The organism is Marinomonas arctica, from assembly GCF_003259225.1.
Lineage (GTDB): Bacteria > Pseudomonadota > Gammaproteobacteria > Pseudomonadales > Marinomonadaceae > Marinomonas > Marinomonas arctica.
The window spans coordinates 173,015-217,969 of record NZ_QHJF01000003.1 but is presented as its reverse complement, the minus strand read 5'-3'; the positions used below and the strand labels follow the sequence as shown (position 1 = coordinate 217,969).

At 44.7% G+C, this 44,955-nt stretch carries 39 protein-coding genes and 1 pseudogene (1 of these 40 running past the window's edge); 19 read left to right on the top strand and 21 right to left on the bottom strand.

What is annotated here, in order from left to right:
* The coding region (mnmG, locus tag DK187_RS02725) for a tRNA uridine-5-carboxymethylaminomethyl(34) synthesis enzyme MnmG (RefSeq protein ID WP_111605799.1) at window positions 1–1,699 on the bottom strand (1,699 nt) is incomplete at its 3' end.
* A gap of 797 nt (window positions 1,700–2,496) precedes the next feature.
* Complete coding sequence (locus tag DK187_RS02720) at window positions 2,497–3,555, bottom strand: NAD(P)-dependent alcohol dehydrogenase (protein ID WP_111605798.1); 1,059 nt, start codon at window positions 3,553–3,555, stop codon at window positions 2,497–2,499.
* A gap of 186 nt (window positions 3,556–3,741) precedes the next feature.
* Between DK187_RS02720 and DK187_RS21535 the strand changes: the two genes are divergently transcribed.
* The 11 genes from DK187_RS21535 (at window position 3,742) to DK187_RS02670 (ending at window position 14,472) form a co-directional block, all read left to right on the top strand.
* Entirely contained in the window at window positions 3,742–4,134 is a 393-nt protein-coding gene (locus DK187_RS21535; RefSeq protein ID WP_308422558.1) for an AraC family transcriptional regulator, read from the top strand.
* 8 nt (window positions 4,135–4,142) lie between these two features.
* Complete coding sequence (locus tag DK187_RS21530) at window positions 4,143–4,622, top strand: helix-turn-helix domain-containing protein (protein ID WP_308422557.1); 480 nt, start codon at window positions 4,143–4,145, stop codon at window positions 4,620–4,622.
* 71 nt (window positions 4,623–4,693) lie between these two features.
* Window positions 4,694–5,365, top strand: coding sequence for an acrylate utilization transcriptional regulator AcuR (gene acuR / locus DK187_RS02710; protein WP_111605797.1), 672 nt, complete (start codon window positions 4,694–4,696; stop codon window positions 5,363–5,365).
* An 86-nt stretch (window positions 5,366–5,451) separates the two neighbouring features.
* Window positions 5,452–6,438, top strand: coding sequence for an acrylyl-CoA reductase (NADPH) (gene acuI / locus DK187_RS02705; RefSeq protein WP_111605796.1), 987 nt, complete (start codon window positions 5,452–5,454; stop codon window positions 6,436–6,438).
* A gap of 144 nt (window positions 6,439–6,582) precedes the next feature.
* A complete protein-coding gene (locus DK187_RS02700; RefSeq protein WP_111605795.1) occupies window positions 6,583–7,743 on the top strand; it encodes a sugar diacid recognition domain-containing protein in 1,161 nt (386 codons plus the stop codon).
* Window positions 7,744–7,930: 187 nt separating this feature from the next.
* Entirely contained in the window at window positions 7,931–9,289 is a 1,359-nt protein-coding gene (locus DK187_RS02695; RefSeq protein ID WP_111605794.1) for a GntP family permease, read from the top strand.
* A gap of 89 nt (window positions 9,290–9,378) precedes the next feature.
* Window positions 9,379–10,539, top strand: a complete 1,161-nt coding sequence (locus DK187_RS02690) for a glycerate kinase (protein ID WP_111605793.1) — start codon at window positions 9,379–9,381, stop codon at window positions 10,537–10,539.
* 112 nt (window positions 10,540–10,651) lie between these two features.
* Entirely contained in the window at window positions 10,652–11,719 is a 1,068-nt protein-coding gene (locus DK187_RS02685) for a sensor histidine kinase (protein WP_111605792.1), read from the top strand.
* The gene (locus DK187_RS02680) at window positions 11,716–12,405 is read left to right on the top strand and encodes a response regulator (protein ID WP_111605791.1); all 690 of its coding nucleotides are present in this window, start codon (window positions 11,716–11,718) and stop codon (window positions 12,403–12,405) included. Before DK187_RS02685 ends, DK187_RS02680 begins: the two co-directional genes overlap by 4 nt.
* Before the next feature lie 44 nt (window positions 12,406–12,449).
* Window positions 12,450–13,103 (top strand): potassium channel family protein, encoded by a 654-nt coding sequence (locus DK187_RS02675; RefSeq protein ID WP_111605790.1) that lies wholly within the window; start codon window positions 12,450–12,452, stop codon window positions 13,101–13,103.
* 1 nt (window position 13,104) lies between these two features.
* Window positions 13,105–14,472, top strand: coding sequence for a TrkH family potassium uptake protein (locus DK187_RS02670; RefSeq protein WP_111605789.1), 1,368 nt, complete (start codon window positions 13,105–13,107; stop codon window positions 14,470–14,472).
* Between the two features lie 91 nt (window positions 14,473–14,563).
* Here DK187_RS02670 and DK187_RS02665 read toward each other — a convergent pair whose 3' ends face one another.
* The 6 genes from DK187_RS02665 to rpmH all read right to left on the bottom strand — a co-directional run bounded on the left by DK187_RS02665 (window position 14,564) and on the right by rpmH (window position 19,913).
* Window positions 14,564–14,998 (bottom strand): type II toxin-antitoxin system death-on-curing family toxin, encoded by a 435-nt coding sequence (locus DK187_RS02665; RefSeq protein WP_111605788.1) that lies wholly within the window; start codon window positions 14,996–14,998, stop codon window positions 14,564–14,566.
* 1 nt (window position 14,999) lies between these two features.
* Window positions 15,000–16,019, bottom strand: coding sequence for a DNA-binding protein (locus DK187_RS02660; RefSeq protein WP_111605787.1), 1,020 nt, complete (start codon window positions 16,017–16,019; stop codon window positions 15,000–15,002).
* A gap of 81 nt (window positions 16,020–16,100) precedes the next feature.
* Window positions 16,101–17,480: a tRNA uridine-5-carboxymethylaminomethyl(34) synthesis GTPase MnmE gene (mnmE, locus tag DK187_RS02655; RefSeq protein WP_111605810.1), complete on the bottom strand. Its 1,380-nt coding sequence runs from the start codon at window positions 17,478–17,480 to the stop codon at window positions 16,101–16,103.
* A gap of 140 nt (window positions 17,481–17,620) precedes the next feature.
* Window positions 17,621–19,276: a membrane protein insertase YidC gene (gene yidC, locus DK187_RS02650; RefSeq protein WP_111605786.1), complete on the bottom strand. Its 1,656-nt coding sequence runs from the start codon at window positions 19,274–19,276 to the stop codon at window positions 17,621–17,623.
* Window positions 19,277–19,371: 95 nt separating this feature from the next.
* Window positions 19,372–19,770: a ribonuclease P protein component gene (gene rnpA, locus DK187_RS02645; protein ID WP_111605785.1), complete on the bottom strand. Its 399-nt coding sequence runs from the start codon at window positions 19,768–19,770 to the stop codon at window positions 19,372–19,374.
* Window positions 19,771–19,778: 8 nt separating this feature from the next.
* Window positions 19,779–19,913 (bottom strand): 50S ribosomal protein L34, encoded by a 135-nt coding sequence (gene rpmH, locus DK187_RS02640; RefSeq protein ID WP_012072147.1) that lies wholly within the window; start codon window positions 19,911–19,913, stop codon window positions 19,779–19,781.
* 511 nt (window positions 19,914–20,424) lie between these two features.
* Between rpmH and dnaA the strand changes: the two genes are divergently transcribed.
* From dnaA to gyrB, 4 genes and pseudogenes are all read left to right on the top strand, one after another.
* Window positions 20,425–21,975: a chromosomal replication initiator protein DnaA gene (dnaA, locus tag DK187_RS02635; RefSeq protein ID WP_111605784.1), complete on the top strand. Its 1,551-nt coding sequence runs from the start codon at window positions 20,425–20,427 to the stop codon at window positions 21,973–21,975.
* Window positions 21,976–22,007: 32 nt separating this feature from the next.
* Window positions 22,008–23,105, top strand: coding sequence for a DNA polymerase III subunit beta (dnaN, locus tag DK187_RS02630; RefSeq protein ID WP_111605783.1), 1,098 nt, complete (start codon window positions 22,008–22,010; stop codon window positions 23,103–23,105).
* Between the two features lie 98 nt (window positions 23,106–23,203).
* Window positions 23,204–24,311 (top strand): annotated as a pseudogene (gene recF, locus DK187_RS02625) (DNA replication/repair protein RecF).
* The gene (gyrB, locus tag DK187_RS02620; RefSeq protein WP_111605781.1) at window positions 24,312–26,735 is read left to right on the top strand and encodes a DNA topoisomerase (ATP-hydrolyzing) subunit B; all 2,424 of its coding nucleotides are present in this window, start codon (window positions 24,312–24,314) and stop codon (window positions 26,733–26,735) included.
* Between the two features lie 92 nt (window positions 26,736–26,827).
* On the opposite strand, the gene DK187_RS02615 is transcribed toward gyrB, so the two are convergent.
* Window positions 26,828–27,673: an SDR family oxidoreductase gene (locus tag DK187_RS02615; protein ID WP_111605780.1), complete on the bottom strand. Its 846-nt coding sequence runs from the start codon at window positions 27,671–27,673 to the stop codon at window positions 26,828–26,830.
* 83 nt (window positions 27,674–27,756) lie between these two features.
* On the opposite strand from DK187_RS02615, the gene DK187_RS02610 reads away from it, so the two are divergent.
* On the top strand, window positions 27,757–28,167 hold the full coding sequence (locus DK187_RS02610; RefSeq protein WP_111605779.1) for a winged helix-turn-helix transcriptional regulator: 411 nt from the start codon (window positions 27,757–27,759) through the stop codon (window positions 28,165–28,167).
* 84 nt (window positions 28,168–28,251) lie between these two features.
* On the opposite strand, the gene DK187_RS02605 is transcribed toward DK187_RS02610, so the two are convergent.
* The 3 genes from DK187_RS02605 to DK187_RS02595 form a co-directional block, all read right to left on the bottom strand.
* Window positions 28,252–28,998, bottom strand: coding sequence for a siderophore ferric iron reductase (locus DK187_RS02605; RefSeq protein WP_111605778.1), 747 nt, complete (start codon window positions 28,996–28,998; stop codon window positions 28,252–28,254).
* 43 nt (window positions 28,999–29,041) lie between these two features.
* Window positions 29,042–31,183, bottom strand: a complete 2,142-nt coding sequence (locus DK187_RS02600; protein WP_111605777.1) for a TonB-dependent siderophore receptor — start codon at window positions 31,181–31,183, stop codon at window positions 29,042–29,044.
* 142 nt (window positions 31,184–31,325) lie between these two features.
* A complete protein-coding gene (locus tag DK187_RS02595) occupies window positions 31,326–32,255 on the bottom strand; it encodes an AraC family transcriptional regulator (RefSeq protein ID WP_223232268.1) in 930 nt (309 codons plus the stop codon).
* 155 nt (window positions 32,256–32,410) lie between these two features.
* On the opposite strand from DK187_RS02595, the gene DK187_RS02590 reads away from it, so the two are divergent.
* Window positions 32,411–33,541 carry an MFS transporter gene (locus DK187_RS02590; RefSeq protein ID WP_111605776.1) on the top strand — a complete coding sequence of 377 codons (1,131 nt, stop codon included), beginning with the start codon at window positions 32,411–32,413 and terminating at the stop codon, window positions 33,539–33,541.
* A gap of 76 nt (window positions 33,542–33,617) precedes the next feature.
* On the opposite strand, the gene gmhB is transcribed toward DK187_RS02590, so the two are convergent.
* The 7 genes from gmhB to def all read right to left on the bottom strand — a co-directional run bounded on the left by gmhB (window position 33,618) and on the right by def (window position 40,952).
* A complete protein-coding gene (gene gmhB / locus DK187_RS02585) occupies window positions 33,618–34,175 on the bottom strand; it encodes a D-glycero-beta-D-manno-heptose 1,7-bisphosphate 7-phosphatase (RefSeq protein WP_111605775.1) in 558 nt (185 codons plus the stop codon).
* Window positions 34,176–34,255: 80 nt separating this feature from the next.
* Window positions 34,256–34,729, bottom strand: a complete 474-nt coding sequence (gene ybaK, locus DK187_RS02580) for a Cys-tRNA(Pro) deacylase (RefSeq protein ID WP_111605774.1) — start codon at window positions 34,727–34,729, stop codon at window positions 34,256–34,258.
* 14 nt (window positions 34,730–34,743) lie between these two features.
* Window positions 34,744–36,192 carry a TrkH family potassium uptake protein gene (locus DK187_RS02575; RefSeq protein ID WP_111605773.1) on the bottom strand — a complete coding sequence of 483 codons (1,449 nt, stop codon included), beginning with the start codon at window positions 36,190–36,192 and terminating at the stop codon, window positions 34,744–34,746.
* Between the two features lie 89 nt (window positions 36,193–36,281).
* Window positions 36,282–37,655: a Trk system potassium transporter TrkA gene (gene trkA / locus DK187_RS02570; protein ID WP_111605772.1), complete on the bottom strand. Its 1,374-nt coding sequence runs from the start codon at window positions 37,653–37,655 to the stop codon at window positions 36,282–36,284.
* A gap of 305 nt (window positions 37,656–37,960) precedes the next feature.
* Window positions 37,961–39,346, bottom strand: a complete 1,386-nt coding sequence (gene rsmB, locus DK187_RS02565; RefSeq protein WP_111605771.1) for a 16S rRNA (cytosine(967)-C(5))-methyltransferase RsmB — start codon at window positions 39,344–39,346, stop codon at window positions 37,961–37,963.
* Window positions 39,347–39,355: 9 nt separating this feature from the next.
* Entirely contained in the window at window positions 39,356–40,342 is a 987-nt protein-coding gene (fmt, locus tag DK187_RS02560) for a methionyl-tRNA formyltransferase (protein ID WP_111605770.1), read from the bottom strand.
* A 94-nt stretch (window positions 40,343–40,436) separates the two neighbouring features.
* Entirely contained in the window at window positions 40,437–40,952 is a 516-nt protein-coding gene (gene def, locus DK187_RS02555) for a peptide deformylase (RefSeq protein ID WP_111605769.1), read from the bottom strand.
* A 237-nt stretch (window positions 40,953–41,189) separates the two neighbouring features.
* Here def and dprA point away from each other — a divergent pair, with 237 nt between their 5' ends.
* A complete protein-coding gene (gene dprA, locus DK187_RS02550; RefSeq protein WP_111605768.1) occupies window positions 41,190–42,503 on the top strand; it encodes a DNA-processing protein DprA in 1,314 nt (437 codons plus the stop codon).
* Between the two features lie 43 nt (window positions 42,504–42,546).
* Here the strand turns inward: dprA and DK187_RS02545 are convergent, their stop codons facing one another.
* The gene (locus DK187_RS02545) at window positions 42,547–42,966 is read right to left on the bottom strand and encodes an RNA-binding S4 domain-containing protein (RefSeq protein ID WP_111605767.1); all 420 of its coding nucleotides are present in this window, start codon (window positions 42,964–42,966) and stop codon (window positions 42,547–42,549) included.
* A gap of 44 nt (window positions 42,967–43,010) precedes the next feature.
* Here DK187_RS02545 and cysQ point away from each other — a divergent pair, with 44 nt between their 5' ends.
* Entirely contained in the window at window positions 43,011–43,859 is an 849-nt protein-coding gene (gene cysQ / locus DK187_RS02540; protein WP_111605766.1) for a 3'(2'),5'-bisphosphate nucleotidase CysQ, read from the top strand.
* Window positions 43,860–43,922: 63 nt separating this feature from the next.
* Here the strand turns inward: cysQ and DK187_RS02535 are convergent, their stop codons facing one another.
* Window positions 43,923–44,955: the 3' portion of an alpha-glucosidase gene (locus tag DK187_RS02535; protein WP_111605765.1), read on the bottom strand. The gene runs 560 nt beyond the window's last position; only the last 1,033 of its 1,593 coding nucleotides appear in the window; its start codon lies beyond the right edge, outside the window — the gene reads right to left on this strand; its stop codon occupies window positions 43,923–43,925.

The window sequence follows — 44,955 nt, the reverse complement described above, 5'->3', positions numbered from 1 at the left end:
TTTCCTGACGACGTAAACGCTCGATGTCTTCAGCTTGACGACTGATGTAACCCGCGTACTTAACGGCGATCTGTACCTGCTCGGAAACTTGCTCGTCAACAGGCTCATCAAGAGCATTTTTTAGATTTGCCACATCAGAATACACAATATTTGGACGTTTAAGTAAGTCCAACAAGCTGTATTCATGGGTAATCGGCGTTTCTAGTTTAGGGTTAATGCTCTCCGCTTCGGGTGTATTCGGCACAATCCAACTAGATTTAAGACGCTGTGTTTCCAATTCAATGGCTTCACGTTTTTTGCAGAAAGCAGCCCAACGTTCATCAGACACTAAACCAAGTTCACGACCTTTTTCTGTCAAACGCATGTCGGCGTTATCTTCGCGTAAAATCAAGCGATATTCCGCACGGCTAGTAAACATACGGTAGGGTTCTTTTGTCCCCATACTGATTAGATCATCAACCAAAACACCTAGATACGCTTCATCGCGACGCGGTGTCCAAGCCTCTTTGTCTTGTGCTAACAACGCTGCGTTTAAGCCCGCAAGTAGACCTTGTGCGCCCGCTTCTTCGTAGCCTGTTGTCCCGTTAATCTGTCCGGCAAAAAACAAACCAGGCATGTGTTTGGTTTCTAAAGAGTATTTTAAATCTTGTGGATTAAAATAATCGTATTCAATCGCGTAACCAGGGCGAATAATGTGAGCGTTTTCCATGCCTTTCATTGAACGGACCAGCTCAATTTGTACGTCAAATGGTAAAGAAGTCGAAATACCATTTGGATACAATTCGTGTGTGGTTAAGCCTTCTGGTTCAATAAAAATCTGATGTGAGTTTTTATCAGCAAAGCGTACGATTTTGTCTTCAATAGAAGGACAGTAACGTGGGCCAACCCCTTCGATCACACCTGTGTACATAGGGGATCTGTCCATTCCTGCACGAATAATGTCATGGGTGCGTTCATTAGTATGTGTAATAAAGCACTCGATTTGACGAGGGTGCATTGCGCGGTTGCCCATGTAGGACATGACTGGATCAATATCATCACCAGGCTGTGCTTGCATCTGTGAAAAATCAACAGAACGTGCGTCGATTCTAGGAGGAGTCCCCGTTTTTAAGCGATCAACCCGAAATGGCAAGGCGCGTAGTTTTTGTGCTAGGCCAATAGATGGCGGATCCCCAGCACGACCACCAGAGTGATTTTGTAAACCAATGTGGATAACACCACCCAGAAAAGTGCCAGCCGTCAATACTACTGTTTTACTATTAAAGCGAATTCCAGTTTGTGTTATGACGCCACGAGCAGCACCATTTTCGACAATAAGATCTTCTACAGACTGTTGAAAAAGCCACAAATTTGGCTGGTTTTCTAATTTATGGCGAATAGCGGCTTTATATAATATACGGTCAGCCTGTGCACGAGTCGCACGAACAGCTGGTCCTTTACGTGAATTTAACGTACGGAATTGAATACCTGCTTTATCTGTTGCTAACGCCATTGCACCATCTAATGCATCAATTTCCTTAACTAAATGGGATTTTCCAATACCACCTATAGCAGGGTTACAAGACATTTGTCCTAACGTTTCAATGTTGTGGGACAGTAAAAGTGTTTTTACACCCATCCGGGCAGCAGCTAAAGCGGCTTCTGTGCCAGCATGTCCGCCACCAACCACAATTACATCGAAACAACTTGGGAAATCCACGGGAACCTCGGTATTACTTAATAAGAAATGAATAAAAAACGAACAGATTCGATAAGGTGGCCTAGTATATCGGCAATTTTTTAAAAAGAAAGAGACATCAGAACACAATCCCCGGTCATCAATATTAATAAGTTAATTAAGTATATATGTCTTTTTATGTTTGTTATGTTTATGTAAGAAGCCAAAATCTGTGTATAAATATATTTTAGCTATATATGTTAATAACTTACAGAGATAACATCTTGTTAAGACAGGGCTTCCTTTCCTGTGATGTGGATAACCTTATCCTGTGTATAAACTAGTCACTTATACAGAGTGTCTTTTTTTGCTCGAAGTTGTTAAAAACTGTGCAAAACTTCTTATCCACCTATCACCAGACTTATCAACAGTAATAAAATCCCCTTTTTAAAAACCTATCTATATGTTTTTTATGAATATTTGTTTAAAAAATCACGGTTACAAGGGGGGGTTTACTAAAAAACAGTCCACAGGCAAAAAAATAAAAAAAATTGAAAACTCCACATTTCAAGACAATAAAGAATGTGCATAATTTGTCTGTCAATGTCTTGACAGGGATAAAATTTCGCTTGTGTATAAAAATTTAAGCCTAAAAAAGTCTTTTTTTGTGAGTAACTTTATCCTCAGCGTCTCAATTTGGATAAAAATCTGTTTGTGTATATCTTTTTACCCTCCTATTTCCCTAACAAATAGCTTTTGCACAGGCAAAAAAAAGCGCCAGTGATGCAGTAGGTTGCATCACTGGCGCTGTGTCGATTACAGGCTGTTTACGGTTTTATTTACTCGTTGTTTTTTAGACTTTTCATATCAATGATAAAACGGTATTTCACATCACCTTTCTTCATGCGCTGATAAGCATGGTTAATGTCTTGAATGTCGATCATCTCAGCATCACACTCAATGCTATGTTGTGCACAGAAATCCAACATTTCTTGTGTCTCTGCAATACCCCCTATCAGTGAACCTGTAAGAATACGACGTTTCATGACCAAGTTAGCGGCATGAACCGCGGGTTCCATCGGTTCGATCAGTCCGACTAAAATATGGGTTCCATCGACTTTTAAGCAATTCAAATAAGGGTTCAAATCATGTTGAACCGGAATCGTATCGAGCAAGTAATCAAACGTCATGGCGGCCGCTTGCATTTGTGCCTCATCCGTTGAAACGATTACATGATCAGCACCTTGCTTTTTCGCTTCCGCTATTTTGCTTTCAGAGCGCGTGAAAATAGTCACTTCTGCACCAAAGGCTTTGGCGAATTTCACGCCCATGTGTCCAAGGCCGCCCATACCTAACACGCCAACTTTATCGCCTGCTTTCACACCATGATGACGCAATGGAGAATAAGTGGTGATACCGGCACATAATAAGGGTGCTGCTTTACTCAACGCCAATGTTTCGGGAATCGATAAGACAAACTTCTCGCGAACTACGATGTGATCTGAATAACCGCCATAGGTTAACGTACCATCAATTAGGTCGTTAAAACCGTAAGTACCAACAAAGCCATTATCGCAATATTGCTCTAGATCTGCGGCGCAATGAGAACAATGCTGGCAAGAATCGACCATACAGCCTACACCAACAATATCACCCACTTTGTATTTAGAGACCTTACTGCCAACTTCGGTGACTTTACCGACAATTTCATGACCAGGAACGATTGGGTAATTACTAGGACCCCAATCACTTTCTGCTACGTGAATATCAGAATGACAAACACCGCAATACAGAATATCGATGTTGACATCGTCTGCACGAAGAGCGCGGCGCTCAAAAGAAAAAGGGGCTAATGGGGTCGTTGCGGATAGAGCCGCGTAAGATTTTGCTTTACTCATAAATGCTTACTCCAGTCTGTGAACATGAAACATGTTGTGACTAGTGTAGAGTAATATTGTTCGTTTTGTGTTGTGCATTCTTGCTATTGTTTTGCCTATTTCTCTAAATTAGACAAACTTAACTTTTCCTACACAATCTTGTATGCATAATAATCCCATTGATTTTTATAGATGGGTGGATCAAAGATGAGCGATAGAAATTTAGTCGATTTGCTTAAACCTCTGGTGAGTGACGATGGCTTTTCTGATACCTTAATTGCCAATGTTCGGCTAATGAAGTGCGCAAAATCCTTACCTCGAATGCCTCTTATTTATCGGCCAGGACTCACTATTATTGTTCAGGGCCAAAAAATAGGCTACTTAGGCGACCGTGAAATTCACTACAATTCTGGACACTACTTGGTGCAAACCTTGCCTCTGCCTTTCGAATGTGAAACCTTCGCCAGTCATCAAGAACCGCTTTTGGGGGTCTCTATTGATATCGATCCTGTTTTATTATCTGAGTTGGTGACTGTTTCTTCTGAAGACGATTTAAAGCCATCTGTTACTCATTTTCCCATGTCATCCGCGTCCCAATGAGTGATGAGATGATCGAATCGGTGTCTCGTCTGATTAAAGCGTTGCATGATCCTTACACCGCCAAAGTCATGGGGCAAAGTCGAGTGAGAGAAGTCATTTTTGAAGCCTTGCAAAGCCCACAAGGTGCTGCTTTACGGGCTTTAGTGGTAAATCAAGGGCGCTTTTCATTGATTGTGAATGCCCTTAAACAAATGCATTTACAACTGGATCAAGATGTTCGTGTGGAACAGCTTGCCGAAGATGCCAATATGAGCGTTTCTAGCTTCCATCATCATTTTAAAAACATTGCTGGCTCCTCTCCTTTGCAATATTTAAAGCGTTTGCGTCTTTTAAAAGCGCAAATGCTGTTAAATCAAGGTCATCTCAATGTCAGTCAAATTTCTTTAAAAGTGGGTTATAAAAGCATTCATCAGTTTAGTCGCGACTATAAACGTTATTTTGGTGCACCGCCGACAAAAGACAAATTAAGAGAAGATGCCGTAATATGAAGCGCTTGAATTACATAGACGACTGGTCTAAATTGATAACCATCCTGTTTTAATTGCCTAGGTATGAGACCGTGCCGCCTTTTCTTGATGAATCAGATACCACCGTTAATTTTTCTGATAAGCCTCGTCGTGGTCGACCAAAAAAACAATCGGCCGACTCTTTAGACACCCGAGAAGCCTTATTACGCGCCGGTATGCTGATATTGACGGAGTCTGGGTTTATTCGCAGTGGTATCGACCCTATCCTAAAGTCTGTAGGTGTACCAAAAGGCTCTTTTTATCATTATTTTTCCAGTAAAGAGGTTTTTGGTTTGGCCGTTTTAGACCGCTATCGTCGTTATTTTGACGCCAAACTGGATGCCTTTTTACTAGACGAGGCGTTTTCACCGCTGGAACGTCTGCAGCGTTTTGTCCAAGATGCTCAAGACGGTATTGTCCGCCATGAGTTTAAACGTGGTTGTTTGGTTGGTAACTTGGAACAAGAATCTACCTTGTTGTCAGAAGCATTTCGAGGGCAATTGCAATTGACCTATCAAAGTTGGCAAGCTCGTGTTGCTATTTGCTTATTAGCAAGCCAAAAGCAAGGTGAAATCAATCTACAAACGAGTATCGAAGAGACCGCTCAAGCATTTTGGATGGGCTGGGAAGGTGCTGTTCATAGGGCAAGACTAGTAAAAAGCACTCAGCCATTAAGTTTATTCATGACGTTTTTTATCCAAGCGATTCAAATTAAAACAGATTAATGACGACAGCTAAGCATAGGTGCTTGGCTTATTTGCCTATAGCTTATTTGTCTATAAATAGACGAACGGTCTAAATTGGAGGATTTATGTTTAAAGGTTTATTGATCACGCAAGAAGACAAAAAAAGCGCTGTGTCTATCGTTGATTTATCAGAAGATCAGCTACCGGAAGGCGATGTGCTAATCGAAGTGCATTACAGCACCTTAAATTACAAAGACGGCTTAGCCATCACGGGTAAGTCTCCTGTGGTGCGTTCTTTTCCCATGGTGCCGGGGATCGACTTAGTGGGTAAGGTTTTGCAAAGTGATTCCAATCGCTTCTCGGTGGGGGATTTTGTGGTACTGAATGGCTTTGGTGTGGGCGAAGTACATTGGGGTGGATTGGCTGAAAAAGCTCGTTTAAAAAGCGACTGGCTTATCCCGCTGCCAAAAGGTATAGACGCTAAGCAATCTATGGTAATAGGTACAGCAGGTTACACGGCAATGTTGTCGGTACTTGCGCTTGAAAAACAAGGTGTTACGCCAGATTCTGGTGAAATTTTAGTGACAGGCGCCAATGGTGGTGTTGGCAGCTTTGCCATTCGTTTACTTAATCGTCTGGGTTATCGCGTAGTGGCTTCCACAGGTCGTATGGAAGAAGGGGCGTACCTGAAAAGTCTTGGCGCGAGCGACATCATCGATAGAAAAACACTGTCTGAGCCGGGTAAGCCTTTACAAAAAGAGCGTTGGGCTGGTGTTATTGATTGTGTCGGCAGCTATACCTTAGCCAACGCTTGTGCAAGCACAAAATACGGCGGTGTTGTTACCGCTTGCGGTTTGGCTCAAGGTTTGGACTTCCCTGCTTCCGTTGCGCCATTTATTTTACGAGGCGTCAAGTTAATCGGCATCGACAGCGTTATGCGACCCTTAGCAGACCGCATTGAAGCGTGGCAACGCTTGAGCGAACTCTTGCAACCTACAGACTATGACAACATCAGTGAAGAAATCGCTTTGCAAGACGTAGTCGAAACGGCCTATAAATTGCTTGATGGAAAGGTACGCGGTCGAGTTGTTGTTTCATTAAAGCCGCAGTGAAAAAGTCTTAAGCAGAATCGTCCTTCGCTTTGATCAAACACGATGTGTTTTTTGTATTCTGTGCCTGATTGATGCTTACTAAGCTATTTTCCCTAATTTATTTTCAGTAACATGATGCCGCCTTTGTTATTGATTGGAGCCCCAATGGACGTGTTAGACCCGGCTATAGCTATGCAAATCGTCACTCGTACCATGAGTATTTTAGGCCACAATGTTAATGTGATGAATAGCCGAGGCGTGATTCTCGGTTCCGGCGATAATCTGCGTATTGGTGCTGTCCATGAAGGGGCTTTATTGGCTATCACTCAAAATAGAGTGGTAGAAATTACACCTGAAGTCGCTTCTGGTCTCATTGGTGTTAAGCCTGGTATTAATTTACCTTTGCATTACCAAGGTAAAATTATTGGTGTGATCGGTATTACTGGCGAATTTAAAGAGATAACGCCTTATGGCCAGTTACTCAAGATGACCGCTGAGATAATTGTCGAACAAGCCAATCTACAAGACAATTTACAATGGGAAAACCGCCAAAAAGAAGAATTTATATTACAGCTGATTAAGGGAGAGTTTTTACATGAAGCTCAGCTTATCGAGTGGGCCACGCAGCTAGGAATTTCTTTGGATACCCCACGAGTTGCTGCCATTATTGAAGTGAGCGGTCTAAATGCCCACTCGCAACATGACAGTAATGGTGCTAATAACCTCAAAGAAATATTGCACCTTTTACAAAATCCAGAGCGCGATAACTTGGTTGCTATGACATCGCTGAATCAATTGGTTATCTTAAAGCCTGCTTTTCTTGATGGTAAACATTGGGATCCTATTTTAGAAAGTACACGGATTGACCTATTGTTAAACCGTTTGCCTGCTCACCTGAAGGAATGCACAAAAATTGCTTTAGGACATTATTTTCCAAGCATAGAGGGAATTGCGCATTCCTATCAAACGGCACAAGAAACGTTGCTGATTGGCAAGAAGATGAAAAGCAAAGACAAAAAGTATCTTTTTGAAGATTACTCTCTTCAGGTTTTGCTCTCTGGACTGAAGCATAACTGGCGAGGAAATGTTTTATCTAATCATTATCAAAAACTTCAATCCTTTGATAATAAAGGTATTTTAAGGAAAACGCTTGCCGCTTATATCACCCACTTTGGTGACTTACAGCACTGTGCAAATGCCCTTCATATTCATCGTAATACATTGCGATACCGTTTAGACAAGATTCAATCGATCACTCGAGTTGATATTCATAGCTTAGATGGTCTTTTTAGTTTGTATCTAGGGCAGCTAATAGCCGATCAATGACAGAAAAATCGTCATCCTATGGTGTTAATATTAATTTTTTTGTGCAGATGACCAAAAAATTAAAAATTAATAACCTAATATCCAGCCAAGTGGCTAAAGCTTCTGATGTCCATTTATTGAATAATGAAAAGTCATGAACACTGGTGTCATTGGCTCCAATAATTAAAATTAAAAAGGACATTCCTCGATGAACTTAGTACTTATCCTGATAGGGGTTATTGCCTTTATCGTCTTAGCAACGTCTAGATTTAAGCTTCACCCATTTTTAACCCTGATATTAGCCGCGTTTATCGCCGCTTTTGCTTATGGTTTACCCAGCAGCACCATTGCAAAAACCATCACCTCTGGGTTTGGTGGTATTCTAGGGTATATAGGGTTAGTGATTGTTTTAGGTACCATTATCGGTACTATTTTAGAAAAAAGCGGTGCCGCCATTACTATGGCTAATTGCGTTATTAGGTTGTTAGGTAAGCGTTTCCCTACCTTAACCATGTCTTTGATTGGTTATCTGGTCTCTATCCCTGTATTTTGTGATTCTGGCTTTGTCATCTTGAACTCATTGAAGCAGTCGATGGCAAATCGCATGAAGGTTTCTAGTGTGTCGATGAGTGTGGCCTTGGCTACTGGGCTTTATGCGACTCATACTTTTGTTCCCCCAACGCCTGGCCCTATTGCCGCAGCAGGAAATCTCGGCTTAGAGTCAAATTTGGGTTTGGTTATCCTAGTAGGCGTTTTTGTTGCTGCCGTTGCTGCTTTGGCGGGCATGTTGTGGGCAAATCGTTTTGCGAATGTTGAGCCTGATGGCGAGGGCGCGAATGAACTAAAAACGCAAAATGAAGACTACGAAACGCTAAAGCAAAGCTATGGTGAGCTGCCAAGCCCTTTTAAAGCTTTTGCACCGATCTTTGTCCCTATTTTATTAATCTGTTTTGGATCTGTCGCTGCTTTTCCTTCCGCTCCTTTAGGAAAAGAGGTTTTGTACGATGTATTGGTCTTTTTAGGCCAACCTGTTAATGCCTTGTTAATCGGTTTGTTTTTATCTTTGTTGTTGCTAAAAAGTGATAAAAAAATAGAAGAATTTAGCGAGCGTATTAGTCAGGGCTTAGTGGTTGCTGCACCCATCTTACTCATTACTGGTGCTGGTGGTGCTTTTGGTGCGGTTCTTAAAGCGACACCAATTGGCGATTTTCTTGGCACATCATTGTCTGCGCTTGGTATTGGTATTTTCATGCCATTTATCGTTGCTGCAGCGTTAAAGTCGGCACAGGGTTCTTCTACCGTTGCTTTAGTAGCAACATCTGCTCTAGTGGCTCCTATGTTGGGCGATATTGGTTTAGCCAGTGAAATGGGTCGGGTACTAACTGTAATGGCGATTGGTGCTGGTGCTATGACGGTGTCCCATGCTAACGATAGCTTCTTCTGGGTAGTCGCTCAATTTAGCCGCATGAGCGTTCCACAAGCCTATAAAGCTCAAACCATGGCGACCTTGATTCAAGGTGTCACCGCAATGTGTCTAGTATATGTTTTGAGTTTGTTTTTACTTTAATGGATTGCGTTTGCGCTTATCTTGGGTAGTGAACGGATAGGCGCATTTCTTGCTTTTATTTCAAACTCAATGACACAAAAGGAACAACTATGAAGATTGTAATTGCCCCTGATTCCTTTAAAGAAAGTTTAACCGCGTTGGAAGTTGCGAATGCGATTGAGGTGGGTTTTCGTCAGGTATTTCCTCAGGCGGAGTATATAAAAGTGCCGATGGCAGATGGTGGCGAGGGGACGGTACAATCCATGGTTGACGCGACTCGAGGCCATTTGGTTGACCTTGAAGTGACCGGTCCGCTGGGCAATAGAGTCATGGCGCAATACGGTATTTTAGGTTTGGTAGAGGGTCAAACATCGTCCACTGCGGTGATTGAAATGGCGTCCGCTTCGGGGTTGCATTTGGTGCCACGAGATCAGCGTGATCCACTTTACACCACCAGCTTCGGAACCGGAGAACTGATCAAAGATGCCCTAGATCGAGGCATCAAACACATTGTTTTGGGATTAGGTGGCAGTGCAACGAATGACGCGGGTGTTGGTTTGGCACAAGCATTGGGTATTCAATTCCAAGGCGATAATCATCAGGAGCTGCCCTTTGGTGGCATGGCGCTTGCGCAATTGAGCCATATTGATATGAGTCAGGTGCACCCTCTTTTAGCTGAATGTCGTTTTGATGTGGCGTGTGACGTGGATAATCCTTTATGTGGTGAACGTGGCGCTTCCGCTATTTTTGGCCCACAAAAAGGTGCGACACCTGACATGGTGACTTTATTAGACAAGACGTTAGCGCATTTTGCGGATGTCTTGGTACAAAGCGGCTTTACAGATCATCGTCTTGATTCTGGCGCCGGCGCGGCGGGTGGCATGGGCTTGGGCGCAAAAGTGTTTCTTAATGCGACTCTAAAGCCCGGCATCGAGATTGTTATAGACACCGTCGGTCTGGCTGACAAGCTGAGAACGGCGGATTTAGTCATTACTGGCGAAGGTCGAATAGATGGCCAAACTGTCTTTGGCAAAACCCCCATGGGCGTGTTGAAACAAGCCAACGCAAATAAGGTTCCCACCATTGGTATAGCGGGGAGTTTAGGGAAAGACGCTGAGGCTATTTTAGCCCACGGCATGTTGGCGATTTTCCCCATCATTCCGGCGCTCGATAGCTTAGACAATGTCTTACTTCAGGCGGAAACGAATGTAATCAACTCATCACGTAATATCGCCGCCGCCATTCAATTAGGACGGCTGCTGAGCGAATAAATACCGTGGCGTGGTGAAAAAGTTACGCTTTTTTTACGCGCCAATCTTAACTCCCTTTGCTACAGTCTTGCTTGTACTTCTCCTTAGGTAAAAGGCCATCACAAGCGACACTATGAAAAGACCAGCGATTTCTTCCTATTATGCCGCTATGTTTGCGGTCTGTAGCGCTTTATTGATCTGCTATGGTTTGGATCTTTGGTTGGGATCAAATGTTGCGATTTTATTGATTTTGCAGCTGTCTGTGGTTGTTGTCGCGTTATCATGTCATCCCCGCTGGGTGTATGGCATCGCTTTATTTGAAGCCTTATGTTTTAACTTCTTATTTACGGTGCCCCGTTATTCATTTGAGATGTTTAATCGCAATGACATGGTGAACGTGCTGGTGTTTTTATTGGTGGCCGCGGTCACCAGTAAGTTAGCCGAACTGTACCGCGATCAGCAGAGTCGTTTAAAACAAGAGCAATTGCGCAATAGTATTTTATTGTCTGTTTCCCATGACTTACGCACTCCGTTGGCGACCATTATTGGCACCCTAAGTACATTAAAAGAATACATGGATAAGCTCACCGAGAAAGAAAAAGCGGAGCTGTTCGACAATGCCATCAGTGAAAGTCACCGACTGCATCAGTACATAGAAAACCTACTGCAAGCCACGAAATTGCAACACGGAGTGGTGGTCCCAAAACAATCCGCGCAGTCAGTGGTGACTATTATGCACCTTGTTGTTGAGCGATTTAGTCAGCAACAATCCCGCTTACACCTGCACACAGAGGATAAATTACCACTGGTTTCAGTGAGTTCGTCACTTATTCAACAAGCGATTTTTAATGTTGTCGATAATGCTTTGAGATACTCACCAGCAGACAAATCTGTGACCATTTCTGTAAAGTCGTTAGACACAGATAATAAGCATCCTCAGGTTAGTATTGAGGTACAAGACCAAGGGATTGGTATTCGAGCGGATCAGTCTGATAGCATTTTTGAGCTGTTTTATTCGGTTGACGCTTTCAAGCGAAATGACAGCGGGACAGGCTTAGGTTTGGCGGTATCAAAAGGCATTATTGCCGCCCATCAAGGTACGATTCAATCCGTTCCGGTTGAGCAAGGTTGTTTGATTCGTATTTGCTTGCCCGCGTGCCGTGAGACATTAGCGCATGGTAAAGGAGGGAATGTCTCATGACGCCTTATAAAATACTGGTGATCGACGATGAGCCTCAAATCCACACCTTTATTCGAATCTCATTGGTAGCAGAAGGGTTTACGTACCTTGGTGCACAATCCATCGCCGCGGCAAAACAGGTGATTCAACAAGATGCCCCGCATTTATTGATATTGGATTTAGGTTTGCCAGATGGCGACGGCATGGATTTGGTCAACCTTGTACGCGCCACCAGCAACACGCCGATCCTCATTTTGACCGCTCGCGATGAAGAAGATGAAAAGATTCGTCTGCTTGAAGCGGGTGCGAATGATTACCTAAGCAAACCCTTCGGCATTCGCGAATTGATTGTCCGAGTAAAAGTGTTACTGCGGGACTTAGTTAATACTCACTTACCTACTGACATTCTAGAAACCAAAGATATTAAGCTAGAAATCAGTACCAACCAAGTGTGGTTTCAAGGTGTGCCCCTGGCGCTAACCAAGAAGGAATTTGCCTTTTTGCGCATGCTCATGACAACGCCAGGCAAACTGGTGATGCAAGAAGATTTATTGGCCAACATTTGGGGGGTGACTCATACCCAAGATTCGCATTACTTGCGGATTTTAGTCAGTCAGCTGCGAAAAAAATTCAACGATAATGCCAATGATCAGCGTGTTATCAAAACGGAAGCTGGCCTAGGTTATCGCTTGTTATCTGATCGTTAAATTATCGAAAGACTCTTCAAAAATACGAACAAAAGGGAATCAATATGGCGCATTTTACGGTAATTGGTTTGGGGCGTTTTGGCATTGCAGCCAGCATGGAGTTGATTTATTTAGGGCATACGGTCACGGGTGTAGATCGAGACGCTAAAATTGCAGAAAAATATGTTGATGACTTCACTCAAGTGATAATTTGTGATTCCACTGATGAGAATGCCTTAAAAGAGCTTGATTTGATTAACAGTGAGGCGGTGTTGGTGGCCATTGGTGAAGACATGGAATCCAGCCTGTTGTGCATCTTGGCGCTGAAAAAGCTGGGCGTGAAAGAGATTTGGGTTAAAGCCAGCAGCCGTGCTCACCATACTATTGTTTCTAAATTGGGTGTCGCTCGCATTATTCATCCTGAAGAAGAAATGGGGGTTCGAGTGGCGCAGGCGTTGAACTACCCGATGGTGAATGATTACCTGTCGATTGGTCATGGTCTATATGTGGTGGAAATACACATAAAATCCCATTTGGATGGCCAGTCATTAGGCGACGTTCTCAGTGCGTCGAAAGGGCGTGTTGAAGCCGTGATGATCAAACGAGAACAAGAAACATTTTTGCAATTGAAGCATGATTTTGTTTTTCAAACCCATGACGTTCTATTGTTGTCTGGTACACGCACTTCTCTAAAATCCCTCGTACCAAGGTTGGTTTGATATGGTGATGTGGGACCCCTCGGTTTCTCCTATTGAAAGACACCCAAAAGCCGCTAAAAAGATCATGGCAGCACCGCCTTTGATACTGTGTGGCGGCTTTTTATTGTTGATTGTTATAGGAACATGTTTACTCAAACTGCCCATGGCCACAACAACCCCAATTGGTTGGGTACATAGCCTTTTTACTGCCACGTCAGCCGTCACAGTAACAGGGCTGGTGGTACAAGATACGGGCACGGTTTTTACGACTTTTGGGCAAGTCGTGATTGCGGTGTTAATTCAATGCGGTGGTTTAGGTTTAATGACCTTTGCTGTGGTCACTCTCGTTGCTCTAGGCGGCCGTATTGGTTTTTTACAACGTACGGTTGCGATTGAAGCCTTTAATCAAACCGACGCCTCTAGTATCGTTTCCACGGCCAAATCTGTGCTGTTGTTTTCCTTCATCGTCGAAGCCATTGGCATCTTGATTCTTACGGTGCATTGGAGCGAGACACTCGGCTGGAAAACCAGTTTATTTCATGGTTTTTTCTACACCATCAGCGCCTTTAATAACGCAGGCTTTGCATTGAGTGCCGACAGCCTTGTTCCTTATGTGGCCGACCCTGTGGTGAATTTTACTATAAGCGGATTGTTTATTATCGGTGGTTTGGGTTTTTCCGTCTGGATTGATCTAATGAAAAACCGCCGCTGGGCAAGACTTTCGCCTTACAGCAAGATGATGATCATTGGCACCATTGTCATCAATTTGGTGGCTTTGCTTACGATTTATTTTATTGAATACAGCAACCCAAATACTCTCGGTCCCCTGAGCGAAACAGGCAAATGGCTTGCCTCATGGTTTCAGGCGGTAACCCCAAGAACTGCGGGCTTTAATACGCTTGCGATAGATCAACTAGAGGACGCGACTACGGCTCTTATGCTGCTGCTGATGTTCATTGGAGGGGGGTCTTTGAGTACCGCCAGCGGCATTAAGGTAGTGACCTTTATGCTGTTAATATTTGCCACTTATGCGTATTTACGACGCGATTCCGAAGTCAACGTGTTTAAGCGAGAAATCCCCAAAGACGTGATCAGTAAGGCACTCGCGTTAACCATGATCTCAATTGGTGTGACTTGGTTGGCGATTTTTGGCCTCTTGATCAGTGAAAAACACGCCGACTTCCTAGATGTGGTTTTCGAAGCGGTCTCAGCACTTGGCACTGTAGGGTTATCTCGAGGGTTAACTGGAAACTTAAGCAATACCGGCGAATTTATCATCATCTTCTTGATGTTTATCGGCCGCTTAGGCCCATTAACACTGGCCTACTTCCTCGCCAGCCCAAGAAGCAAAAAAGTCCGCTATCCAAAAGTTAAAATGACCGTGGGTTAAAGACTTTCAGTGCTCTAAGCCTGATGGTTTAGAGCTCGAATGCACTTCTCTTGATTACAATACAAAACGAGCTAAAAGTGCTGTATATTTTTCAGTTAATGGCGTCTATTAGCTCAATTTTAAGTGTTTCTGGATAATCATCATCCATGATTAGAGATGTAATTAATTTCAGCAGTAGTTCTTTTGAGACTTTTCCTTCTGCTAGCCATACCACGATATTTTCCATTTCTAGTACAAATTTTTTCACGCAGTAGCCATAGCCATTTAGTTCTAGAAAATATGCACCTAAGACCAAACTTGAACGTTTATTACCATCATTGAATGCGTGAAACTTATTGATAGCAAATACTAGATGATTTAGTTTTTCTTCGAAAGTTGGATAGTATAAGTCATTCTGTATATGCTCTAGTACACTTGAAATCTGTCCAAGGTCTTTGATACCTGAAAGCCCTCCTGAATTTTCAATAATCCAGTCATGTTGGCTTATTGCATGCTCTGGATCGAAATAAAGAATAGTGAAATCCATATTATCGATCCTTTAACCTTTTTAATACATTGAGGGTTTCAGTGTCGATAAGTTGTTGTTCTAAAGAGCGGCTTTTCTCCCCTAGAAATCGATCAAAGTCACCTTCTGGTACTGATTGAATATAGTGCTCAAGCTTCTCATGTAGGGCGTCCCGAAATCCTAGATCACTGCTTGCCATACGGATACGAGCGTCTTCTATAGCAGGCTTTAGAAAAGGATTAGACTCTGCCGCAGTGATCATATTGTCCAATTCTACTGGTTTGAGCATCCGACCTAATTTTTCTGATTCTTGTCTTAATTGCACAGCAAGTCCATGCTCAAAACTAGCAATGGCTTTTAGAACTTCTGTGTACATTGTTTCACGCGTTTTATCTTTATCAGCTAAACGTAGTACTTTCTTATATTCAGTGGCATTTTCACAGAATACAGCTTGGTAAATTTTATCTGTGTAAATGGCATATTTAAAATGCCCCATATCTAGACAGTCTTTCAAGGCATCAGTAAATTGTTTACGGTAGCTTTCTTCCATGTATGCTGTAGGTAAATAGTCTTTGTCTCGCTGATTAATGTATTTTGTATGACCCCCTGCCTTTTCAGCAATTACATCAATCACAAGATCTAACATACGACTACGGATAGCTTTTGCTCGATCACTCTCGGTGACCAGCATTGCTAGATTTAGCAAAGCTCGAAAGGAAAATATGCCAAGTGATGGTGCTTTTGGGCTGATGTCGACGACATTTGTGTCGTCGACATACATTAAACGTAAGGATTTCAATTGCTTACCTTTTAAAACCCGATAGCCATTTGATTTAAGCTCATCAGCATAACTGCTTAAATAGCGATCAATAGTACGTTCATCTATAGTAAGAATATCTGCAGCCTGTTGTTTGGTAAAAACAGTTTCGCCATCAAAAGCTAATCCACCAAGTTGAAAATTAGATTCCAATTGGCTAAGTGCGTAAGGGTTGTTCAGTACATTTTTTCGTGCGACTAATGAGTTTGTAAGATCTTTATTCATTTAGTTACCTGCATCAGTTATTTCTTACTAATCAATAAACTGAGAAATATTCAGTCAATCGAATTTGCTGATTTTTTGCCTTCACTTCCCAATACAAAACGAGCCAAAGATGCGGCCTAACAGGTCGTCGCTGGTGAAGGCGCCGGTGATTTCGCTTAGGGCTTGTTGGGCTTCTTTGAGATCTTCGGCGAGTAACTCTCCTGCTCCGTAGCCGTGTAGTTGCTCGTTACCAGCGTCTAAAAAACGGTTGGCTTTGTTGAGCGCTTCAATGTGGCGACGACGGGCGATAAACCCCCCTTCTGTGGTGCTGTCGAAGCCCATGACGGCTTTTAGATGTTCAGTCAGGTCACGAACGCCCTCACCTGTTTTGGCCGACAGAGAGACGACAGGGACGCCTGAGACCATTTCAATACCCGTACCTTCTTTGGTCAAATCGACTTTGTTACGCACTAAGGTAAGGTGTTTGGTATTGCCCAGTTTTTCCATGAATTCTGGCCAGATTTCGCTTGGGTCTTTTGAATCTATCGATTGGCTGTCGACCATCATGAGAATGCGATCCGCTTTGCTGATTTCGTCCCATGCGCGCTGAATACCGATGCGCTCTACTTCGTCTGGGCTGTCGCGTAAACCGGCGGTGTCGATAATGTGCAGTGGCATGCCATCCAGATGGATATGTTCACGCAAGACGTCTCGAGTGGTGCCTTCGATGTTCGTCACGATGGCGGACTCTTTGCCTGATAAGGCGTTCAATAAGCTGGACTTGCCGGCATTGGGACGCCCTGCTATGACCACGTTCATGCCTTCGCGAATTAAGGCGCCTTGATTCGCTTCTTTGAGCACGTCAACAAGCTTCGCTTGAATGCCTGCCAGTTCCGCAGCGACTTTGCCATCTCCAATGAAGTCGATCTCTTCTTCTGGAAAATCAATGGCGGCTTCCACGTAAATACGCAGGTGAATCAAGGCTTCAACCAGTTCGTCTACGCGTTTTGAGAAGGCACCTTGTAAGGAACGCAACGCGCATTTAGCCGCTTGTTCTGACGTACTGTCGATCAAGTCGGCAATGGCTTCGGCTTGCGTTAAATCCATTTTGTCGTTCATGAAGGCACGTTCGGAGAACTCCCCTGGACGTGCTAAGCGCGCACCAAGGGCAACACAATGACTCAACAGCATGTCCATGATGACAGGGCCGCCGTGGCCTTGTAGTTCAAACACATCTTCGCCAGTGAAGGAGTTGGGACCTGGAAAATATAAGGCGATGCCTTCATCGAGCTGTTCTTGATTCGTGGTTTTAAACGGTACGTAATGGGCATAACGCGGTTTAGGCTCAAAGCCGATAATCTGTTTGGCGATGGCAAGGCTTTTTGGGCCGGATAAACGAATGATCCCTACGCCACCTCGGCCAGGAGCGGTGGCTTGTGCGGCAATCGTGTCTTGGTCTGTGGCGTATTGGAAATCGGTCATAATCAAACTCTGTGCGATGATAAAAGAAAATAAATAGAGATGGCTGTCATTGTCCGTTAGCAAGACAAGCATGGCAATCTAAACGTAAAAAAGGCCTCCCAATGGGAAGCCTTTTTTGAAATCAAAGACCGATTTTGTTATCAGGCTTCTTTTTCGATACGTTTCGTAATGATGTACTGTTGTATGATCGACAAGGTGTTGTTTGTCACCCAGTACAGTACCAAACCGCTCGGGAACCACAAGAAGAAGAAGGTAAATGCGATCGGCATAATCTTCATGATTCGAGCTTGCATTGGATCTGGCGGTGTTGGGTTAAGCATTTGCTGTCCCATCATACTAAGACCCATTAAGATAGGCAGTACGAAATAAGGATCCATTACAGATAAGTCATTGATCCATAAGAAAAATGGCGCGTGACGTAACTCAACAGACTCCATCAGTACCCAGTACAAAGAAAGGAAAACCGGCATTTGTACCAAAATAGGTAAACAGCCCCCTAGTGGGTTTATTTTCTCTTTTTTGTAAAGTGCCATCATGGCTTGCGACATCTTTTGACGGTCATCACCGTACTGATCTTTCAGCTTGGCAATTTCAGGACCGAACTTACGCATTTTCGCCATAGAACGGTAGCTTGCGGCAGACAACTTAAAGAAGATTGCCTTAACACACACTACGATCAAAATGATGGCGATACCCCAGTTAATCACATAAGACTGGATCAATGTTAACAGCCAAAATAGTGGTTTTGCTAACCACCATAACCAACCATAATCGACGGTCAAATCTAGATTTTCTGCGGTGCTTTCAAGGTGATCTTGTAACTTAGGACCAACATAGAACGTTGAGCTTAATGTACCTTGTTTGCCTGACGCGATTTCCACAGGAGAACCGGTGAATCCAATGATGTTAAAGTCACCATTAGTACGCGCTTGTAAAGTGACTTTTTGGCCTTGCTCAGGAATCCAAGCAGACACAAAATAGTGTTGTAGCAACGCAACCCAACCTTGTGTGGTGGTGGTTTTAAGCGGTTCTTCTCTCATGTCAGAAAAAGATACTTTTTTGTATTTGTTCTGCTCATCAGAAACCGCACCGCCTAGGTAAGGCTGTAAGCCCATGCTAGTGGCCGTACTTGGATCTTCTGAATTGTCACGTTTAATCTGTGCGAACAGATTACCGCGCCACGTACTTGAAGACGTGTTATCAACCGTGATCAATTGGCGAATACGGTACTGACCTTTCGTAAAACGGAAGGTTTTGGTGTATTTCACGCCTTTTGCATCGGTGTAATATAGATTTACGTCAAGCGAGTCTTCACCATCCGCCAAAGTATAAGTCGTTTTTTCTGACTGATAGACTGGACGGCCTTCTGGCGAAGCGTCGGGACCGTTTTGACCTACTAAACCACTTTGCGTGACATAAGTACGCGCAGAGCCATCTTCTAAAATGACATAAGGATCCGGTTGGCCTAATTCTTTTTTGTATTGCAGCAGGGCTGCTTCAACAAGGTCACCGCCAACTGGATTAATGGCAACACGCAAGGTATCGGTTGTCACTTCTATCAGTTTTCCGGGTGCAATTTGGCTCACACTTTGCGGAATCTCGGCATTCGCATCGGTCGTACTTTGAGTTGCCATAGGCAAATCATCGTTCATTTGAGAGTTTGTCTCAGGTTGAGACTGTGTGCTTTGAGCTACGCTTTGAGTGGACTGAGGACCATAATCTTGGCTCCACTGTAAAAACAGCATGTAGCCACTGATAAAAAGCGCACCCCATAAAAAGTAACGTCTGAAATCCATGGTATTCAACTAATTCATTTGGTTAGACAAGCAGGTTCATTGAACCCTTATAAAAATCACGCGCTATTAAACCAGCCTTTGGCAGTTTTTTCAGCCTATTTCTGCTTATCTTGATCGCGTTTTTTATTTTGAACGGGTTTTAAGGCTTTTTTTGCCAACTGATCCCATGCTTTATCGAGTCGGTTGTGCAAATCCGCGTTTTCCAGTTCTTTGATGCCTTGTCGTGCTAAGAAGACAATATCAAGACCTGAAAGCGGAATTTTGTGGTGACGAAAGGAATCACGTACCAAGCGTTTGATACGATTCCGGCCTACCGCACGTTTATCCGTTTTTTTCGACACAATAAGACCCAACCGAGTTTGGTTGTCATCTCGTTTTCGTGCCAATAAAAGGAATTCGCCTGCAAAGACTTTGGAGGAGGTGTCATTAAAGACAGATTGATAATCCCCGGCATTCAGAAGTCTGACGTGCCGAGGAAAACAATATTCGGTCATCAGCGTACTTATGCGCTTAGAACCTTGCGGCCGCGAGCACGACGACGAGCGATAACTTGACGTCCGCCTTTAGTAGCCATACGAGCACGGAAACCGTGGTTACGTTTGCGTTTTAGAACGCTAGGTTGGAAAGTTCTTTTCATCTTAATTCTCTCACTGAATGCAGTGTTTGAGTTTTGAGGGTTAGCTCGCGCCAAGCCTCTACATTTGATTGGTCAAATCAGGGCGCGGATTTTAGAGGCTTTTTCCAGTAAATTCAATGCTTACAGAGGGGAATTATAAAAAAAAGAGCTGCACAATTCATTCAATACTTACGCACAGAGTTTTACCAAAGAAGTGGATAAAGAAATTTGAATAGAAATATTTTATCCACAGAGACTTTTTTTAAACTTCTAATGTGTATAAAAAACAAAATGATAAAACGTTTTCCACATGTGGATAATATAAAAATAAACGCATTTTATCGTGTGTATAACTTGTGTTTTTATGCACACAAATATTTCTTATCTACGGCTGTGTATAACCTGTTGTGTTATTAACATTTTTTGATTTACGACAGGAATCGGGTTTTTTTCTATTTATGTGTGGATAACTTTAAATGCCCGATGTAAAATCCGCTCCTTGTCTGTCACTCAACCAGGGAGTACGTCTACAGTGTCTTTGGAGCATTGGAATCTTTGTCTGCAGCGCTTGCAGAGTGAGTTTTCCACATCTCAGTTCAACACCTGGATTCGTCCATTGCAGGCTGAAATGATGCCGAATGGAGAATTGTGCCTAAGTGCACCAAACCGTTTTGTGTTGGATTGGGTGAGTAACAAATATCAAACGCGCATAAAAGAATTATTGTCTGAATTTGCTGGCGATGACCTTGCCCCAGCTTTAAAGCTGGAGGTGAAGGCGCAAAACTTTGCACAAGCAAATTCGATGTCGCCGCCACCGCCGCCGGTTTCAAATGAACCCGCTATTAATCCGCTGAATAATGAAGTGGCGAGAGAATCTGGCTATCGTCCAGGTTTTGGCTTAATGGATGACGAAGAAGGCAGTCCAAACGCTGACCTAGAATTTGAAGCACCATTAACCTTATCTGGTACGGGATTACGTGGGGAGCTTGAACCTTATGAACAGGGTCAGCTGCCATTAACAGCCCCTAAACGTAAAGTTCAGGTAGAAGGGGGTATTAATCACGGCGCGAACTTAAACAATTCTTTTACCTTTGATAACTTCATCGAAGGTAAATCGAACCAGTTGGCGCATGCGGCTGCCTTGCAAGTCGCTGAAAATCCAGGTGGTGCTTACAACCCTCTCTTTATATACGGTGGGGTTGGCCTAGGTAAAACTCACTTAATGCAGGCCGTCGGTACGGAGATGATGCGTCATAATCCGAATGCTAAAGTGGTTTACTTGCACTCTGAACGTTTCGTTGCTGACATGGTAAAAGCGCTTCAGTTGAACGCGATCAACGATTTTAAACGTTATTATCGTTCGGTTGATGCCTTATTAATTGATGATATTCAGTTTTTTGCTGGTAAGGACCGTACGCAAGAAGAGTTTTTCCACACCTTTAATGCTCTATTAGAAGGTGGCCAGCAGATGATTCTGACCTGTGACCGCTATCCTAAAGAGATCCAAGGTTTGGAAGATCGTCTTAAGTCGCGTTTTGGCTGGGGTTTAACGGTTGCTATTGAACCGCCTGAGTTAGAAACGCGTGTGGCGATTTTGATGCGTAAGGCGGATGAAAGTGGCATCAAGCTATCTTATGATTCGGCATTCTTTATCGCACAGAAAATACGTTCAAACGTACGTGAATTAGAAGGTGCGTTGAAGCGTGTTATCGCTAACTCACATTTCACCGGACGAGCGATTACGCCGGATTTCGTGCGTGAGTCGTTAAAAGATCTTTTGGCCTTGCAAGATAAGCTGGTAAACATCGATAATATCCAGCGAATTGTAGCGGAATACTACAAAATTAAGATCAGTGATCTGCTGTCGAAACGTCGTAGTCGATCGGTGGCTCGTCCTCGCCAAGTGGCGATGTCGTTAGCCAAAGAGCTGACCAACCATAGCTTGCCTGAAATTGGCGATGCCTTTGGTGGCCGCGACCATACGACAGCCTTGCATGCGATTCGCAAGATTAAAGAACTGCAAGATACGGATTCGGATATCCGAGAAGACTACAAACAATTGATGCGAATTCTGACCACCTGATGGTCTAAGACTTTGAGTTTACGAGGAAAATAATGAAATTTTCAGTCGTCCGCGAGACACTTCTTAAGCCACTTCAACTAGTGGCAGGCGTTGTAGAGCGCAAACAAACCATGCCGGTCTTGGCCAATGTGTTGGTGGAAGTGAAAGACCAAGTACTGACTTTGACTGGCTCTGACTTAGAAGTCGAATTGGTGGGCCATGTACCTTTAGATGAGTGCGAAGAAGGCCGAATTACGGTGCCAGCGCGCAAGCTCATGGACATTTGTAAAAGCTTACCAGACAGTGCGGTGATTGAGTTCACCTTGGATGATCAAAAAGCGGTGATTCGTTCTGGTCGTTCACGTTTTAGTTTGTCTACTTTGCCAGCGGATGAGTTTCCGAATATCCAAGACATGCAAGGCGATCTAACGGTATCTATCGCACAAAATAGCGTACGTCGTTTGATCGACCGTACCGGTTTTGCGATGGCAAACCAAGATGTACGTTATTACCTAAACGGTATGTTGTTAGAAGTCGCAGATGGTCAGCTGCGTGTTGTTGCGACCGACGGACACCGTTTGGCAACGGCGGTTGAAGACGCACAAGTAAGTGGCGATTTGACGCAAGTTATTGTTCCGCGTAAAGGGGTATTAGAACTAAACCGCTTGCTAAACGATACAGATGAAGTCGTTGAGCTAACGATAGGTACAAACCATATTCGCGCGAAAGTCGCGGAATATGTGTTTACCTCGAAATTAGTCGATGGCAAATTCCCAGATTATCACCGTGTTATTCCGCGCAACAACGAAAAAATCGTTATTGCCGATCGTTTGGAATTACGCCAAGTATTCCTACGGGCATCGATTCTTTCTAACGAGAAATACCGTGGTGTGCGTTTGATTTTGTCTAACGGCATGTTGCAAGTGTTTGCCAATAACCCAGAGCAAGAAGAGGCCGAAGAGTCTGTATTGGTGCAATACCAAGGCGACAACATGGAAGTGGGCTTCAACGTGGGTTACTTGTTAGACGTACTGGGTGTCGTAGACTCTCAAGAAGTGCGTTTGTCATTGAATGACTCCAACAGCAGCGCCTTGATCGAAGAAGCACAAAGCCACGCAGCGCAATACGTTGTGATGCCGATGCGTCTTTAATCATCGCTTAGATGATAGACCTATCACCCGTTTGGCAATGTTGTTTTTTAACATGCCAGGCGGGTTGTCTTCCCTACCCTCATTAAGGTTTAAGAGTTATGCCGCTGGTGCGTTTGGACATCTCTCATGTTCGCAACCTTTCTAGTGTGCGCTTTGAACCTTCGCCCCAAGTAAATGTGATTGTTGGTAAAAATGGCAGCGGTAAAACTTCTGTCTTAGAAGCCATTCACCTATTGTCGTTTGGTCGTTCCTTTCGTAGCCACAAACACAAGACCTATATTCAGCATGAAAACGAGGCTTGTATCGTCTTTGCGCAGCTTCACCAAACGCAAGGTAGCCCGATTCGTGTGGGTCTACAGCGCTATCGTGATGGTCAAATTGACGTTCGTATCCAAGGCCAACGAGCCCAATCGGTTGTTGAGCTTGCAGAACGTCTTCCTGTACAGCTTATTAACCCCGATGCTTTTCGATTATTAGAGGGTTCACCGAGCATTCGACGTCAATTTATCGACTGGGGGGTGTTTCATTTCGATAAAGACTTCATTCAAGCGTGGCGGGGCTGGCAAAAAGCATTAAAACAGCGGAATACCTTGCTCAGACGTGGTAAAATACCCCTCAGTTTATTGGCGGCATTTGATCAGGAATTGATCCGACTGGGTGAGCAAGTCAATCAATCTCGCAAAGCGTATGTGGAAAAATTAACACCGCATTTTGTGAAGGTTTTATCGCTATTAACCACAGAGCTTTCGGTGAGTTTGCAGTTCTTCCAAGGCTGGGACGCTCAGAAAAGTTTACAGATGGCGGTGGAAGCAGGACGCGAGCGAGATATCGAGCTGGGTTATACGCACACAGGTCCTCAACGAGCCGACTTACGAGTGAAAACCGCGACAGGCGATGCATTAGACACCCTGTCTCGAGGTCAACAAAAACTGGTTGTTTCCGCGTTGAAGATCGCTCAAGGGCAATTACTGATCGATATGGGCCGCCCCCTGGTATTTTTAGTGGATGATTTACCGGCAGAGTTGGACGCTAATCACAGACAAAAACTTTGTCAGTTGTTGGAGTCATTAAACAGCCAAATTTTTATTACCAGTGTCGAGCCTGACACAACGGATTTTACTTGGGCCGACACAACAGACGTTCGTCAGTTTTCGATGAATAACGGCGAACTGTCTTTAATTGAGCAAAGGTTTGCAGGAGAGTTAAATGAGTGAAAATAATTACGATTCGTCCAGTATCAAGGTGCTCAAAGGGCTAGATGCCGTACGTAAACGTCCAGGCATGTATATCGGTGATACGGATGATGGTACGGGTTTGCACCACATGGTGTTTGAAGTCGTGGATAACTCCATCGATGAAGCTCTCGCTGGCCATTGTGACACCATTACTGTACTGATTCACCCAGATGAATCGATTTCTGTTTCGGATAATGGCCGTGGTATTCCGGTTGATATACACGAAGAAGAAGGCGTTTCTGCCGCGGAAGTTATCATGACGGTACTTCACGCCGGTGGTAAGTTTGACGATAACTCATACAAGGTTTCCGGTGGTCTTCACGGTGTGGGTGTCTCAGTAGTAAACGCCCTATCTGAAGCGCTCACTTTGACGATTCGCAAAAATGGTAAAGTCTACGAACAACATTATGTCCATGGTGTGCCACAAGCGCCATTGGCGATTGTCGGAGACTCTGATGGCAAAGGCACAACCGTTCATTTTAAACCTTCTCCTGCGACTTTTAATAACATCCTGTTTGTTTACGACATTCTGGCGAAGCGCCTGCGTGAGTTGTCATTCTTAAACTCTGGCGTTGCCATTCGACTCAAAGATGAGCGCACGGGTAAAGAAGATTTCTTCAACTACAGTGGTGGTTTGCGCTCTTTTGTTGAGCATTTGAACACTAACAAAACGCCTATTAACGATATTTTCCACTTTATGTGCCAACGTGATGACCTAGAAGACGGTATCGCGGTAGAAGTGGCATTGCAGTGGAACGAAGGTTTCCAAGAAAACATCTACTGTTACACCAACAACATCCCACAGCGCGACGGTGGTACTCACCTTGCGGGTTTCCGTGGTGCGTTGACGCGTACTCTAAACACGTTCATTGAGAAAGAAGGGTTAGCGAAGAAGCAAAAAGTGGCGACCACAGGCGACGACTGCCGTGAAGGTTTGACTGCCATCGTATCGGTAAAAGTGCCGGATCCGAAGTTCTCTTCTCAGACCAAAGACAAACTGGTGTCTTCTGAAGTAAAAACGGCCGTAGAGCAAGAAATGACCAAGCGCTTCTCTGAGTTCCTACTAGAGAAACCAAACGAAGCCAAAATCATCGTTAACAAAATGATCGATGCGGCGCGTGCCCGTGAAGCGGCTCGTCGTGCCCGTGATATGACTCGTCGTAAAGGCGCGTTAGACATTGCTGGCTTGCCAGGTAAATTGGCCGATTGTCAGGAAAAAGACCCAGCGCTTTCTGAAATCTACCTAGTGGAGGGTGATTCTGCAGGTGGTTCAGCAAAACAAGGTCGTGATCGTCGTACACAAGCGATTTTGCCGCTGAAAGGTAAAATCTTGAACGTCGAAAAAGCCCGTTTTGACAAAATGTTGGCGTCAGTGGAAGTGGGCACTCTGATTACCGCACTCGGTTGTGGTATTGGCCGTGATGAATTCAACGCGGATAAATTGCGTTACCATAGCATCGTTATCATGACCGATGCCGACGTGGATGGCTCTCACATTCGTACCCTGCTGTTGACCTTTTTCTTCCGTCAAATGCCAGAAATCATCGAACGCGGCCACATCTTCATTGCACAACCGCCTTTGTTTAAAATCAAACGTGGCAAGCAAGAACAATACATCAAAGACGAAGCCGCACTGAATCACCATTTGATTGAAGTGGCTTTGGATGGTGCTCACATGCACGTAAACGAAGAGGCGCCAGGTATCCAAGGCGAGCACCTAGCAAAATTGGTCCGTGATTACATTCAAATTGAAGGCGATATCGATCGATTGTCTCGTGTGTACCCAAAAGATGTAATGGGCAAACTTTTGTATTGCAAACCACTTACTCAAGACAGCCTGACGAAAGAAGCGGCTGTCATGGAATGGGTTGACGCCATCCGTAATCAAATGCCACAAGATGCACGTACGGGATTCCGTTTTGACTTCTCTGTGGAAAAAGACGATGAACGCAATATCTACTTACCAGTAGTCGATATCATGTCTCACGGCGTGTCTAACCGTTACCGTTTTGAAGGCACTTTCTTTAATTCTCCAGAATACAAACGTATTGTAACGATGGCGGAAACGGTTGCAGAACTGTTTGGAGAAGAGTCTTACATTCAACGTGGCGAACGTCGTGAAGCGGTGAAAACCATCAGTGACATGAAGTCTTGGCTAATGAAAGAAGCGTCTCGCGGTATGACCATCCAGCGCTATAAGGGTTTGGGTGAGATGAACCCTGAGCAACTTTGGGAAACCACTATGGATCCTAATGCGCGCCGCATGCTTCGCGTCACCATCGACGACGCCGTTGCCGCTGACCAAATGTTCACCACCTTGATGGGAGACGAAGTGGAACCACGTCGTAACTTCATCCAAGACAACGCCTTGAACGTCGCCAACCTAGACGTTTAAGCGTTTGATTAGCAAATAAAAAAACGGTTAGAGTGAAAGCTCTAACCGTTTTTTTTGATCTAATTTGTATACCTAAGCAAAGCTAAAATGGCTTACAACGCCGCTTTGATGCTGTCTTCAATGGACGTCGTAGGGCGACCAATGAGCGTTGATAGGTCTTTGCTGTCGCTGAATAGGCCGCCTTGAGAGGCACCCACTTCGGAATCGGCAAGAACCGCGGCGAAGCCTTCTGGTAAGCCTGCACCCACTAGAATCTTGGTGTATTCCGCTTCAGGAACGTTGTGGTACGTCACGGTTTTACCGGATACCTTGCTAATCGCGGCAGCGTATTCACTGAGTGTGAAGGCATTGTCGCCCACCAGTTCGTAGACTTTACCTGCTTGTCCGTCTTTAACAAGCACTGCGGCCGCTGCCGCAGCATAGTCAGCACGCGCTGCGGTAGACAGTTTTCCGTCTTCAGCACAACCGACCACACCGTATTCTAAAGCGGTCGCAAGGCCCATTGTGTAGTTTTCTGAGTACCAGCCATTGCGAAGTAGTACGTAAGGTACGCCAGATTCCGCTAACAGATTTTCTGTCGCTACGTGTTCTTTTGCCAAAATTAGCGGCGATGTGTCCGCATTTAAGATACTGGTGTAAGCAATCAAAGCAACCCCCGCTTCTTTGGCGGCATGGATGACATTGCGGTGTTGCTCAACACGTTGACCCACTTCGCTGGAAGAAACCAATAGTACTTTTTCCACGCCTTGCATGGCCGCAACAAGAGAATCAAGATCGCTGTAATCCGCTTGGCGAATTTGAACGCCCTTTTCGGCTAAATCGGCGATTTTTTCTGGGTTACGAACCGCTGCCACGATTTGGTTAGCGGGTGTGGTGTTTAAAAGGTTATCGATAACTAGACGACCAAGTTGGCCAGATGCGCCGGTGATTAAAATCATAATATTCTCCTTTGAGTTTCGAGTAGATGGAAGTAGAATATATTACTAACAAACTTTTAGTAAGTACGTACAAAAAGGTAAGTATGGAAAATAATTTACAAAATTCTCAGAACGGTATGGCTCACTTATTTGATCGGGGGGATGTGTTTTCAGACAAGTGCCCTTCGCGTGATATTTTGAAACATGTGACGAGTCGCTGGGGCGTATTGGTGTTGTTCGCACTAAAGGACGGTGAAACACATCGCTTTAGTGAGTTGCGTCGCAAGATATCAGGCGTCAGTGAAAAAATGTTGGCGCAAACCCTTCAAGCCTTAGAGTTAGACGGCTTTGTCCTACGCACGTCGTATCCTGTGGTGCCGCCTCATGTAGAATACAGTTTGACGACATTAGGGCTTGAAGTGGCGGTTCGCGTTGCCAGTTTGGCAGACTGGATTGAGGACAATCTTACGGATATTTTGGCCCAGCAGTCACGCAGTGAAACACTGGTTTCTTAAAGTCTTATAATAATTGGCTTATAATTTAAGTAAGCACTTACTATCTGGTTTATTTGATCTAGTCTCGACGGCGTGGTTTCAACATCAAGAGACGCTACATTGCTGTTTCTGCTTGGCGCTTTTCGTATGCAGTCTTGGGCAGTTGGCGCACAGTTCTCCGCCTTCACGGCGAAAATGTAAGCAGCACGTGTGGCGTACAAACACAGGTGTTTTGGCCGTTTGTAGGTTGAGTCCTTCCAGTGGTTTTAAGGGTAAATTCATGGCCTGTGCCCAAAGACGAAAATCCTTCTCCAGATCGTGTTTTTGCTCATCTGGCAATGCGTTGTTGACGGCAATTAAAGCGCTCATTAGCTGATCCGCGAGTAACCCCTTATAAAGTGCAGGTCGACCCCCAAACGTATCAACATGGACTGTCTCAAATGCATTGAAAAGACGATTGAGTTGTTCGCAAGCGGTTTTAATCAGGGTTTCGTGATTTCCCTCTTGCCATATTCCGTCCGGTAAACAATATCCGGCGACCATCTCACCCTGTTGTTTTTGTTCTATGTCTTGCAAACGCAGTGGCATGGCTTTGAGCTGATAAACACAAATCATCGCCAAATAGATCGGCTGCCAACACACTAATCCCCAACACCGTATACGCCAATAAGGCGCGCCCGTTTCGGGGTGCGCCTCTTGTAGCGTTTTATGCAAAACCCGCAGAGCGGGTTCTGGATGGGTGGCGGATAAGCTTGTCGAGCTTGGTTTCTCATTAGACAAACGTTCTTGCCCATCCAGTACCGCAATGTATGATCTTGCAGTGTTGAAAAGACGATCTATAAGCCTTTCCATGTTTTACCTCTAAATAGTGGCTTTAAGCCATGCCATGAGATAGCTAAAACTCATAGCGGGCACTGATTTCGTAAGCTCTTTCGTCACCAAACCAGCAGTTGGATGCGTCGTAGCAGCTGTAATAGGTTTCATCAAATACGTTGCTCATGGCAAATGTCACGCTGGCGCCTTGCCATTGTGGTGATAATGCCGATAAGTCATAACCGATAGACAAATCGACCAAGGTAAACGATGGCACGGTATTCGAATTGGCGGCATCAAGTTGCATTTGTCCTACATAACGCACACCTGTACCGAAGGATGCTCCGACCCATTTTCCTTCTGTTGGTGCATAGGTTAGCCAAGTATTGAATTGCTTTTCAGGTACCCAAACCGGTGTATTACCTTCTATACCACTGTTGTCTTTGGTCACTTCCACGTCTTGCAGTGTATAGGCTGCTTTGACCGTTATGTCAGGTGTCATGGCGTGTTGTAATTCAAGTTCGATACCACGAGAGCGCATTTCCCCTACTTGGACTTTTTGGCTGTAGTCTGAGCTGTCAGGATCACGAGTCAGTACATTGCGTTTGGTGATTTCAAACGCGGTTGCGCTGGCGGTGGTGTTTCGCTGTTTGTATTTTAGACCGGCTTCCCACTGGTCTGCTGTTGAGGTATCAAACGTCTTACCATTGCGATCTGAGCCGGTGATTGGCTCGAAACTTTGGGCATAGCTGACAAACGGCGCTACGCCATTCTCAAATTCATATAACGCGCCTGCTCGACCACTAAATTGGCTTTGGTCGACTTTGGTGTTGGTCGCTGCTCCGTATTTTACGCCGGTTTCGGTCGATTTGAATTGGTCATAACGGCCGCCGGCAATAAAGACCCATTGATCGAGGCGTATTTGATCCTGCAGATACAGACCCGTTTGTTCTTTGTCGATGGTAAAGTCACTGCTGTAGCCGGACCCTGCGAAGTCTATGTTATCTCTGATAATCTGCTTGTGATCTGGATTATACAGATCAATGCTTGGTGCAACGGCGTCTTCGTATATCACGTCAGATTTGAGTTTTAGATAATCCACACCCACCAAAATATTGAGTTCGGCATTGCCAACATCAAATAATCCAGAAAATTGGTTATCTATATTGATGCCTTCGGATTTTTCATCCGTTAGGTAGGCACGGCGGTTTAGGGTTCTCTCATCACTGTCTAGTGAAGAAGAGTAAGTGTTTTCTTGGTAGGCTTTGGCGGTGGTGAAACGCGCATTTTGTAAAAAGCGCCAAGTATTATTGATGTTGTGATCGAGCTTATAGCCCAGTAATAGAACATCTCTGTCGTAAGTCTCCCAGTTTGTGTCGCCAGCATAAGAATCGGAAGACAGCTTGCCATTGATGCCGCTGTAGACAGTGCCTTTTGATGGCAAAGTGGAGTACACACCCATGCTTGGATCTTTTTGGTAATACATATTGAGGTTCAGCATGGTGTTGTCGCTTATTTTCCAATCAATAGAGGGCGCGATCATGATGCGCTCTTCTTCCGATGTGACGGCTTGTCCGTCTTTTTGACGAAATAATCCAACGACGCGATAGTTCATTGTGTCGTTAATGGCACCTGTACTATCGATCTGTGTTTCGCGTTTATTATCGCTACCTAAGGTTAATTCCACACTATGCTGGCTCTCAGACTGAGGGGCTTTACTAATGAGGTTCACCATACCGCCTGGTGGCATAGCGCCATACAGTGTCGAGGTTGGGCCTTTGAATACTTCTACTTGTTCCACGGCTGCCATGTCGATTTGCGGTTGTAGGTTCCAATCGTTATAGAGTAGCTGCAGTCCGTCATAGTAAGCTTTATCATTTTCAAACCCTCGGATATTAAAAAAATCCAATCGAGTTACCGCGCCACCGCGTAATTCTGTATTGATACCAGGTGTATATCGAACGGCCTCTGCGACGGTTTCTGTACCTCTTTGTTGCAAAGCTTCCTTCTCTATTACTGAAATCGCTTGTGGTGTTTCTTCTGGGTCCAACTGTGTTTTTGTTGCGGTATTACGGTATGTTTGACCTTTTACAACGAGAGTGTCCAATTGATCTTCTAGGTTTATCTCAGTCTTTTCTGAGGTATCAGCAGCAAGCGAATAAGATGAGACTGAGGTAATGGCCAAAGCGAGTAAAGTAAGCTGGAACTGCACAGACGGTTTCATATTAACTCCGAGAAAAGAATAAAACAATATTGATAATGTGTCTCATTCTATTTTTATCGAGAACGTAAAACTTAACCTTTTGGTGCATCTTCCGTCAGGTGGACGAGCCCCTTCTGATGGATCGGACTTCCTTGCCTAGACGCTATCTGGGTTTGATCGGAAGCCAGTATTCCATGTAGCTCTGCTGGCTATGTGGATTGTAATCAGGGTCGTAAATTTCCAGTTCGTAGCCTTGCACGCCATAATAGTTAGATTCAGGTAACCATTGGAAAATAAACCACTCTAATGCTTTTTTAACCGCTGAAGCGTCTCCATGAACGGGAATGACGGCGTATTCTTGGGGTGGAACAATGACGGTATCCAATGGCGCATTGCCAAATAGATTTGCCCCAGAAAAGAGCGGTAATAACACGTCTATGGGTTCTAAGTACCCAGCCCAATAAAGCATTTGATCTGGGTGATCTGCGTGGTCCTGAGTGTCTATGATGCCAATTGGGCGAGTGCCCTTTTTCACAGTTTTTACTTCTAAAATGACCTGAGACCAAAGTCGTGGAACACGTTCTGAAAAATCTGGGGATGCGGACAGTAGTCCCCGAATCCAATCGCATTTGCCTTGAATTTGAAAGCGCTCGTGGCTTTCAACGCGTATTTGAGTGAATGCTTTGGGGGTGTCTGTCTGTGTGTTATCTGGTCTTCTATATTGTAATGGTGTACGTAATCCATGGCGCTTGCCTTGCTGGCGATAGTATCGAGGGGTACAGTTGAACATGTGTTTAAAGGCTCGGGAAAAGCTTATTTCTGAGTCAAAACCACATTCTATGGCAATATCTACATGCTTATTTTTACTGGATAGTAACAGTTCGGCCGCTTTGCTTAGGCGTAACTCTCTTACATACTGCGCGACAGTGAGCCCCGTTGCTTGACCAAATACTCGTTGAAACTGCCAGCGTGACCAACAGCTTTTTTCGGCCAAATTCGTCACATGAATGGGTTCATCCAAATGCTCGTGAATGTAGTCTAGGACCTTTTCGATGCGTGTGAGTCTGGGTGATATCGTCATGGCTAACATCATAAAATAATAACCATTATCATCTAATTGGCTTTTAATGCCAATGGACAATCGCTCGCAGAGGATTTTCTTTTTGGAGTCTATTAATTAATCAAGTTGCGTGATTAAATCCAAATTATCTTTAACCATTCAAAACAATAAAAAATGGATGTTGCTCTATGAAGGAATTGACTCGAACAGCGTTGTATTGCTCTATGTTTATCGGAGTTGGTGCCGTTGCGGGTTTGCTTGGCCCGAGTCTTATTTATTTAGCGGATTTGATTGATGCTTCGGTGGCGGAAATCTCCATCGTTTTTAGCGCGCGTGCCGTTGGCAATATTCTCGGCGCTTTATTGGCGGGACGCATGTTTGACCGTTGGAAAGGTCATCATTATTTGATTGTTATGCTGCTCTGTATGATTACAGGATTGATCTTAGTGCCCTTTTCCACCAGTTTGACAATGCTGGTGGTGTTGTTTTTCTTGTTGGGTGCCACTGAGGTATCTGCTAATGCTGGTGGCAACATGATGATGCTGTGGTTGCACAAGGAAAAGGTCGGCTCCTATGTGACCATTTTGCATTTATGCCACAGTGCTGGTTCCATGTTAGCGCCCCTGATTTTGGTCTTTGCTCAATGGACTGGTCATGGTTATGGTTCGGGTTATTGGATGGTGGCTCTCTATGCTCTGTTATTACCATTATTTTTATGGCGTCAACCTAGCCCAACGTTTGAAGTCAGAGCCAGTGAAGTGGTACCTGTGACAAAGCAAAAAGCCACTTTTTTGGCATTTTTAACGGTCATCTTCTTGTATGTGGGGTTTGAAATCACCATCGCTGGTTGGATCAGTACTTATGCCGTTCTGTCTGGTGAAGATCAAAATAGCGCTGCAATATTAGTGACTTGGTTTTTTGTGAGCCTCTCCCTAGGACGTTTGTTGTCAGTTTTTTTATTGCGTTGGATCACACCTCGTCAAGGTATATACGCTTTACTGTTAGTGAGTTTTACAGGAAGTTTGATGATGGTAATGTCTGATGTGTCGCTTGTGGTGATCGCATTGTGGTTAGGCTTGGGTTGCTCCGCTTTTTTCCCCATGTTGTTTTCCTATGCCAATAGTATTATGGCGCTCAATGGCAAACGAACAGGTTATGTTTTTGTCTGTTGTGGATTGGGGGCGTTGGTTGCGCCATCCTTAACTGGACCCATTATTGAGGCTTTTAGTGTGCAAGCCTTTCCGTTTCTGTTATTAGTTTTGACGCTTCTCATCACTTTCAGTTGGCGCAGATTGGCCGGGATGACGCGAGGCAATTAACCTTGTTGGATGGAACACCTTGTTAGTAACCGTTTACTAACAAGGTGTTTGTAGACGCCTTATTTTTTAAACTGAGTTAACTGTATTTATGCAGTATGGCAATGGTGAACGCTGCTAGGTCAGTATAGACAGTAAATGGGAAGTCTATGGCTTTGTACTGCGTTTCACGGCCTTTTCCCGTCAAAACCAATACAGGTGAGCAACCACGTGCATTGCCTGCCTGAAGGTCTCTCAGAGAGTCTCCTACCATGATGGCTGGGTGCTCTTTGAACGATAGACCAAGCTCTGCTTCGATGGTTTCAATCATGCCACTTTTGGGTTTACGACAGTTGCAGCTGTCATCCGGACCGTGAGGGCAATATTGAATGCCATCTATTTTACCGCCCTCTGCTTCGACAAGTGCTGTCATTTTATCGTGCATGGCATGCAACGTGGCTTCGTCGTAATAGCCGCGCGCAATGCCCGATTGGTTGGTGACAACAAAGACTTTAAAGCCCGCTTTAGACAGCGCCGCGATTGATTTAATGCTGCCTGGAATGGGTTGCCATTCGTCGACAGATTTCACATAAGCGTCTGAGTCTTGGTTAATAACACCGTCACGGTCTAGTAAAACAATGGGTTTGAGTTGCGCCATGGGGAATGCCTTTTTTGAATCGAGTTGAGTCGTGTTGGTTGTACTGCTTTCATTTCGTATCATTATGGATACAGCGTTGGTTATTTTGCTTCACCTATGGCCGCGAAAATGGCGTTACGACAAGCGCGGCTGAGATCATTTGGTGCTAGACCGATATCCAGCCCTCGTTGTCCGCCGCTGACATAGACTTTTTCAAACGCCTGCGCACTTTGATCAATACAAGTGACGAGGCTTTTCTTCTGCCCTACTGGACTGATACCACCAACCAAGTAACCAGTAAGTCGTTCGGCATCTTTTACCTCGGCCATGCGCAGCTTTTTTACGCCTAATGCGCTGGCCGCGCGTTTTAGATTTAACGTGCCAGTGACTGGCACTATGGTCACGAAAGTCGTTTTATCGTCGGTAACGAGCAGTGTTTTGAACACGCAAGCTGGGTCAAGATTCAGTTTTTGTGCGGCCTCTTCACCAAAATTAGAACAATGGGCGTCGTGTTCGTATTCGTGAATACTGTACGCAATCTTCAATTTCTTAAGCTGGTTGATGGCTGGTGTCACTGTGTTAATCCTGATTATTTTTGCCAGAACATGGGAGTGAATAATACCAACAAAGTAAACACTTCTAAACGACCCAACAACATAGAGAAACACAGCATCCATTTTGCAGGATCACTGACGCTGGTAAAGCTAGAGGCGACATCACCTAGACCTGGTCCTAAGTTGTTAAGGGTTGCCGCAACGGCGGACCACGCCGTAACCTGATCCAACCCTGTTGCCATCAGACCAATCATTAAAACGACATACACCAACAAGTACGCGGAGAAAAACCCCCAGACGGCTGATACCACCCTTTCATTGATGGCTTTACCGCCTACTTTAACGGGAATCACCGCACTTGGATGGATCAAACGCTGTATTTCTCGCACCCCCTGTTTAAGGATCAAAAGAATACGAATAACCTTCATACCACCGCCGGTTGAGCTGGCACAGCCGCCTACAAAGGAGGTGACAATCAACAAGAAGGGTAAGAAATGTGGCCATGAAGAAAAGTCTGTAGTACCAAAACCTGAGGTAGTTGCAATGGATACGCTTTCAAACACCGCATAACGTAACGAAGAGCTCCAGTCATAGGTGGATGTCATTGCCAGTACCAACGTAGACAATACGCAAGTGCTCAGCAAGATAAACAAAAAGAAGCGTGCTTCAGGGTCTTTAAAATAATGCCACACGCTTTTATGGCGCCAAGCATAAAAATGCAAAGCAAAATTGCACGCTGACACTATCATGAAAAAGGTACAAATCATTTCGATAGCCACACTATCGAAATACCCAATACTGGCATCGTGAGTAGAGAAACCACCAATAGCCACGGTTGAAAAGCTATGGCAAATGGCGTCGAACAAAGTCATCCCTGCTATCCAATAACCCAAGGCACAGACACTGGTGAGTGTGGCGTAGATAAACCACAACGCTTTGGCGGTTTCGGCAATACGCGGTGTCAATTTTGTGTCTTTCACCGGACCTGGGGTTTCAGCACGATACAGCTGCATACCACCGATACCTAACATTGGCATGATGGCCACAGCCAAAACAATGATACCCATCCCCCCCAACCAAGTTAATAACTGACGATAAAATAGAATTGATTTTGGTAAATCATCGATCCCTGTGAGGATGGTCGCCCCAGTGGTAGTCAGTCCAGAAATGGATTCAAATAAAGCATCGGTAAAAGTGAGGTTTGGCGTGTCTGCTAAGAAAAAAGGCACGGAACCAAACAAACCTAGCACCGTCCAAAATAGAACGGTGACTAAGAACCCATCACGAATTTTTAACTCACCACGTTCATTACGAACGGGAAACCAAAGCAAAAAGCCGCCCAATAAGTTGATTGCTAATGCATATAAAAACGCATGGACAGTGCCATCAGAATAAATGATGGACACAATAATCGGAGGAATCAGCGAGACGCTAAACACCATAACCAATAAACCAATGACGCGTAAAATAACACTAAAATGCATACTTGTTTCCCAGGTCTCGACGTAATGCGTGTTGTCAGACCAGCGTTAATTATTCATTTGAATGAGGGTTAAATTTAGCAAAAGCCACTTTAAAAGAAGGTCAATCCTACTTGGAAAAGTTGCTCTACGGCCGGAATTTGCTTCTTGTTCGTGACGAAAATAATAACGTGGTCTTCCGCTTGAATGACGAGATCCCCCGTGGCGACAATCATATTATCTTCCCTAACAATAGCGCCGATGGTGGCGCCATCGGGTAAATTCAAATTGGCAATACTGCGGCCGACGACTTTCGAAGAGCGATAATCGCCATGCGCAACGGCTTCCAATGCCTCGGCTGCGCCTTTGCGCATCGAGTGAACGTTCACTACATCGCCACGACGGATATAACTCAATAAAGAGCTGATGGTGGTTTGTTGCGGCGATATGGCAATATCGATCATGCCTTCTTGAACAATGTCCACGTAGGCAGGGTTATTAATAATCGTCATAACCGTACGAACACCAAGTACTTTTGCCAGCATAGAAGACATGATGTTGGCTTCATCATTGTTGGTTAAGGCGCAGAATACGTCGGTTGATTCGATGTTTTCTTCAAGCAGCAATTCTTGCTTAGAGGCATCACCATTGAGCACTATGGTGTTGTCCAAGGTCTCAGACAAATAACGACAGCGTTCTGGATCGCGTTCAATGATTTTGACTCGATATTCTTTTTCTAGGCTTTGTGCCAAACGCTCACCGATGTTACCGCCACCTGCAATAATGATACGTCGGTAAGGCACGTCCAATGGACGCAACTCACTCATCACATCAAGCACGTCTCGTTGCGCGGTGAGAAAAAAGACTTCGTCATTCGCGCGAATGTGCGTGTTGCCATCCGGAGAGATCGACTTACCATCACGATAAATAGCCGCGATACGCGTTTGAATGGATGGCATGTGTTCTTTCAAAAAGCTGATGGGCTGGTCGATCAGTGGGCCGCCCTTTTCTGCTTTGACGACCACCAGTTGGACTTTGCCATCGGCGAACTCCATGACCTGCAATGCGCCTGGATAGCGGATCAATCGACTTAAATGTTTAGTCACTTCTTTTTCTGGGCTGATACGAACATCCATTGGGATGGCTTGGTCGGCAAATAATTCTGGGTATTTAGCATACGCACTTGAACGGACGCGACCAATTTTAGTCGGGGTTTTAAAGAGAGTGTGAGCGACCTGACAAGCGATCATGTTGGTCTCATCTTGGTTGCTCACGGCAATCAACATATCTGCGTCATTACAGCCTGCTTGGTCCAATACATCAGGATGCGAGCCGCTGCCCTCCACTGTTTGGATATCGAGACGATCTTGCAGTTCTCTAAGACGAGTAAGATTGGTATCAATGACAGTAATATCGTTATCTTCACTAGCGAGATTCTCTGCCAGTGTGGCCCCAACTTGGCCTGCCCCTATAATGATGATTTTCATAGTCTACCTTAGAGCGTTACGTGTTATTCGGCTCTTTGTTTAATGTATTAATAGAATGAGAAGTTAAATCGTCTTGCTGACCAAACGTGCATAATTTTTACTTGAATCAAGTTGAGCAAGTGTACCGATATAAGGCCAAACATTTAACTTGAACTTGCAAAATAGCCATAATTTTTTTCAGTCGGTGTCGACTTGGTGTCATGATTGCTTGGTAGGCTGGAGGGACGATCGTGTACCCATAAATCGGTAGATAAAATAGAGTGTTCCATGTGAAACACTCTATTTTGTTTTTAACTCTATTTTATTTAGAGCTGGGCCTTTTTCCGAAGCAGACAGTAATAAAATCCATCATGCCCTTCAGAGGTAGGAAACAGTTGTCGACCATGGCTAACAGGAATCCCCCACTCTGTAGCAAAACTTGGTGCTAATGAATTCAATGGGACTTCCGATGCGTCCTCTTGATTGGCCAAGAAATACTGTATTTGTTGTTCGTTTTCTTCCGGCATCAACGAGCAAGTGGCGTACAACATAAAGCCACCCGGCTTCAAGGTCTCCCAAACTCGATTTAGAATGGCTCTTTGAATAGTAACAAGATCCTCAATATCTGCTGGTTTTCGGTTGATTTTAATGTCTGGATTACGACGAATAACACCGGTAGCCGTACAAGGTACATCAAGCAAAATTTTGTCAAAATGTTCGCCGTCCCACCACGCTTCTAGGTTGCTGGCATCGGCGCAGATTAAATTAGCTGAATAGCCAAGGCGTTGTAAATTCGATTCAATTTTCTCCATGCGCCAAGGTTCTAGCTCGACAGCGGTGAGCGCCATTGAACTCAGTCCAGTCGCGTTGGCTTTCTCTAATAAATGACCTGTTTTTCCTCCTGGCGCCGCGCAAGCATCCAGTATTTTATCTCCATCTTTCGGCGATAAAATATGTGCGGAAAGCTGAGCCGCTTCATCTTGAACGCTAACATAGCCGGCATCAAAACCGGGCAGCTCTCCTACTCGAACGGCATTTCTTAGATACAGAGCTGACTCTGAAAACTTGCCATCTTCTGAGCCTATACCCAAATCAGCAAGTTGTGACTTGTATGTTTCACGTGAAACGAGGCTCTCATTTATGCGAATGCACATCGGTGGATGCGTGTTGCTGGCTTCGATAATGTCTTCTAGATGCTCTGGCCAATGTTTATTAAAACGCTTCACCAGCCATTTTGGCATATTAAATTCCACTGACGGTTGGGCTTCTAGCACCTCAATTATGTCGTCGGCTTCTCTTTGATAGCGACGTAGCACCGCATTCATTAACTTAGTTGCCCAGTCTTTTTTCAAGATCCGACAGGCTTCTACGGTTTCGTTGACCGCGGCGTGATCTGGTGTATTCATATAGGTTAGTTGATATAAACCTAATAGTAAGACCGCGTATAAATCTGTGTCCTTTTCTTCAAAAGGATGCGCCAATAAATGCAAAGCTATGCTGTTCAGTCTTGGGTACTGGCGACACACTCCGAAGCACAGCTCTTTAAGCATGGGGGCATGTTCGCTGGCAATGTCCAATTGGTGACGAGCCAATTGTGTGCTAAGTGAACCCTGTTGAAGCAGAATATTGGTAATGACTTTAACCGCAACATGGCGAGCACTTAGTGTGTTTATGCTGGCATGGGAGGAAACACTTTTGTCGTATTGGTTCATGCTGTTTGCTTACTCTTGTTTTCCATTAACGCCAAGGCGTTGACCAATCTCTAAGGCGGCTTTGTGTTTGCCGTTTAAGGCATCTTGCACTTTCATGCGTTTGCCGCCTGCAAACTGGATCTCAGTAATGAGGAGTGAACCTTGCCCAGTGGCGACGATAATGCCCTCTTTACTCACCACTAAAATATCGCCCGGAGTAGAAGCTTCATCGCTGACGCTGGCAATGTGCGCCGTATGGATTTTCATCACACCAGCAAGGCTGTTGGTGTACGCCACGGGCCAAGGTGACAAACCGCGAACTTGACGTTCGATCAGCTCGGCAGATGTTGCCCAGTTAACCTCGCCTTCTTGTTTGGTTAATTTTGCTGCGTAACACGTCAGACGTTCATCCTGTTGCTCAGGAACCAATGTGCCCGCTTTGAATTTTTCTAGGGCGTCAATTAATGCCTTACCACCCAACACCGCTAGGCGATCATGTAATGTTTCAGAAGTGTCTGTTGGTTTGATATCGCAATGGGCTTTTAACAGCATATCGCCCGTGTCTAAGCCAACATCCATTTGCATAATAGTAATGCCGGTTTCGCTGTCGCCAGCCATCAAAGAGCGGTGAATCGGAGCGGCACCACGCCAGCGAGGTAGCAAGGAAGCGTGTACGTTGATGCAACCAAACTTAGGCGTCTCTAATACGACTTTTGGCAGGATGATGCCGTACGCGGCGACAATCATGAGATCAGCTTCTAACGCGGCAAGCTGTGCTTTGTCTTCTTCTAACTTGAAATTTAGCGGCTGATAAACTGGAATGTCGTTGGCGATAGCAAGTTGCTTCACTGGGCTTTGAACCAGTTTTTGACCTCGTCCTGCAGGACGATCTGGCTGTGTGTAAACGCCGACGATCTCATACTGGTTTTCGAGTTTTGAATCTAAGATAGCTTGCAGGCTAGCCGCTGCAAATTCAGGAGTGCCTGCAAAAACAATACGAAGTGGTGAGGTGGGCATAAAGGTTCCTTAACAAAAAATCAGGCCAGAGCCTGATTTTATAAAACGAGTATCAACATTCTTACAGCGAGTTAGGGGTGAAAAGACACACCTCTTACCCTTGTTTTTGTGCGAGCTTATGGGCTTTTTCTAATTTGCTTTTAATACGATTGCGCTTTAATGGTGTTAAATAATCGACCATTAGTTTGCCGTCAAGGTGGTCCACTTCATGCTGTACGCAAACGGCCATCAGCTCGTCGACTTCTAATTCGAACGGCTTGCCATGACGATCCAGCGCTTTCACCTTCACTTTGGCAGCACGGTAAATGTGTTCGTAAAAGCCAGGAACGGACAAACAACCCTCTTGGAATTCGTTTGGTTCGTCGTCCAATACTTCAAACTCAGGGTTAATAAATACGATGGGCTTGTTACGCTCCTCTGAGAAATCCATCACCACCAGACGATGATGATAGTCTACCTGTGTCGCCGCAAGGCCTAGGCCATTCTCGTCATACATGGTATCCAGCATGTCGTCGATTTTGGTTTGCAGCTCGTCAGTAAACTCGGTAATGGGCTTCGCAACTTTGCGCAAGCGATTGTCTGGGTATTCAAGTACGGGTAAAACAGCCATGATCTTTTCCAACGATGTGTCTTTGTTCATGAGTGGAGGCGTGCTCTCCAACTCGTTTCATTCTGTCTATTGTAACGCAAGTCTGTCTTTTGAGCAGTCTTCTAATGGCGGTTTTTTGGTCAATATGATTGAATAGCGTCAATAGCGAAAGACTATTCTCACTGAAAGTTCTTTTTGCACTGATGCTCTGGGTAAGGAATGCCCTATTTTTTCATTCGTAAGGAAGCGGTTTTAATTATGTCTATCTCTTTTCCTGGTTCAGGTTTGTCGCACACTGATTGGCTCTGTTTGAGTTTTTTGTCTGGGATTGGCCCCTCTCGATTGTCGCGTCTTTATACTTATCTCAGTGAGCTGGACCAACAGACTCCAATGGACGAACATGCGCCCCTGTCATTGTTTGATGAAGAGAAAACGACTGAGGCGATTTCGTATGAGCTGCTGATCGCTTTAAAATGGCCGGAGATTACCGCCCGTCAGGCCATGGAGTATTTTACGAGAGGCACCCTTAGCAAAGAACAAGAAAGTAAACGTGACGAATCCTTAGCTTGGCTGGAAGGCGCCGATCATCACCTCGTGCTTCAGGAAGACGAGTTATACCCAACCGCCTTAAAAGAGATCGCCGTTGCCCCTGCTTTTCTTTATGTGGAAGGTCGCCGTGATGTCTTGTCTCTACCAAAAATAGGCATTGTTGGTGCCCGCAAATGTACCCGTTATGGCCGGGATGTCACTTTTCAATTTGCTGAACAATTATCTTCTCGTGGCATTTGTGTGGTGAGTGGTGGTGCCATGGGCGTCGATACCGCCGCGCATCAAGGGGCATTGCATAGCAAAACAACGCCCACCATTGGTGTCATGGGAACCGGCTTGTTTCATCGTTATCCGAATCACAATCAACAGATGTTTGATGAGATCCTAGAACAAGGTGGCGCATTAATAAGTGAATACCCACTATCAACCCAACCTCGTCCTCATTTGTTTCCTCCACGCAATCGGATTATCAGCGGTTTAAGTATGGGCATACTCGTATCAGAGGCCTCGGTGAAAAGTGGCTCTTTGATCAGTGCCAGTTACGCCATTCAACAAAACCGCGAGGTCTTTGCGTTACCTGGCCGATTGACCGACACGCAATCAGCAGGCTGTCATCAGCTTTTACGCCAAGGTGCGACCCTAGTTCGCCATGTGGATGATATTGTGGCCGAGTGTCCAGCGTTGTCTTCTGCGTTAACAACCAAGCCTTCTGTTGAGAGGAAGGCCATCGCTAAGGAATCAAAGGTTCATAAAAATATTAGAAAATCATCGTCTGCAGACAACAATCAAGCGCCTGAAACCCTATCGCCACTGGTATCAAATGCCTTTCATACTTTACCGAAATCGACGTCAGATAATGCCAAGGTGATCATCAACATTATGGAGCAAGAAGGTCAAGCAATGGATTTTGATGCCTTGATTCGTCAAAGTAAAATGGACGCTGGATTGATGATGCAAGTGTTAATGGAATTAGAGCTGTATGGTTGTGTGGAGAATCGAGAAGGCCTTTATTATCGCTGCTGAACGATCGTTATAGACCTTCTCGTGAAGAGAACATCGAATGGGTTTATTCCATGCCGCTAAAAATATCTTGTTTAAGCTGCTTAATATCGCGGCGCTCTTTTTTGTTGGGTTTATGGTCGGACATGATGCGGCCACCAAAAGACTTGTTTTCTAAAGCGCGTTTTTCGCGCTTTTCAATCGACGCAGGTGTTTCTTCATAAAGCAATTGTGCTTCAGGAGCGCCACGGCGCTGTTCACTGATGGCTTTTATTTCAACGACCTTTTCGTCCCAGCCAACTCGTATGCCAATTAAGGCACCCACTTCCACGTTGCGACTGGCTTTGCCTTTACTGCCATTGTACGACACCTTACCGCCATCAATAGCGTCTTTGCAAAGTGAACGGGTTTTAAAAAAACGTGCGGCCCAAAGCCACTTATCTAAACGAACGGCTTGTGGAGTTGACTGCTTTTCTGTTTTACTCATAAGGAATACGTTGACCCTATTCTGTTGTCATAATTGAGGCTGTTATGCAGGACATTAGTAGACATCCCATTTTCCAAGCTCTGCAAAAAATAATACACGATGCGGCCGATGTGATCATGGACATTTATCAAGGTGCCGATTTAGGCATCGAGCAAAAGCTAGACGATAGTCCGGTGACAGCGGCCGACCTTGCTGCACATAAAGTGATTCTAGCAGGTTTGCAAGCACTTACACCTGATATTCCTGTTTTGTCAGAAGAAGGCGTGGTGGCCTTCGAAGAGCGCTCTCAGTGGCCAATGTTGTGGATCGTAGATCCTCTAGATGGCACGAAAGAGTTCATTAAGCGTAATGGCGAGTTTAGCATTAACATCGCCTTGATTGAAAATGGCGTGCCTATTGTAGGCGTTGTCTATTTGCCGACCACAACAGAAGGCTATTTTGGTGTGACACAGGCATGGCAAGATTTACCGATCGGTGCGTTTAAATGGCAAGGCAATGAATTTGAAAGCATCAACGTACGTGAGCCACGCGAGCCTATCATAGCCATGACGAGTCGCAGCCATGGCCCTGCTCTGCCCGCGTCACTGAAAAACAAGTTAAAGCAAACCTACGAGCAAGTTCGTGAGTTACCCAAAGGCAGCTCGATAAAAGGCTGTCGAATTGCCGAAGGCATCGCGGACTTACATCTGCGTCGAGGCCCAACCAGTGAATGGGATACCGCTGCTCAGCAAGCCATCATCGAAGCCGCCGGCGGCATGCTCGTCACACCGGATGGCAAACCTTTTCGCTACAACCAAAGAGAAACCCTACTTAATGGCCACTTCTTTGTATCTGGGGCTGAACTCGCCCCGTATGTCATGGAATGGTATCTAGAAAACGAGGAAGAAGAGTAAGCGTTACTCTTCTTCCTCGTCCTTTGCTTTACCTTATCTGATTGTTTCACGTGAAATATTTTTTTATTTTGTTAAAAAAGCAAAACCATTTGCCCCCAAGACTAGCTTTTGCCCTTCTATCTTGGTATTACCTATTTTGTTGCACTGATTAAATTCTGTTGTATTTTGATAACTAATTGGCTGATTACTTAGGTTGAAGACACATAGCATGGTGTTGCCTCGTGTGTACACTAAAAGAGCACTCTCATCCTCTATGAAGCGAGTATTGCCATGTCGTAGAACCGAATTTTGTTTACGAAATGCCAACATATCTCGATAAAAATTCAGCACAGACTCTGGATCATTGTCTTGCTTTGCCATATTTTGTTGACGTTGCTGTTCTTTAATTGGCAGCCACGGCATGGAAGAAGAAAACTCTGCGAACCGTGAATCATCCCAGCACATTGGGGTGCGACAGCCATCCCTTCCCTTGTCTTCAGGCCAAAACTCGATTCCTTGCGGGTCAACAAGTTCGTCATAATTTAGATCTGTTTCTTGTTGACCAAGTTCTTCCCCTTGATACAAGCAAACAGAGCCTTCTAAACTTAGTAATAAAGCACAGGCTTGTTTGGCTAAAGCGGTTGGATCTTCAGCGTGTTTTTTCCAACGGCTAACATGTCGAACAACATCATGATTGGAAAAGGCCCAACACGGCCAGCCGTTTGGTGCTAGCCGGAAGAATTCTGTGATTTGTTTTGAAAAGTGTTTTGGAGAAAAGGAATGACTTAACATTTCAAATGAGTAGGCCATGTGCAATCGTTTATTCGTTGTATATTCCCCCATCATCTCTATCGGATGGTGACTCTCACCTACTTCCCCAACGGACGTTGTAGCGCCATACTCACCCAGTAGAGCCCTAAACCTTTTAAGGAAAGCTAGATTCTCTGGTTGGTTTTTTGAAAATAAATGATATTGCATGTGGTAAGGATTCCAATCAACTACGGATTTTTGGCGAAAATCCGCGGCGTCATCACGTAACAATGCATCATGAAAATAATAGTTCACAGTATCTAGGCGAAAGCCATCGACCCCGCGTTCTAGCCAGAAGCGTACCGTG

Bases quoted from the DNA above. Each gene is read 5' to 3' on its own strand.
- DK187_RS02695 (WP_111605794.1), top strand. From the start codon at position 7,931: ATGAACTTAGTACTTATCCTGATAGGGGTTATTGCCTTTATCGTCTTA.
- DK187_RS02545 (WP_111605767.1), bottom strand. From the start codon at position 42,966: ATGAGTAAAACAGAAAAGCAGTCAACTCCACAAGCCGTTCGTTTAGAT.
- def (WP_111605769.1), bottom strand. From the start codon at position 40,952: ATGGCTGTTTTACCCGTACTTGAATACCCAGACAATCGCTTGCGCAAA.
- rpmH (WP_012072147.1), bottom strand. From the start codon at position 19,913: ATGAAAAGAACTTTCCAACCTAGCGTTCTAAAACGCAAACGTAACCAC.
- dprA (WP_111605768.1), top strand. From the start codon at position 41,190: ATGTCTATCTCTTTTCCTGGTTCAGGTTTGTCGCACACTGATTGGCTC.
- DK187_RS02680 (WP_111605791.1), top strand. From the start codon at position 11,716: ATGACGCCTTATAAAATACTGGTGATCGACGATGAGCCTCAAATCCAC.
- DK187_RS02720 (WP_111605798.1), bottom strand. From the start codon at position 3,555: ATGAGTAAAGCAAAATCTTACGCGGCTCTATCCGCAACGACCCCATTA.
- DK187_RS02700 (WP_111605795.1), top strand. From the start codon at position 6,583: ATGGACGTGTTAGACCCGGCTATAGCTATGCAAATCGTCACTCGTACC.
- acuI (WP_111605796.1), top strand. From the start codon at position 5,452: ATGTTTAAAGGTTTATTGATCACGCAAGAAGACAAAAAAAGCGCTGTG.
- DK187_RS02590 (WP_111605776.1), top strand. From the start codon at position 32,411: ATGAAGGAATTGACTCGAACAGCGTTGTATTGCTCTATGTTTATCGGA.
- DK187_RS02595 (WP_223232268.1), bottom strand. From the start codon at position 32,255: ATGATGTTAGCCATGACGATATCACCCAGACTCACACGCATCGAAAAG.
- DK187_RS02575 (WP_111605773.1), bottom strand. From the start codon at position 36,192: ATGCATTTTAGTGTTATTTTACGCGTCATTGGTTTATTGGTTATGGTG.
- rnpA (WP_111605785.1), bottom strand. From the start codon at position 19,770: ATGACCGAATATTGTTTTCCTCGGCACGTCAGACTTCTGAATGCCGGG.
- DK187_RS02600 (WP_111605777.1), bottom strand. From the start codon at position 31,183: ATGAAACCGTCTGTGCAGTTCCAGCTTACTTTACTCGCTTTGGCCATT.
- DK187_RS21530 (WP_308422557.1), top strand. From the start codon at position 4,143: ATGATCGAATCGGTGTCTCGTCTGATTAAAGCGTTGCATGATCCTTAC.
- gyrB (WP_111605781.1), top strand. From the start codon at position 24,312: ATGAGTGAAAATAATTACGATTCGTCCAGTATCAAGGTGCTCAAAGGG.
- DK187_RS02690 (WP_111605793.1), top strand. From the start codon at position 9,379: ATGAAGATTGTAATTGCCCCTGATTCCTTTAAAGAAAGTTTAACCGCG.
- cysQ (WP_111605766.1), top strand. From the start codon at position 43,011: ATGCAGGACATTAGTAGACATCCCATTTTCCAAGCTCTGCAAAAAATA.
- DK187_RS02605 (WP_111605778.1), bottom strand. From the start codon at position 28,998: ATGGAAAGGCTTATAGATCGTCTTTTCAACACTGCAAGATCATACATT.
- DK187_RS02610 (WP_111605779.1), top strand. From the start codon at position 27,757: ATGGAAAATAATTTACAAAATTCTCAGAACGGTATGGCTCACTTATTT.
- DK187_RS02670 (WP_111605789.1), top strand. From the start codon at position 13,105: ATGGTGATGTGGGACCCCTCGGTTTCTCCTATTGAAAGACACCCAAAA.
- DK187_RS02675 (WP_111605790.1), top strand. From the start codon at position 12,450: ATGGCGCATTTTACGGTAATTGGTTTGGGGCGTTTTGGCATTGCAGCC.
- yidC (WP_111605786.1), bottom strand. From the start codon at position 19,276: ATGGATTTCAGACGTTACTTTTTATGGGGTGCGCTTTTTATCAGTGGC.
- gmhB (WP_111605775.1), bottom strand. From the start codon at position 34,175: ATGGCGCAACTCAAACCCATTGTTTTACTAGACCGTGACGGTGTTATT.
- fmt (WP_111605770.1), bottom strand. From the start codon at position 40,342: ATGCCCACCTCACCACTTCGTATTGTTTTTGCAGGCACTCCTGAATTT.
- DK187_RS21535 (WP_308422558.1), top strand. From the start codon at position 3,742: ATGAGCGATAGAAATTTAGTCGATTTGCTTAAACCTCTGGTGAGTGAC.
- dnaN (WP_111605783.1), top strand. From the start codon at position 22,008: ATGAAATTTTCAGTCGTCCGCGAGACACTTCTTAAGCCACTTCAACTA.
- DK187_RS02685 (WP_111605792.1), top strand. From the start codon at position 10,652: ATGAAAAGACCAGCGATTTCTTCCTATTATGCCGCTATGTTTGCGGTC.
- DK187_RS02665 (WP_111605788.1), bottom strand. From the start codon at position 14,998: ATGGATTTCACTATTCTTTATTTCGATCCAGAGCATGCAATAAGCCAA.
- DK187_RS02615 (WP_111605780.1), bottom strand. From the start codon at position 27,673: ATGATTTTAATCACCGGCGCATCTGGCCAACTTGGTCGTCTAGTTATC.
- mnmE (WP_111605810.1), bottom strand. From the start codon at position 17,480: ATGACCGATTTCCAATACGCCACAGACCAAGACACGATTGCCGCACAA.
- trkA (WP_111605772.1), bottom strand. From the start codon at position 37,655: ATGAAAATCATCATTATAGGGGCAGGCCAAGTTGGGGCCACACTGGCA.
- DK187_RS02660 (WP_111605787.1), bottom strand. From the start codon at position 16,019: ATGAATAAAGATCTTACAAACTCATTAGTCGCACGAAAAAATGTACTG.
- rsmB (WP_111605771.1), bottom strand. From the start codon at position 39,346: ATGAACCAATACGACAAAAGTGTTTCCTCCCATGCCAGCATAAACACA.